Genomic DNA, 55751 nt, shown 5'->3' on the forward strand with positions numbered 1-55751 from the left:
GACCCTCCTGCCGGATGAGTTGCTCCCGCCACTGCTCCTCCGGGTCGCGGCCCTCCGCACCCCTTCACCCGGCACCCCCGCCTGAGTAGCATCCCCCGCATGAGCAGGCTCGTCGTCTCCGTCCTCACGTCGCTCGACGGCCGTTTCGAGGGGCCCGGGCACGACCTCTCGGCGCTGCCGTTCGAGGACGCGTTCAACGACCACAACCTCGAGCTGCTGCGCCGCGCGGGCACGCTCGTCTACGGCGGCCGCTGGTTCCGCGACAACTGGGACAGCTGGAGCGCCGTCGCCGCGGACGGGACGGCGGGCGAGCGGGAGCACGAGACGGCGCGGCTGGTCACGTCGCTCGACGCGCTGGTGATCAGCGACTCCCTCGCTCCCGATCCGGAGGCGCCGTGGGCAGCCACGACGCGGATCGTGCCGCGGGAGCAGGGTCCGGCCGAGATCGGACGGCTCAAGCAGGCCGACGGGGGCGACCTGCTGATGTTCGGCAGCGGCACCACCTGGAACCCGCTCCTCGAGCAGGGCCTGGTGGACGAGCTGATCGTCCTCGTCGGCGCCGGACTCGCGGGCGGCGGGACGCCGCTCTACTCCGGGGCGCCGCAGCACGGGCTGCGCCTCCTCGACGCGACGGTTCTGCCGGGCTCTGAGCTGGTGCGGCTCCGCTACGACGCGAGCAAGGCCGGCGAGCGGCCGCACAACCTCCGCTGAGACAGGGCGGCCTCCCTCAGGAGCCCACGCCCCTCCTCTCAGCTGACGTCGTGCGCGCCCGAGGCCGGGGCAGCTGCCGAGAGCGAGCCCCCAGCGGACTCCTCCGGCCGGCGGAGTGCCCGAGCGCACAGTCGGACCCCCAGAAGCGCAGTCGCCGCGCCTCCCGCCAGCATCCCGGCACCCAACGCCGTCCACGTCGTCAGGCTGGAGCTCGGCGCGCCGTGCAGACCGTAGAAGAGCCCGACCCCGCTGCCGACCAGAGCGGCCGCGACCAGCGGGATCGCCAGCGCCGATCCCTTCTCGGACCGCGTCCACGCCGAACTGCAGAGAACGGCGACGGCGCCGATCAGCCAGCCGACGCCGGGGATCACCAGCCAGCCGAAGGCGAAGACCAGGGAGGCCGCGACCGCGAACCACGGGCGGTCGAGGACCGTCCGCTCGTCACCGCGATGGACTCCGGCCTCGACTCCGCTCGTCATGCGTCGGAGCCTACGGACACGGCCCGGACCGCGGCACGAAGTGGCGCGGGATCGGCCGGACGGCGCCACACCCGCCTCCGCTCGGTCCTGAGGAGCCGGTCCTGCCGAGCCGGTCCTCGAGCGCTGGCACCCGGCCCACCTGAGGCACGCCCCGGCCTCCCTCACCCCGCGACGGTCAGCGACACCTCGACCGCCACGTCCTCCGGCCCCTCCCCCAGCACCGTCTGCCGCACCTCGACCCCGTCGAGCCGCAGGCCGCGGTCTCCGGCGGCGTCGAAGAGCGCGACGATCGCCGGATGCAGGGTCCCCTCGGGCAGTTCCTCCCCGCCGCGGGGGCGCCAGGTGGCGACCAGCTCGGTGCGCGCCGGGAGGATCGCGGCGAGATCGGCGAGGTCGCCCTCCGCCTCCGCCGACGTCGGCCAGCAGCAGACGAGCTCCGCCGAACCCGGCTCGCCCGCCCGGAGCGCCGTCCAGAAACGTCCCGTCGGCCCGAGCCCTGCCGCGTGCACTCGGGTGGCGAGCGCGCCGAAGATCTCGTTCGCCTCGTCGTCGCCCGGCCCGTCGGCCTCGTCCAGCGCGATCGTGAGGACCTGGCCGACGTACGGCTGCGCCGGCATCGTCCGCTCGGCGACCTCGACCGGCACGGCGAGCGCCCGCAGCGTCACCTCGGCGGCCTCGAACGCCCGGTCCTCCTGCTCCCGCTCCGCGAGCACGCGCTCCCTGTGCGCCAGCAGCGCCTCCGCCGCGGTGCCGGCTCGAGTCGCCGCCGCGACCTCGGGCAGCGGGACCCCCGCGCTCCGGAGCGCGCCGATCACGACTCCGGCCCGGACCTGCGCGTCGGCGTACCGGCGGTACGACGACCGCTCGTCGACATCCGCCGGAACCAGCACGCCCTTCTCGTCGTAGTGCCGGAGCGCCTTCACGCTCAGACCCGTGATGCCTGCGTACTCCCCGATGCCCATCATGCCTCCAGCATCCCGTCTCCCCCGGCGGGAGGGTCAACGGGCGGGGGTGGACGCGGGACGGACAGCAGCGGAGCGGGCAGCAGCGGAGCGACCGGAGCCGGGCGGGCGGCAACGTGTCCGGCGCCGGCGGAGCCGACACGGCCTCACGCCGACGCTTCAGCTCTCGCGCTTCAGCCCGCGCGCCTCACCGCGAGCTCACCAGCCCTCGGGCCCCGCGCTCCCCGCCTCGTACTCGTCCAGCGGAGCGTCGCCCGCGGCCCAGGCGGAGAGCACCGGAGTGATGATGCGCCAGCACTGCTCGGCCACGTCGCCCGGGACCGAGAGCAGGGTGTCGCCCTGCAGGATCCCGGCGAGGACCTGCGCGTAGGGGTCGAGCGTGGCCGCGCCGGGCTGCGCCGTCAGGGTGGTGCGCTCGAGATCGGTCAGCTCGTCGGCGCTGTTCACGACCAGGTCGAGGCTGACGTCGCCGCCCTTGAGACCGATCCGGAGGACCGTCCCGGCGTCGCCCTCGGCCGCCTGCAGGCCGCGCGGGGGCGTGGCGGCGCGGAAGTGGATCGCCACCTCGCGGCGCGGGTCGCCGATCGCCTTGCCGGAGCGGAGGACGAAGGGGACGCCCGCCCAGCGCGGGGTGTCGACCTGGAGCAGCAGCTGCGCGAGGGTCTCGGTGCCGGTCTCGGGGTCGACGTCGGGCTCGTCGACGTAGGAGGGGAAGAAGCGGCCGTCGACGCGGCCCTCGGTGTAGCGGGCGCGGCGGGCGGAGGAGGGGTCGTCGCGCCAGAGCCGCACGGCGCCGAGCACCTCGGCCATGCGCGCGTGGACCTCGTCGGGCGCGACCTCGTCGGGGCGCTCCATCATGGTCAGCGCGAGCACCATCAGGAGGTGGCTCTGCAGCATGTCGCGCAGCGCGCCGGTCTTCTCGTAGAAGGCCGCGCGGCCCTCGATGCCGAGCGTCTCGTCGTAGACGATCTCGACCTTCTCGATCCACTCGGCGCTCCAGCTCGCCTCGAGCATGCTGTTGCCGAAGCGCAGGCCCAGCATCCCCAGCACGGTCGCGTTGCCGAGGAAGTGGTCGATGCGCCAGAGGCGGCTCTCGGGGAGGACCTTCGCGAACGCCGCGTTGAGGGCGATCGCGTCGTCGAGGTCCTCGCCGAACGGCTTCTCGATGGCGACGACCAGCTCCTCGGGGAGGTCGAGCTCGGCGAGCGAGGCGGCGACCTTGTGCCCCATCGCAGGCGGCAGGGCGACGTAGAGCACCGGGGTCGACGGGCAGGCGTCGAGGAGGGCCTTCAGCTGCTCCGGGTCGGAGGCGTCGGTGGCGACGAAGCGCGCCCGTGACGCGAGGGCCTCGACCGTGTGCGCGGCGACTCCGGCCGCCTCGAGGCTGCGGCGGACGAGGCTCTGCCACTCCTCGTCGGTCTGGGGCGTGCGCGCCGCGCCGATCAGCGTGAGCTCGAGGTCGCGCGCGAGCTCGGCCACCCGGCCCAGGCCCGGCAGCAGCAGCCGCTCGGTGAGGTCGCCGCCCGCTCCGAGGATCGCGATGCTCCGCTGCTCGCTCCCCAGCGCCGCGGCCTCGGGGATTCCGATCTGCTCCGTCATGGTGTCTCCCTCGTAGCCGTCGTGAGTCAGCGGCCACAGTACGCGCCGGGCCCTGGCGCGAAGCCGGGAGCCGGGAGGGGTTGAGGAAGCGGGCGCGGAGTGGCAGGGCTGCGCGGTCAGGAGCGAGAGAGCTGGACAACCTCCGCTGAGACGCGGCCCGCCGTGTCGGGGCAGGGACCCCCCTTCTCAGCCGACGTCGGGCCGCGACCCACGACGCCCGGCCCGCCGCAGCCGTCCCGCACAGCACGTCATCCCTCTCCGGTGCCGTCCGGCGGTACCCTGCCCGCATGCGCCTGCGCCAGGTCGTCCTCGACACGGAGGACGCTCGCGCCCTCTCCGCCTTCTACCTCGCCCTGCTCGGCGGCGAGTACCGCCCCGGCGACGAGCCGCCCGCGGACGGCTCGGACGACGAGGCGGAGTGGGTCGCGATCGTCACCGCCGACGGCGCGCAGCTCACGTTCCAGCGGGTGGCCGCCCTGCCGCGCGCGACCTGGCCGGAGGGGCCCGTCCCGCAGCAGCTGCACCTCGACTTCATGGTCGCGGACGCGGACGAGCTCGACCGGCAGAAGACCCGGGCGCTCGCCCTCGGCGCCGAGCTGATCGAGGACAGGAGCGAGGACCCGGAGGAGGCGCTCCACGTCCTCGCCGATCCGGCCGGCCACCCGTTCTGCGTCTTCGTCGCGCCCGACTACCCGGCGGAGTAGGGGCGCGCGGCTTCAGCGAGCCGCACGCGTCGGATCACATGCCGGTGATCGTGACCGTCGTCGCCGCCGCGATCACCGCGGCTCCCGTGACGCTCGCGGCGGTTCCCGCGAGGACGGCGGCGGCCGCCGGCCCTGCCCAGTGCTGCGCCGCGAGCGACCGGATCGCCTGCCGGTCCGGGATGCCGGGCCTCGGCGAGAGCGCTCCGGCCGCGTCGAGCAGGCCGATGAGCGCCGAGTCCGACGGAAGAAGCGCCGTCCGAGCCGCGAGGACCTCGGCGACCCGGATCCGCAGCCGCTCGTCCTCCGCCGGCTCCACGGCGGCGACCCGCTCGAGGAGGGCGGCATGCAGCCCCCTCCGAGTGAGGCGGGCGATCCACCAGGAGACGCTGCGCGGTGCTCGCTCCGCTGCGATCCACCCGAGTGCCCCGTCGAGCACGGCGTCCCCGAGCGCCGACCGCTCCGGCCCGAGGGCGACGGCTCCCGCGTCCACCTCGACGCGCCGCTGGAGGGAGAGCTCCGCGAGGACGGAGGCGGCCAGGACGGTGTCGAGAGCGCCCGACGAAGCCGCGGGCCGCCCGTCGCTCCGCCGCAGCAGGAGGAGGAGAGCGACGGGGAGGGGCGGCTGCCCGGCTCCGGGGGGCGCAGCGGCCGGCGGGGTGGTGGGAGCGGGCTGTTCCGAGGAGTTCCGTGTCGAGTCGTCCATCCCTCGAGCCTGACACCGACCCCTCGAGACCGCATCCGCCGGGCGACGGGTCCTCCGTCGTCCCACCGATCGACCGGCCGGACACGCCCGAGAGCCCACGTCGCGCCCCGAAGCGGACCGCTCCTCCGCCACATCGGGCGTCAGACCACCCCCGCCGCCGTTCCCGACACGATCAGGTCGGCGCGGTCGCGGGTGGCCTCGATCAGCAGCGCGTTCCGCCCGTCGACCTCGGAGGCCCAGGCGGAGGCCGCCTCGGGGGCGCGGCCGAAGGAGACGTGGCGGTCGACCAGGCGCTCGAAGCGCTCGGTCTCGGGAGTCGCGCAGAACCAGGCCTCGTCGAACTCGGCGCGCAGCAGCGCCCACGGGCCCTCGTCGACGAGGAGGTAGTTGCCCTCCAGCACGACGAGCGACGCGGAGGGGTGCACGGCCAGCGCGCCGGCCACTCCCTCGTCGACGGTCCGCTCGAAGGTGGGCGCGTAGACGACGTGGTCGGTCTCGGCGCGCAGCCTCCGCACCAGGGCGAGGAAGCCCCAGCCGTCGAACGTGTCGAGGGCGCCCTTGCGATCGTGGCGGCCGAGCTCGTCGAGCGTGGCGTTGGCGAGGTGGAAGCCGTCCATCGGCACGAAGGCGGCGGTCCCCTCCCCCGCGAGCTCGTTCGCGCGGGCGACCACGGCCCGGGCGAGCGTGGTCTTGCCGGCCCCGGGGCTGCCGGCGATCGCGACGATCGCGCGGCGGCCCGGCGAGGTCAGCGCGAGCGCGCGCCCGGCCAGCTCGTCGAGGCCGGGCCGCACCGCGTCGGGCGCGACCTCGGTCTCAGGCCTCGCCACGGCTGCTCTCCAGCGCGTTCACCAGGAAGCCGTGGGCGTGGCGGGCGAGCGCGGGGCCGTCGTTCCAGAGGTTCCGCCACACGGCCAGGTCGTTCGAGAGGGTCGGCGAGACGACGGCCGACGAGAAGGACTCGAAGGTGATGGGTCCGCGGTAGTCGATCGCGGCGAGGGCGTGGAAGAACGTCGTGAAGTCGAGGTGGCCGCTGCCGAGGTAGCCGCGGTGGTTCTCGCCGATGTGGACATACCCGAGACGATCCCCGACCAGCAGCACCGGGCGGAAGAAGTCGTCCTCCTCGATGTTCATGTGGTACGTGTCCAGGTGGATCAGGACGTTGTCGGCGCCGATGTCGTCGGCGAGGCGCAGGGCGTCCGCGGCGGTGTTGATGACATTGGTCTCGTAGCGGTTGCAGATCTCGAGGCCGAGGGTCATGCCCTTCGTCGCAGCCTCGGCGGCGAGGTCGGTCAGCACCGAGACGACGTTCGCGCGGCCGGCGGCCGAGAGGGGCGCGCTGTACTTGCCGAGCGCGCTGTAGAGGGCGCCGGTGAAGTGGGTGCCGCCGAGCGCGTGGGTGGTCTCGAGGGAGTCGGCGAGCAGCTTCGCGCCGCGGGCCACCACCTCCGGGTCGTCGCTGGAGACGTCGGCCGAGAAGGCGAGGCCGCGCGAGCAGACGATGCCGAGGTCGTTCGCCTCGAGGGCGGCGCGGGCGGAGGCGGTGTCGAGGTTCTGCACGTCGTGCAGCGAGAGCTCCAGCAGGTCGAATCCGGCCGCCTTGGTCTGCTCGATCGTCGCGGTCACTTCGTCGGGGGTGGTGCCGCCGGCGAAGACGAGGGCGTGCACTCCGAGAGGGTTCGTGGTCATGGTGGTGCTCCTTGGTTCGAGAGGTTCAGGGGCGGCGTCGGGCCGCGGGGTCGGTGTCGAGCAGGTCCGCGAGGAACGCGTGGCCGGAGGTCGCGAGGGCGACGGGGTCGTGCCAGAGCTCGCGCCAGAGGCCCATGCCCTCGGCCGAGGCCGGGGGCTGGACGGCGGGCGAGAAGCTCTCGAGGGTCAGCGGGCCGCGGTAGCCGGAGTCGGCGAGCGCCGCCGCGAGCCCGGTCCAGTCGGTGCTCCCGGTGCCCAGCTCTCCGCGGTGGTTCTCGGAGGCGTGGAGGTAGCCGAGCAGGTCGCCGGCGTCGCGGACGGCGCTCGCGAGGTCGACCTCCTCGAGGTGGGCGTGGAACGTGTCGAGATGCAGGAGCACGTTCGGCGCGTCGAGCTCGCGGAGGAACGCGGCGGTCTGGGCGGCCGTGTTCAGCAGGCTGCTCTCGTAGCGGTTCACGTACTCCGCTCCGACGACGACGCCGGCGGGAGCGGCGGCCGCGGCGACCCTCCGCAGCACGTCGAGCGAGCGCGAGCGGGCAGCCGCGTCGGCCGCGTGCTCGTACTTGCGCATGGCCGAGTAGGTGACTCCGCCGACGTACCGCGCGCCGATCGCCTCGGCGAACCGCACGGCCGCCAGGAGCCGCTCCTCGCCGCGGCCGGCCGTGGCCTGGTCGGTGATGTCGGAGTCGGCGTCCAGCGCGAGCGAGACGACCGCGTCGATCCCGTGCTCGTCGAGCAGGTCGGCGGTCCACGCGGAGGCGTCGGGGTCGGCGGGAGCCGGGATCTCGATCAGGTCGAAGCCGATCGAGGCGGCGGCGCCGATCGCGCGGCGCCCCGACTCCGGCGTCCAGTCGCCGACGAGCAGGCCCGCGTGGACCCCGATCGGCGACGAGCGCTCCGTGCTCCCGCGGTGCAGGAACTCGGGGTGCATCAGGCGGCCTTCGCGCCCGTGATCAGCGAGACGAGCTCGTCGCCGCTGGTCTCGGCGGTGCGGCGGCCGGCGACGGCGAGGCCCGCGCGCATCACCCACACCTGGTCGCTCAGGCGCATCACCTGGTCGAAGTTGTGGCTGATCAGCAGCACGGCCACTCCGGCGTCGCGCAGCTTGAGGATGATCTTCTCGACGCGCGCCGTCTCCTGGACGCCGAGCGCCGCGGTCGGCTCGTCCATGATCACGATCTTGCTGCCCCAGCCCGCGGCCCGGGCGATCGCGACCGCCTGGCGCTGGCCGCCCGAGAGGCGGCGGACCTTGCTGGTGACCGGCGGGACGTTCACGGCGAGGTCGCCGAGCAGCTCCTGGGCCGTCTTCTTCATCTGCGTGCGGTCGAGGAACCGCACCCCGGGCACGCCCTTGGTGAGCTCGCGGCCGAGGAAGAAGTTCTGCCACACGGTCAGGTCCTCGACCAGGGCGAGGGTCTGGTGCACCGTCTCGATGCCGCCGTCCCGCGCGCCGAGCGGAGTGGTGAAGTGCACCACGTCGCCGTCGAGGGTGATGGTGCCGGAGTCGGCGGGGTGCACCCCGGAGAGGCAGCGGACGAGGGTGGACTTGCCCGCGCCGTTGTCGCCGATCAGGGCGGTGATCTCGCCCCGCCGCATCGACATCGACGCTCCCTTGAGAGCGTGGACGCCGCCGAAGGACTTCTTGATGTCCCGCGCTTCGAGCAGGATGTCGCTGGTCATGGCTGGGCTCACTTCTTCTGGTAACGGGTGATGAGGGCGGCGAGCACGACCACCAGGCCGACGGCGAGGGGCTGGTAGAACTGCGAGACGCCGAGCAGGGTCAGGCCGTTGGTCAGCGCGGTCAGGAGGAACGCTCCGATGATCGGGCCGACGATCTTGGCCTTGCCGCCGGTGAGGCTCACTCCGCCGAGCACGACGGCCGCGATGGAGTTGAGCAGGTACTGCGTGTTGATGGCCGGCTCCGCGGCGCCGACGCGGGCGACGAGGAGGAGCGAGCCGACTCCGGCGAGGACGGCGGCGATGATGTACACCGCGATGCGCACGCGTCCGGCCTTGATGCCGTTGGCGACCGCGCTCTCCTCGTTGCCGCCGACCGCCTGCACGTGCAGGCCGAAGCGGGTTCGGAACATGACGACCCAGGCGACGACTCCGATGACCGCGGCCAGGATGATCGGGTAGCCGATGATCCCGATCGAGCCGGTGGTGAGGCGGAGCAGCTCGGGGCTGCCGACCGTGATCGGCTTGCCGTCGGAGACGATCAGCGCGAGGCCGGTCGCCACCGAGAGCGTGCCCAGTGTCGCGATGAAGTCGGTGACCTTGCCCTTCGCGATCAGGAAGCCGTTGATCACTCCGATCAGCCCCGCGAAGAGCAGGGCCGCGAGCGCCGAGAGCCAGAAGCCCCAGCCGGCGCTCCAGCCGATGCCGAAGCCGACCGCTCCGACGGTCATCGTCGCCGAGATCGAGAGGTCGATGCCGCCGGTGGTGATGACGAAGGACTGGCCGATCGAGAGGATGACCAGGATCGCGGCGGCGACGAGCATCGCCTTGATGTTGCCGAGGCTGAGGAACGTCGGCGTCGCGATCGAGAACACGATCACCAGGGCGACGAGCCCGATCGGTGCGGCGTTCTCGGCCCAGAAGCTGAGCTGACGGAGGTTCGCCAGCAGCGGGGAGGCGCTGGCCGGGGGTCGGGCGGTGACTGAGGTCATGGTCGCTTCCTGGGTTGCCATGGGCGGGAGGTCCTACTTGCTGGGGACGAGCGCGGCGAGCGGGTTGTCGAACTCCTCGAACGGCTGGGGGAAGGCGCCGAGGGCCTGCTCCGCGGTCTCGGAGGTCACGAGTGCGGTGGGCGACTCGATCTCGGCGGGGATCTCCTCGCCGGCGCCGACGGCCTCGCACGCCTGCACGCCGAGCTGGCCGATCGCGTAGGGGTACTGGGCGACGGTGGCGGTGAGGCCGCCGTCCTTCACCGACTGCAGCGCGTCCTCGTTGCCGTCGACGCTGACCACCTGGACGGAGCCGGTGAGGCCCGCGTTCTCGACGGCCTTGACGATGCCGAGGCCCATGTCGTCGTTCGCGGCGAAGAACGCCTTCACGTCGGGGTTCGCGGCGAGGATGTCGGTCGCCTTGGTCAGCGCGACCTCGCGCTTCCAGTCGGCCGCGGCCTCCTGGACGACGGTGAGGTCGGAGCCGATCGCGGCGGTGAAGCCGTCGACGCGGGCGGCGCTGGTGACGTCTCCCGAGACTCCGCCGATGACGGCGACCTCGGAGCCGGCGGGCAGCTGCTGCAGGAGGAAGTCGCCGGCCTTGCCGCCCGCGGCCTCGTTGTCGGTGCCGATGTAGGTGGTGACGTCGAGGTTCGCGGCCTCGACCGCGTCGGGGTCGAGCGGGCTGTCGATGTTGACGATCGTCTTGCCGGTGGCGGAGGCGAGGGCCTGCACCAGGTTCGTGCCGCTGATCGGGTTGACGATCAGGCAGCCGAAGTCCTGGCCGGCGACCGTGGTGAGCTTGTCGGCCTGGCCGGTGGTGTCGCCGATGTCGGCGGCGGCCTGCACCGAGACGTCCACGGAGTCGTCCTTCGCGGTGTCCTCGATGCCGTTCTCCATCGCCTGGAAGAAGGGGTTGTCGAGGCCCTTGATGACCGCGGCGACCTTGGTCGATCCGGAGCCGCCGGCGGCCGTGTCGCCACCCGAGGCGCAGCCGGTGAGGAGGAGTGCGAGGGCGCCGACCGGTGCGAGAACCGGGAGGAGGCGGCGTGCTGTGCGGTTCATCGTCATCCTTGAGGATCAGTGGCACCACTGCGTGCCGGTGTGTGAAAACTACCCGGGCTTTCGCGTTACCGCAATACGAAAGTCGGGGAACTTCAGGTTTCCCGTCGGCAGGCATGTACGCTGACCGTGACAAGAGGGGGAGCGATGACGGGGTACTCCACCGGCGAGGCCGGTTCGCACGTGGCCGACGTCCTCGCGCTGTTCCGCGAGCAGGGCGAGGTCTCGCGCAACGCGGTGATGGAGCAGACGGGGCTCTCCCGCTCCACCGTCAACCAGCGCCTCGCGACCCTCGTGGAGCTCGGCCTGATCGCCCCCACCACCGGCGGCGAGTCGACCGGCGGGCGCCCCTCGAGCATGTTCGCGATGAACCTGGTCGGCACGGTGTTCCTCACCGCCGACATCGGGGCGAGCGGATTCGTCGCCGCCGCCTGCGACCTGCGCGGCACCCCCCTCCGGCACGAGAGCGGCGTCGTCGACGTCTGGGAGGGACCGGACGCCGTGCTCTCGCTGGTGATCGCCGCGTTCGAGCGGCTGCAGCAGGGCGACGCGGTCGCCGGCATCGGCGTCGGAGTCCCGGGGCCGGTCGAGTTCGCCGCCGGGCGCGTGCGCAACCCGCCGATCATGACCGGCTGGGACGACTTCGACATCGCCGGCTACTTCGCCGAGCCGTACGAGGGCGTGCAGGTCGTCATCGAGAACGACGCGAACGCCCGCGCCCTCGCCGAGTCGCGCCACCACGGCTCCGACAACCTGATCAGCCTGAAGCTCGGCACCGGCATCGGCTCGGGCCTCGTCTTCAACGGAGCGACGATCCGCGGAGCCGTCGGCGCGGCCGGCGACATCGGCCACACCCGCGCGGTCACGGGCACGGTCGACGCGGATCCGCTGCCCTGCCGCTGCGGCAACGCCGGCTGCGTGGAGGCGTATGCGAGCGGCTGGGCCCTCGTCCGCGACCTCTCGGCCGACGACCCCTCGATCAAGCACGTCGCCGACGTCACGGCCCGCGTGCTCCGCGGCGACATGCGCGCCACCCAGGCGGTGCGCCAGGCCGGCCGCGTCCTCGGCGAGGCGGTCGCCGACCTCGTCAACATCCTCAACCCGCGGACCATCGTGATCTCGGGCCAGCTCGGCGACTGCGGCGAGGTGCTGATGTCGGGCCTGCGCGAGCGCGTCTACCTGCGCACCCACCCGCTCGCCACGCGGCACCTGACCATCCACACGTCGGACCTGGGCGAGCTGGCCGGCGTGATCGGCCTCGCCCTGACGACCGCCGACCAGGTCTTCAGCCGCGAGCGCTTCGACCGCGAGGCGAGCGCCGAGAGCCCCCGCGCGGCGGCCGCCGCGAGCTGAGCGGGAGCGGGTTCAGTGACGCAGGGTCGCGGTGATCCGGCAGAGCACCTGGACGTGGGACGGGGCCTCGGGGTTCACCTTCTCGGCGACCGCCTCGACCTCCCATCCGGACGCCACGAGCGCGGCGACCTCACCGCACAGCCAGTCCGGCACCCATCCGATCCGCTCGCCGGACACCGAGGCCACCTCGTAGGCCTCCGGGTTGCGGAGGTTCGAGGCGTCGGGCACGAGGACCAGCCCGTCGCCCTGCTCGAGAGGCAGCACCGGAAGCGGGAGCTCGGCCCGATGGCGGACTCCCGACACGAAGAAACGACTGATGAGGGTCTGCGCGGTGCGGAGAGGCTTCTCCACGACATGGAAGGTGTCGGTCGCTCGCGCCGCGCCGGTCCGGACCATGATCTCGACGGGCAGGTCGGGGGACGCCGCCTCGAGACCGAGCCACCCCAGGTACTCCTCGTACGAGCCGCGCTCGGACGACATCACCCTGTTGGCGAAGAACGGCGGAAGGGCCGAGCTCCGGTACTCCGCGTCCACACGGGGGAACTCCGCGAGCGGGAAGAAGTCCTCGTCGGCGACAGCCGCCGGCTCGTACCGGAAGAGGAAGCCGTCGACCCCGACGGACAGCACCGCCGCGCGGAGGAACCGGCGAGTACGAGGGTTCTGCCAGACGAGCAGCAGCTCGCGGACACCAGGGGTCGGACGCGGCGCCGGTCGATCAACGAGGAGAGTCATCGAGGATCCTCCTCCGTGTCGCTGCCAGCAGTCCTTCCGTGAAACTAGCGCACGTCTCCGACATCAGGGTCGGAGGAACCGCCGCGAGGACCTCGCGGACCGCAGAGGGATCGACCGCTCGGAGCCGAGCAGGCCAGAACGCCTGCGCCTCCGGAGAGGCCGCCGCGAGGGCCTCCGCTGCGAGGTCGACCAGCAGCGGTCTCCCGGCGAAATGGTGACTCCTTCCTCTCCGCACCCACCGGTCGAAGAGAGCCTCATCGGCGAGGCAGGCGGCGCGCTTCTCCTCGGTCTCCTGGAACCCGAGGGCGTTGCCGTGATCGAACGAGGGCGAGAGGGTCCGATGACCGCGTCCGGCGATGACGGCCCAGTTCTCGTCGTGTCGATCCCGTCCAGCTACCCAGGCATCGAACAGCAGGTAGCCCGCCCACACGTCGAAACCGCTCAGTCCGGCGACGGCGTCGAAGCCTGCAGGAGCGTCGACGCCGTCGAGAGCACGTCTCACCGCATCGACGGTGTAGCGGTCGTTGGGCCGCCTCCGAGCGTGGTCGTAGTGGCGATCGGAGTGGCGCAGCAGGCTGTTCCCGATCTCGAGGCTCTGGATCTGCTCGCGCTCGATGACGTTCCTCGACATGATTCCGCGCCGACCGCCCACCGTCGCAGGTCGGACCTCCGCGCACGTGACGTCGAGCATCCGCGCGAGATGGAACGACACCCACTCCGCCCAGTCCTCACCGCGGGTCTCGTCTCCTCGCTGGCGGGCGAACTTGAAGAGCCACAGATCGCCGTCGGCGACGAGCCAGAACTTCTCCTTCGTCCCCATCGGCTCGTCCGACCACCCCTCGTCGAAGGCGCGCTCGATGGTCGTCGACTCCCACTTCGGCTGCATCCGGTCACGGTAGCCCGCGTGCTGCCGGCCGCGGCGGTCCTGTCGCGTCTCGCGGCCGCGACCCCCTCCGCCCCGCGCACTGTTACGCCCTGCGACGAAGGGTTACGCCGGGCGACGCGGGCCGGGACGGGCGGGCCCGCGGTGCTCCATCATCGTGTCCGGGACGACGCGGAGAGGCCGCGGCCGCCCGACCCGTCCGAAGGAACGCGATGATCCGGCTCGAGCAGCTCAGCAAGTCGTACGGTCCGGCGACCGTGCTCGACCGCCTCGACTTCTCGGTCGCGACCGGCGAGATCTTCGCCGTCGTCGGCCCGAGCGGCGCGGGCAAGAGCACGCTCGCCGCCTGCGTGAACCTCCTGGAGCGGCCCACCTCGGGCACGGTCGTCGTCAACGGGGAGGCGCTCTCGCAGCTCTCGGAGGAGCGGCTGCGCGTCGCCCGCCGTCGCATCGGCACGGTCTTCCAGTCCGACGGACTCTTCAGCCGCCGCACGGCCGAGCAGAACGTGGCCCTGCCGTTGGAGTACCTCGGCGTCACCGCCGCCGAGACGAAGCACCGCGTCGCGGAGCTGCTCGAGCGCGTCGGCCTCTCGGACCGCGCCCGCTACTACCCGCACCAGCTCTCCGGTGGTCAGCGCCAGCGCGTCGGCATCGCCCGCGCGCTCGCCCTCCGCCCCTCGGTGCTGCTCTCCGACGAGGCGACCTCGGGCCTCGACCCCGCCTCGACCACCGCGATCACCACGCTCCTGAAGGAGCTGCGCGACGACCTGGGCCTCTCGATCCTCTTCATCACCCACGAGATGGAGACGGTGCGCCAGGTGGCCGACTCCGTCGCCCGCCTCGACCACGGCCGCATCGTGGAGTCCGGGCGCCTCGTCGACCTGCTGCGCGACCCCGCGTCCCCGCTCGGCCTCGCCCTCAACCCGGTGCGCCCCTCCGTCGCGCCCGGCCCGGGTCTGGGCGAATGGGTGGTGGGCTACTCCCGCTCCGGAGTGCCGACCGACTGGGTCACCCGGCTCGCGGAGGCGGTCGGCCCGGTCGCGCTGCTCGGCGCGGCGATCGAGACGGTGGACGGGCAGGCGGTCGGCCACGCGACGATCGGGCTCGGCCCGGTCGACGAGGCGCGGCTCACCCGTGCGGCGGCCGAGCTCGGCCTGTCGGTCCGGCCCGCCGGCGTGCGCGTCCTCGCCGAGGAGGTGGCGGCGTGATCCTCCACCTCGACAACAAGGTCCCGCTCGAGCAGATCCCCGCGCTGGTGCTGCCGGCGCTCGGCGAGACGCTGATCATGGTCGGCATCGTCATGGCGATCGTGGTGCTGGTCGGCGTGCCGCTGGGCGCTCTCGTGCACAACCTCGCTCCGGGCGGGCTGGCCGAGAACCGGGCCGCCCACCAGGTGCTCAGCGCCGTCATCAGCGTCGGCCGCTCGCTGCCGTTCCTCATCCTGATGGCGTCGATCATGCCGTTCACGCGCCTGATCACCGGCACCAACATCGGGATCGCGGCGGCCGTCGTGCCGATGTCGATCGCGGGGATCGCCTTCTTCACCCGCATCGTCGAGAACGCGCTGCGCAGCGTGCCGCTCTCGCTCACCCGCGTCGCCCGCGCCTCCGGAGCGTCGCGGCTGCAGGTGGTGCGGACCGCCCAGCTGAGCGAGGCGGTGCCGCAGATCATCGGCGGCCTGACGATCAACACGATCGCGATGATCGAGTACTCGGCGATCGCCGGCACGATCGGCGCCGGCGGCATCGGCTACGTCGCGGTGACCTACGGCTACCAGCGCTTCGACACCACCGTCATGCTCGCCACCATCGTGATCCTGGTCGCCACCGTCGCGACCGTGCAGCTCACCGGCGACGCCCTCGTCCGCGCGACCACGCCCGGCGCCTCCCGCTCGCGGCGAGCGCCGCGGGTCGCGGCCGCCGTCTAGAACCTCCACTCCTCCTCCTCCTGCGCCCTCGGGCGTCCCTCCCGCGCGCCCGCGCACCCCCTCTTCGAAAGGCACCGCCATGTCCACTCCCGACGACCTCGGATTCGATCTCAAGAAGAAGCGCCGCTGGCCCTGGATCGCCGGAGCGGCCGTCGTCGTGGTCGGCGTCGCCTGCGCGATCGCCGTCCCGCTCCTCTCCCCCGCCGTCTCGGCCAACGAGCAGGAGGGAGCGACGCTCTACGTCGCGACCGCCGAGGGCAATGCCTCCGAGCAGGCCCTGGTCGACTTCGTCGCGAAGGAGGTGGCGCCGCGCTACGGCATCACCGTCGCCTTCAAGGGGCTCTCGGACAGCAACACCATCAACCGCGCGGTGAGCGAGGGCGAGGTCGCGGCCACGGTCTACCAGCACAAGCTCTGGCTGGGACAGGTGCTCGAGGCCAACCCCGACTTCGAGGAGGAGGCGGCCACCCCCGTCTTCCGCTGGGGCTTCGGGCTCTGGAGCGACAAGTACTCCGACGTCTCCCAGATCCCCGACGGCGGCACGGTCTCGCTCTACTCCGACCCCGCCAACGAGGCGCAGGGCCTCTGGCTGCTGCAGAACGCCGGCCTGATCACGCTGAAGCCGGGCACGGAGCCGGGCACCGCGACCCAGGACGACATCGCCGAGAACCCGAAGAACCTGCAGTTCACCCTGCTCGACTTCGCCGCCCAGTCGCGCGCGCTGCCGGACCTCGACGCGGCCGTCGGCTACACCGAGTACTACCTCGCCGCCGGCATCCCGATCGAGCAGCAGATCTTCGCCCCGCAGGCCCCCGACGACTTCGCCGGGCAGCTCACCATCGGCTCGAAGTACCGCGACACCGAGAACGTGAGGAAGCTCGTCCAGGCCTTCCAGGACCCGGCCGTGCAGGAGTTCCTCGCCACGGACGAGACGGTGAAGGGGATCCTGCTGCCGATCGACGGCTGAGCAGGGCCGGAGCGACGGGGTCGCCTGAGGAGTCGCGCGCGGCTTCTCGGGCGACTCGGCGTCTGCGGACGTAGCGTGGGCTCATGAACACGTTCACTCTCCACAACGGTGTCGAGATCCCCGCCCTCGGACTCGGCGTCTTCCAGACTCCGCCCGACGAGACCCGCGCCGCCGTCGCCGCCGCGCTCGACGCGGGGTACCGGCACATCGACACGGCGGCGGCCTACGGCAACGAGCGCGAGGTGGGCGAGGCGATCGCCGGCCGCGACGACGTCTTCCTCGAGACGAAGGTGTGGATCAGCGACTACGGCTACGACGAGACGCTGCACGCCTTCGACAAGAGCGCGGGCAAGCTCGGCGTCGAGCGGATCGACCTGCTGATCCTGCACCAGGCCCTACCCGAGGCCTTCGACCGCACCCTCGACGCCTACCGGGCGCTCGAACGGCTGCTCGCCGACGGGAGGGTGCGGGCGATCGGCGTGAGCAACTTCATGGTCGAGCACCTCACCCGCCTGCTCGCCGAGACCGACGTCGTCCCCGCGGTGAACCAGCTCGAGGTGCACCCGTACTTCCAGCAGCGGCGGGTCGAGCGCTTCGGCTGCGAGAACGACATCCTCACCCAGGCCTGGTCGCCGATCGGCGGCATCACCGCCTACCGCGACTCCCCGCGCCGCAGCTTCGACGACCCGGTGCTCCTCGAGCTCGGCGCCAAGTACGGGAAGACGGCCGCGCAGGTGATGCTCCGCTGGCACCTGCAGGAGGGCCGCCAGGTCATCCCGAAGTCGACCCGCCCCGAGCGCATCGCCGAGAACATCGACGTGTTCGACTTCGCGCTCTCCGGCTCGGAGCTCGCCCGGATCGACGCCCTCGAGGCCGGCGTGCGCGGCGGACCGGAGCCCGAGGCCGTGACGCTGGAGGCGTACGGCCGCGACATCCCCGAGGCGTGAGGACGACGCCCGCGACGGGAACACCGGAGCCGTCGCGGGCGTTGCCCTCACCATGAGCGTTCCCCTCTCCATCCTCGACCTCGCCCCCATCGCCCCCGGTGAGACCGCTCGCGACAGCTTCGCCGCCTCCGTCGCCCTGGCCCAGGAGGCCGAGCGGAACGGCTACCGCCGCGTCTGGTACGCCGAGCACCACAACATGGCGAGCATCGCCTCCAGCGCGACCTCGGTGCTCATCGCGCACGTCGCCTCGCAGACCTCCACGATCCGCCTCGGCTCCGGCGGCGTCATGCTGCCGAACCACTCCCCGCTCACCATCGCCGAGCAGTTCGGCACCCTCGAGACGCTGCACCCGGGCCGGATCGACCTCGGACTCGGCCGCGCCCCCGGCAGCGACCAGGCGACCTTCCGCGCGCTCCGCCGCGACCCCGACTCCTCCGAGCGCTTCCCGCAGGACGTGCTGGAGCTGCAGGCCTTCCTCGCCGGCGAGTCCCGCATCCCCGGAGTGAGCGCGACGCCCGGTGCCGGCACCCGCGTCCCCCTCTACATCCTCGGCTCCTCGCTCTTCGGCGCGCAGCTGGCCGCCGCGCTGGGCCTGCCGTACGCGTTCGCCTCGCACTTCGCTCCGGACGCGCTGCACCAGGCCGTCGCGGAGTACCGCCGCGGCTTCCGCCCCTCCGAGCAGCTCGACGCGCCCTACGTGATCGCCGGGATGAACGCCATCGCCTCCGACACCGAGGAGGACGCGCAGGAACAGTTCGCGCAGATGAAGCGCGCCCGTTTGATGATGCTGCTGCGCCAGAGCGGGCAGATCCCCGTCGGCCAGACCTTCGACGACGAGGAGCTCGACGCCCTGCTCAGCGCCCCGATCGGCGCCCACGTCGCGAGCATGACCACCTACACCGGTGTCGGCACCGGCGACCAGGTGGCCGACTACACCGCCGACTTCGCCCGCTCCGCCGACGCCGACGAGGTCATCGTCGCCCACGCGTCGCTGCAGACGGAGGCGCGCCTGCGCTCGGTCGCGCTCCTCGCGCAGTCGAACGCGCGCGTCGCCGTCTGACGGGCGGCCCAGTCCGTCGACGCCGCCGCACGGGCCCGTGCGCGACCGGGGCCGCGCATCGGCGGGCGTGCGGCGCGCATCGGCGGACTCCTGCGAAAGTGAGCCTCTAACGGGGGCCACCTCTCGGGGCACGACCCCGGGAGGAGCGCGTCCGCGGTGCCAGGCTGAGCCCTGTGTCGACGATGACGGGCAAGCGGCGTGAGCCCGGGGACAGCCCTGCGCGGTCAGCGGCCCTGCTGCTGCGGGTCTGCGCGGGCGACCGGACCGCCTTCCGACAGCTCTACTCGCTCACCGCGGGCAGGGTCGTCTCCGTCGCGGACGCCGTGCTCGACGACCGCGCCGCCGCCGAGGAGGTCGCGCAGGAGGTCTACCTCGAGCTCTGGCGCACTGCGCGCTCGCTCGACCCGGGACGTCCCGTCCTCGCCTTCCTGGCCCAGGTCGCGCACCGCCGGGCCGTGGACCGCGCCCGTGCGGACCGGTCGGCGCGGCGCCGGGAGCTGCAGTACACGGTCCTCGACCGGCCGCGCGATCACGAGTGGGAGCGCTCGGACGTCCGGCTCGCCCTGGCGCCCGCGGCCGGCGCGATCCGGCAGCTCGCCGCCATCCACCACGACGTCCTCTACCTCGCCTACGTCCGCGGGTACAGCCACTCCGAGATAGCGGAGGAGCTGTCGATCCCGCTCGGCACCGTCAAGACCCGGCTGCGCGACACCCTCATCCGCCTGCACACCCACCTGCAGTCCGCCGGCCCGGCGGACCCGGACGGCGGACCGGGACGGCGCATCCGGCACTGACCGGTGGCGCGGACGCCTCTGCGCCACCGGGGTCGCACGCCTCAGGACCGAGTCCGGCCCGCTCAGCCCGCCTGCGTCGCGCCCGAGACCGCGAGCCCGACGATCACCGTGAGCACCGTCGTCCACAGTGCGATCGCGACGCCCTGCCAGAGCAGGATCCGCCCGCGGCCGACTCCGGCGCCCGCCAGCATCACCGCGGTGAAGTGCGTCGGGAGCAGCAGGGGCCCCAGCAGGCTCACGCCCGGGACGCCGTAGCGGGTGAAGGCCCGCTGGAACTTCTCGCGCCGCGGAGTCGTCCGCTTCGCCTCCGAGCGGCCCGTGATCGCCGAGCGGACGCCGGTGCCCAGCAGCACGAGCAGCGCCACGCAGACGAAGTTGCCGATCGCCCCCGCGAGCCCGGCGACGACCGGGTGGATGCCGCCGATGATCCCGATGCTCGCCGCTCCCTCGCCCTCGATGAAGGGGACGGCCCCGGCCGCGGCGACGACGAGGGGCTGCACGAGCTCGGGAACGCGGCCGATCAGGTCCTGGAATCCGAGGATCGCGTCGCTGATGATCGTCATGGTCGTGCCTTCCGCTACGTGGCCCCGGCTCTCGGGACTCCTCCATCCGACCGTGTCCGCGCCCGCTGCGGCAGTGCCGCCGGATCACCGCGTCCCGGGAGGATCGACGGCCCGAGGGGTGACAAGTGTCATGGTCGTAGCCTGGGCCGCATGGTGAACACGACCGAGGCGGATCCGCCCGTGCGCGCGGGCCGCGGCGTCGCCGTGACCTGGTGGTACACCCTCGCGTCGGCCGCCTCCTTCGTGGTGGTCGTCCTGGCCGTCTGGTCCGTGGCGGTGCTGAGCGCCGAGGCCGAGGAGTGGCGGAAGGCCGCCTACTTCCTGGGCGCGGCCGCCTGGGTCGCGGTGTTCTCGCCGACCGCGCTCGCGTACCGGCGCGCCGACCGCGAGGGCCCGGTGCGCCTCCGGGCCGCGCCGACCCTGGTCTTCTGCCTCGGAGTGGCGGCCGCCGCGCTCACCGGCACGGCCGCCGGGAGCCTCGCGCTCGGGCTCTCGCTCGCCGCGACCCTGGTCGCCGTGCTGCCCTGGCAGAGCGGCGTGCGGCTCCGGGTGATGGTGCTCTGCACGATCGTCCTCGCGGTCGCGGCGGTGCTCGAGCAGACGCGCGCGGCGCCGGACACGTCGGCCGCGCTCTCGACCCTCCTGCTGTTCGCGACGCTGCTGCCCCTGACGGTCGTCAGCGCGCTGTGGTGGTGGGACATCGTCCGCGAGCTCGACCGGGCGCGCGCCGCCGAGGGCCGGCTCGCCGCGGCCCAGGAGCGCCTGCTGCTCGCCGGCGACGTGCACGACCTCCAGGGCCACCACCTCCAGGTGATCGCGCTGCAGCTCGAGCTCGCCGAGCGCCTCCTCGGCAGCGACCCGGACGCCGCGCTCGAGCAGCTGCGCGCCGCCCAGCGCTCGGTCGACGGCGCCCGCACCGGCACCCGCGAGCTGGCGACGCGCTTCCGCAGCGTCCCGCTCGTCGACGAGCTGGCCAACGCGGCCGACCTCCTCCGCTCGGCCGGGCTCCGCGTCGAGCTCGAGGTCGACCCGGCGGCGGCTCACGCGCCGGCCGAGACGTTCGGGCCGGTGGTCCGCGAGACGACGACGAACATCCTCAAGCACGGCGGCGGCTCCAGCGCGCGGCTGCGGCTCGCGCGGGAGCAGGACGAGTGGCGGTTCGAGGCGGTGAACGACCTGGCACCGGACGCGGAGGAGGCGGACGGGACCGGCTCGGGCGTCCTCGGCATGGCGGAGCGGGTCGAGCGGGCAGGGGGGACGCTGCGCGCCGGGGCGGTCCGCCGCTCCTTCGAGCTGGACGCGCGCCTGCCGGTGGGGAGCGACTCGTGATCCGGGTGCTGATCGCCGACGACGAGGACATGATCCGCACGGCGCTGGCCGCGCTCCTCCGCCTCGAGGAGGACCTCGAGATCGTGGGCGAGTGCCGCGACGGCGAGCAGGCGGTCGCGGAGGCGCTGCGCCTGCAGCCCGACGTGTGCCTGTTCGACGTCGAGATGCCCGGGCTCGACGGGATCGAGGCGGCGGAGCGGCTGCGCCGGGTCTCGGCGACGCGCGTCGTGGTCGTCACCCGGCACGCGCGGCCGGGGGTCCTGCGGCGAGCGCTCGGAGCGGGCGTCAGCGGCTTCCTGCCGAAGTCGCGCCGGGTCGAGGACGTCGCCGAGGTGATCCGCCAGGTCGCGAGCGGACGCCGCTACGTCGATCCGGAGATCGCCGCCGACGCCCTGGCGAGCACGCGCAGCCCGCTGACCGACCGCGAGCTCGACGTGCTCAGCGCCGGCTCCCGCGGCGAGACGATCGGCGAGATCGGCGCGGCGCTGCACCTCTCCTCCGGCACCGTCCGCAACCACGTCTCGTCGATCCTGCGCAAGCTCGACGTCGACACCCGCCAGCGCGCGGTCATCGAGGCCCGCGAGCGCGGCTGGATCTGAGCGCAGGCGCCGCAACGGCAGCCACTCCGCAGGAGTCGTCGCACTCGCGCTCGAGTGCGACGACTTCTGCGTTCTCGCGAGCGGTGCCCGTCAGGCCGTCGGCGTCCAGATCCGCATCGTCGACGGTCCGCGGTTCGCCCAGCGGTGGTACGGCCGGAACTCCGCCTCGAAGCGGCGCCCCTCCTCCACAGGCACGGAGCCGTAGGGCCAGCCGGGAGCCGCCTCCCGCGCCACGAGGGACACGCGCGCTCCCTCCGCCGTCACGACGGGCGGCACCGAGGCGTCGACCGCGATGTGCTCGGTGTCCAGGCCCTCGGGCAGGTCGAGCGACTCGATCGCCAGCACGAACGGCCCGCGCTCGAGGGCGACCTGGCCGCGCACCGCGTCGATCCGGGGATGCGGGGCGACGAAGCGGGCCGTCGTCGGCAGCGAGAGCCGCACGGTGTCGCCGGCGGAGAACGCCCGGCGGACGGTGACGGTCGGCGTCGAGACCGGCTCGCCGTCGAGCAGCGCCGAGCCCCGCGCGAACGGCGGCACCCGCAGCGTCAACGCGAACTCCGCGTCCTCGAGGATCCGCACGACGATCTCGCCGTCGGCCGGGTACTCCGTCTCGACGCGCAGCGCGACGCCTCCGGTGCGCACCTCGTACGCGCCGTACTGGTGGAGCTGCACCCCGTCGTCGGTGGCGGTCGCGAAGCCGAGTTCGACGCTCGCGAGGGTGCGGGCGGTGTTGGTCGGGCAGCACGAGACCCAGAACCAGGGCGCGCGGAGGCTGGACTGCGCGCGGTCGGTCTCGCGCGACTCGTCCGGCGCCACTCCGTCGACGCGCTGCTGCAGCGTGTTCGTGTAGAAGAAGGCGCGGCCGTCGTCGCGGGTGGCGGGGAGCACCGCGTTCAGCAGCGTCCGCTCCATCAGGTCCGCGTAGCGGTGCTCGTTCGAGCCGAGCAGGAGCCGCCAGCTGAGCATCGTGGAGCCGATCGCCGCGCAGGTCTCGGCGTAGGCGCGGTCCGGCGGCAGCTCGTAGTCGGCGCCGAACGCCTCGTCCTGGTGGTGCGAGCCCATCCCGCCCGTGACGTAGGTGCGCCGCTCGACGGTCGCCTCCCACTGGCGGCGGACCGCCTCCTCCAGCTCGGCGTCGCCGGTCTCGACCGCGACATCGAGAGCCCCGGAGGCGAGGTAGAGGGCCCGCACCGCGTGGCCGCGCAGCACCTCCGCGTCGCGCACGGGCACGTCGTCCTGGAAGTACTCGGCGCCGAACGCGATCGGCTTCAGCGTCCCCGTCCCGCGCCGCTCCACGAAGAGGCGGGCCAGCTCGAGGTAGCGCTCCTCCCCCGTCGCCCGCGCCAGCTCGGCGAGCGCCGGCTCGATCTCGGGGTGGCCGCACACGGCGACCCTCCCCTCGGGCCCGAACTCGCGGTGCACGTGGTCGGCGAGGCGCCGGGCGACCTGCGGCAGGAGGTCGTCGTGCCCGGTGCGGAGCCGCGCCACGGCGGCCTGGATCAGGTGCCCGAAGCTGTACAGCTCGTGGCCCCACTCCAGGTCGGAGTAGCGCGCACGCTGGCCGGGCCGGCCGAAGCTCGTGTGCAGGTACCCGTCCGGGTCCTGGGCGGAGGCGACCCGCGCGACGAGGTCGTCGTACCGCTCCTGCAGCCCGGCGTCGTCGCTCCGGCCGAGCTCCCAGGCCATGGCCTCGAGGAGCTTGTAGACCTCGGAGTCCACGAACTCGATGCCCGCGTGCGCGTCGCCGCCCTCGGCGGACGAGATCGAGCCGTCGGCCGCGCGGTCGAAGTTGCCGGCCCAGCCGACGCGCTCGATCCACGAGCGGCAGTGCTCGATGACGGCGGAGGAGTTGAGGTCCTGGTAGTGCTTCCAGAAGCCGCCGGTGAGGCTGATCTCGTCCTGGCGGAGCGGCCGGAGCACGCTCCGCGAGGGGGCGACCGGGCCGCCGAGGGCGGTGGCGGTGGGGGCGGTGAGGGTCACGGTGTCTCCTTGGAGGGACGGGTCAGTCCTTGACGGCGCCGGCGGTGACTCCCGCCGAGACGTACCGCTGGGCGACGACGAGGAGGACGGCGGCCGGGAGCGAGGCGACCACGGCGGTCGCCATGATCGAGTTCCACTCCTGGTTGTTGTTGCCGATGTACTTGTAGATGCCGAGGGTGATCGGCTGGAGCTTCCCGCCGCTGTCGAGCGTCGAGGCGAAGATGAAGTCCGACCAGGCCCAGAGGAACGCGAACAGCGAGACGGTGACGACGGAGTTGCGGCTGATCGGCATGATCACCGAGGTGAAGGTGCGCCAGGCGCTCGCTCCGTCCATCCGGGCCGCCTGGGTGAGCTCGTCGGGGATCCCCGACATGAAGGCCGTGAAGATCAGCACGCCGAACGGCACCGCGATGGTGGAGTCGGCCACGATCAGGCCCGGGATCGAGTTGAGCAGCCCCAGGTTGAGGTAGATGGCGTAGAAGCCCATCGCCATGATGATCGCCGGGATCATCTGCGCGATCAGCAGCACGAACGAGAGGGCCTGCCCGCCGCGGGGCCGCAGCTTCGCCAGCGAGTAGGCGGCGGGAGCGGCGATCGCCACGGTCAGCAGCACCGTGCCGAGGCCGACGACGAGGCTGGTGCCCAGGTAGGGCAGCTGCTCGCTCAGCACCGCCTGGTAGCCGGTGAACGTGGGCGAGAACGGGAACCAGTCCGGCGGATCCTTCCGCATCGAGCCGGTCGGAGTGAGGGAGACGTTGATCATCCAGTAGACGGGGAACAGCATGACCGCCGTGAGGGCGATCCCGACCACCGTCAGGTACCAGGGGCGGCGGGCGGTCACGAGTCGGCCTGCTTCCGCTGGACCCGGATGTACACGAGGCCGAAGACGAGGGCCAGGATGATCAGCAGGTTGCCGACGGCCGCGGCCGGTCCGAAGTCGGGCAGCATCGAGCCGAAGCCGAGCTGGTACGTCCAGGTGGCGAGCGTGGTCGAGGAGTCGGCGGGGCCGCCCTTCGTCATGATCCAGATGATGTCGAACACCTTCAGCGTGTAGACGAGGCCGAGCAGGATCGTGATCGCCGACACCGGCCGCAGCAGCGGCAGCGTGATCCGCCAGAACTGCTGGGCGCCGGTCGCGCCGTCGAGCGAGGCCGCCTCGTAGAGGTCCTGCGAGATGTTCTGCAGGCCGGAGTAGAGGATCACCAGGTTGAACGGGATGCCGATCCAGATGTTCGCGATCAGGACCGCGATCAGCGAGGTGGTCGGCGAGGTGAGCCAGTTGATCTGGCCGATCCCGAACGACTCCAGGAACGCGTTCACGATGCCGGAGTCGCTGTTGAGCATCCACGACCAGGTCGAGGCCGAGACGATCAGCGGCAGGAGCCACGGCACCAGGAACAGCGCCCGGAGCGTGCTCGCCAGGGGGAAGCGGCGGTAGAAGAACACGGCGAGCGCCAGCCCCAGCGTGAACTGGAAGAGGAGCGAGACGCCGGTGAAGACCGCCGTGTGCAGCAGCGCCGGGCCGAAGGTCGCGTCCTGGAACACCTGGACGTAGTTGTCGAACCAGACGAAGGGCGCGTTCCCCTGCACGAACGAGCGGACCGTGTAGTCCTTCAGGCTCAGCTCGAGGTTGCGGTACAGCGGGAACGCGTAGAAGACGAGCAGGTAGGCGACGAGCGGGGCGAGGAACGCCCACGCGACCAGACGGCCGCCCTCGGGGCGCCGACGGCGCCGACGGCTCTCGGCGGCCGGGGCGGGCGGGGCCGGCGGCTCGGTGCCGCGCCGCAGGAGGCGGGCGGTCTCGGTGGCAGTGGTCATGGTCTCTCCCGTCCCCCCGGCCGGTGCGCGGAGCACCGGCCGGAGGGACCTCGTTCGGGGAGCGGGAGCCCCCGGTCGTCCTACTTCGTGGCGGATTCGGCGGCCGACTGGGCGGCCTTCAGGGCGTCCTCGGGAGACTGCGAGCCGCTGAGCACGGTCTGCACCGCGCCCCACAGCTGCTCCGAGATCTTCGGGTACTTCGTGCCGAGGTCGTCCGAGGTGCGGCCCTTCGCGGCCTGCACGGCGGTGACCCACGGCTCGAGGTCGGCGTTGCCGGCGACCTGCTCCTGCTGCGCCTCGGCCGTCGGCGCGATGTACGAGAGCGTGTTGTCGGTCGTGACCAGGCTCTCCGTCGAGGTCAGGCACTCGGCGATCTGCTTCGAGGTCTCGTAGCGCGCCGTGTCCGACTGCACCGGGAGGGTGAGGAACTCGCCTCCGGTCGGTGCGGGGGCCGCTCCGCCGTCCTTCGACGGGATGGTCAGGACGCCGTAGTCGATCCCCGAGGCCTTCGCGTTGGCCAGCTGCCAGGTGCCGTTCTCGCCGAACGCGTACTCGCCGGTCTCGAACTCCTGCCAGCTCGTGGTCTGCGTGTTGCCGATCACGGAGTTGGGCGCGTAGCCCTTCTCGAGCCAGTCGCTCCAGAGCGAGACGGCGTCGACCGCGGCGGGCGAGTCGAGGTCGGTCAGCTCGGCGCCGGAGCCCCAGAACCACGGCAGGAACTGGAAGGTCCCCTCCTCCGTGCCGATGCCGGAGAACGTGATGCCCTTGCCGCCGGAGGCGGTGACCTTCTCGAGCGCGTCGGTCAGCCCGGCCCAGTCGGTGATGGAGGCGGCGTCCACGCCGGCCTTCTCGAGCACGGCCTTGTTGTAGTACAGCGCGAGCGTGTTGGCGCCGATCGGCACGCCGAAGGTGTCGCTGCCGGTCTGGCCGGCCGCGAGGATGTTCGCGTCGATCCCCTCGGTGGAGAGCCCGGACTCGGCGGTCGTGGTCAGGATGCCCGACTCCGCGAGCGTCGAGACCACGGGGTTGTCGACGAGCAGGAGGTCGGGCGAGTTGCCCTGCTGCCCGGCGAGCAGCGCCTTGTTGGTCAGGTCGGTGGTGTCGTAGCCGGTGCGCTCGACGGTGACGCCGGCCTCGGTCCCGCAGGAGTCGATGAGCTTCGCCCAGTCGGACGACTCGTCGAACTGGGGGTACGGGTCCCAGAACGTGTAGCTGCCTCCCGCGGCGGAGCCGGAGTCGCCCCCGGAGCCGCTCGCGCAGCCGGTCAGTGCGGCCGCGGCCGTTCCCAGCAGGACGGCGGCGGCGAGGCCCCGAGCGTGCTTCCTCGTCTTCACGGATGATCCCTTCGTCGTTGACGGATTCCTCGGCAGTCGTCCCGATCGTCTGCGCCGGGCCGAAACTACTTTCTGTCGGGTAAACCTAGGCAGGGGTGGTCTGTACGTCAAGAGATGCGACCTTTTCGGTCTTTTCGGTTTTTCGCCGGAGACGTGCGAGGATCGACGCGGCGGCCCGCCGGGCCCGGAACGGAGGCGCGGTGCCACCACGCAAGCCCACCGGCACCATCACGCTCACCGACGTGGCGGCCGCCGCCGGCGTCTCGATCGCCACCGCCTCCAAGGCGCTCAACGGCCGCGACCAGGTGCGCGCCGAGACCCGCCAGCGCGTGCTGGACGCCGCCGAGGCCCTCTCCTTCACCCCGAACCCGTTCGCGCAGGCCCTCAACTCCCGGCGCACGGGCACCATCGGGATGCTCACGAACGACCTCGACAACCGCTTCGTTCTCCCCGTGCTGCTCGGCGCCGAGGACGCGTTCGGCGCCGGATCGACGTCGGTGCTCCTCTGCGACGCCCGCGGCGACTCGATCCGCGAGCAGCACCACATCAAGAACCTGCTCGCCAAGCGCGTCGACGGGATCGTGGTGCTCGGCCGGACGACGAACCCGCGCCCCTCGATCACCCGCACCATCCCGGTGCCGGTCGTCTACGCCTACGCGCCCTCGGAGGATCCGCGCGACTCCTCCTTCACGCCCGACAACGTGCAGGCCGGCGTCCTCGCCGCCCGCCACCTGATCGAGCGCGGACGGACGAGGATCGCCCTCGTCAACGGCGAGCCGAGCTACACCGCCGCACACGACCGTGCCCGGGGCGTCGAACAGGCGCTGACGGAGGCGGGGCTGCCGCTGGTCGGCGGCGGCATCCTCTTCGGGCAGTGGTCCGAGAGCTGGGGTCGCCAGTGCGCCGAGACGCTGCTGCGCGCGCATCCGGACCTCGACGCGATCATCTGCGCGAGCGACCAGATCGCCCGCGGCACGCTCGACCACCTCCGCGAGACCGGCCGGCGGGTGCCGCAGGACGTGGCCGTCGTCGGCTTCGACAACTGGGACCTCCTCGTCGAGGCCGCCCGCCCGCCGCTCTCGAGCATCGACATGATGCTCGACACGCTCGGCCGCGCCGCCGCGGAGGAGCTCTCGAACGCGATCCACGGACGTCCGACCGCGGGCGTGCAGGCCATGCCCGTCCGTCTCGTGCCACGGGAGTCCTCCGGCTGACGCCCCCGCCCTCCGCGAGAACGCGGAGGACACCGCCTCCTCAGCGGTGTCCCGACGCTCGGAGCGGCGTCTCGACGCACGAGCGGGCCAGCGCGCATCGGCGAGGACACCCGAGAGACGGGCGGAGCGCGATCGTGGGCGCAGACGTGCGCCGGACCCCTCGGGAGTCCGGCGCACGGCCTGGCGGTGATCAGCTGCCGGTCATCAGCCGGGATCAGCTGCCGGTGCGCTCACCGCGGCGTCGGAGGGTGAGGAGCATCAGACCGCCGCCGACCAGGGCGAGCAGGCCCAGCACTCCGGCGGTCGCCGTCGCTGCGGCGTCCACTCCGGTCGAGGCGAGAGCCGGACCGCGGGGACCGTTCGACCCGGACACGGGAACGACCGCGGCGTGGGAGGGCGCCGGTCGCGGCGCTGTGGTCGCGGTCGGAGTCGGCGAGGCCGTGGGCGTCGCGGTCGGCGTGGTGGTGGGAGTCGCAGTCGGAGCCACGGTCGGGGTCACCGTCGGCGTGGTCGTCGGCGTGACCGTCGGGGCCACGGTGGGCGCGATCGTCGGCGTCACCGTCGGAGTCACCGTCGGAGTCACCGTCGGCACGACGGTGGGAGTCACCGTCGGAGTCACCGTCGGCACGACGGTGGGAGTCACCGTCGGGGTGACGGTGGGAGTCACGGTCGGCGTGACAGTGGGTGTGACCGTCGGCGTCACGGTCGGCGTGACGGTGGGGGTCACGGTCGGCGTGACGGTGGGGGTCACGGTCGGCGTGACGGTGGGGGTCACCGTCGGGGTCACGGTCGGAGTGATGGTCGGGGTCACCGTCGGCGTGACCGTGGGCGTCACGGTCGGCGTGACCGTGGGGGTCACGGTCGGCGTGACTGTCGGCGTGACCGTCGGCGTCACGGTGGGCGTGACCGTCGGGGTCACGGTCGGTGTCACGGTGGGCGTGACCGTCGGGGTCACGGTCGGCGTCACGGTCGGCGTGACCGTCGGCGTCACGGTCGGCGTCACGGTCGGCGTCACGGTCGGCGTGATGGTCGGCGTAGCCGTCGGCGACGGTCCGCCGTCGGAGGGCTCGCAGCCCGGCTCGGTGAAGTCGTTGGAGTCGAGCGTGACCGCTCCCGTGCGGGCCAGTGCGCGGCCCTCGACGGAGACGCCCGTCGTCACCGTGATCGAGGCCGAGGCGAGCACGGAGCCCACGAAGTCCGAGTCGGTGCCGAGCGTCGCGGAGCTGCCGATCTGCCAGTAGACGTTGCAGGCCTGCGCTCCGTTGATCAGGGCCACCGTGCTCGACGACGCCGTCGTCAGCGTCGACGCGGCGCGGATCGCGAAGACCGCCTCGTTGACGCCCTCCGCGTCGAGCGTGAGCGTCCCCGTCACTCCGACCGGTCCGGCCGCGGTGTAGACCCCGGGCTTCAGCGTGCTGCCGCCGATCTCGGCGCCGATCTGCGCGGTCGTCGCCTGCGAGGCGAGCTGTCCGTAGGCGGTGCCCACGTCGGCCTGAGCCTGAGCCGCCTCCGCGTCTCCGCGGTGGATCACTCCGTCCGTCCGTCCGGGCGGGAACCCGGTGACGGCGGTCAGCGGGCTGACCCCGACGCTCTGGTCCAGGACGCTCGACCCCGTGTTCGTCACGGTCGACGCGGCCAGGACCGAGTAGTCCTCCGCCGTGCCGAGGTCGGGAGCAGTGGCCGCCTGCGCCGAGACGCCGGCGAAGAGAGCGCGGCGCCGACGACGGCGAGGACGACACCCGTCCCGATCGCCCCTCTTCTGCGGTTCTGCCGATGACGGCGGAGCGAGGTACGAGAGGACACGTGCGGCATGAGGCCAGCGATCTGCCCACGTCAGCGTGAGCTCAACAACCCGAGGTGGGAGGCTCGAACCGTAGGTCGCGCTCCTCGCCCGCGTCTCCGCCGCGACCCTGACGGGGGGCAGTATCCGCCGACGGCGTCCCCCGACCCGGGACATGGCCGCCACTGGAGTCCTCGCGCCGGTGACGGCGGACCCGGCCGGCGGAGCGGATCAGCGGTGACGCCCGCGGCACCCGAACCGGTCGGAGTGCCGTGCGTCCCGAAGCCCTCAGCCGAGAGCCGCCACCCGCTCGATCACGCCCTCGCCCAGCCGGGCGACGTACCCCTCCGGATCCGGCCCGGCCGGGGCCAGCTGCACGTGGTCGATCCCCAGCGCCGCGTACTCCTCCATCGCGCGGACGAAGCCGTCGGGGTCGCCGATCGGATCGCCGCCCCCGGTGATGGTCTTCGTGATCGTCGCGTAGTCGCGCCCGAGGTCGTCGCAGTGCCGCTTCAGCACGTCGAGCTTGTGCGCCACGTCGTCCGCGCCGGTGCCGAACAGGTTGCAGGCGTCGCCGTACTGCGCGACCAGCCGCAGCGTCTTCCTCTCGCCGCCGCCGCCGATGAGGATGGGCGGGCCGGGCTGCTGGATCGGCGCCGGGTGGTTCAGCGTCTCGGCGAGCCGGTAGTGCGTCCCCTCGAACGGCCCGTCGTCGTCGCTCCACATCTGACGGCAGATCCGCAGCGTCTCCTCCAACCGCTCGAACCGCTCCTTCAGCGGCGGGTACGGCACGCCGAGCCCGAGGTGCTCGCGCTCGTACCAGGCGGCCCCGATGCCGAGCATCGCGCGCCCGCCGGAGAGCACGTCGAGGGTGGTGACGATCTTCGCGAGCAGTCCCGGATGGCGGTACGTCACGCCGGTGACGAGGAGACCCAGCCGCATCCGCTCCGTCCGGCCGGCGACGAAACCGAGCGAGGTGTAGCCCTCGAGCATCGGATCCTCGCTCGTCGCGAAGTGCTCCATCTGGAAGTAGTGGTCCATCAGCGTGAACCAGGCGCAGCCGACGTCCTCGGCCGTCCGCGCGGTCGCTCCGAGGATCGGCGCGATCTGCGCGCTCCCCCCGGGCAGAGTGAAGTTCATGAAGTGAATGCCGAGCTGCACGCGCGTCTCCTGTCGTCCCGGGATGTCCAGGAGCCAGTGTGCGCCGAGCCACCGCTCAACACGCCGACGCGCCCGCCTCTGAGCGGCGTCTCATCCGTTCCGCGGCGTCTCGGCCGATCGCACCCGCCGAGGGGCGGTCGCCCTCACTCGCAGACGCGGAAGCGGTTCCGGTCGAACCCGACGACGTCGCCGACGGCGAGCTGGCGGCCGCGGCGCAGATCGACCTCGCCGTTCACGGTCACCATCCCCTCGGCGACCGCCTCCTTGGCCTCGCCGCCCGAGAGGATCCCCGCGAACTTGAGGAACTGGCCCAGGCGGATCGACCCGCCGCCCAGCGGGACGTCGACGGGCTCGGGAACGGCAGCGGCGCCTGTCACGTCAGACCGCCGGGATGTCGGCGAAGCGCGAGAAGTGGCCGTGGAAGCCCACAGTGACCGTGCGGGTCGGGCCGTTGCGGTGCTTGGCGACGATGAGGTCGGCCTCGCCCGCGCGCGGGTTGTCCTTCTCGTAGGCGCTCTCGCGATGCAGGAGGATCACCATGTCGGCGTCCTGCTCGATCGAGCCGGACTCGCGGAGGTCCGAGATGGCGGGGAGCTTGTCGGCGCGCTGCTCGGGGCCTCGGTTCAGCTGCGAGAGCGCGATGACCGGCACCTGCAGCTCCTTCGCGAGGAGCTTGAGGGCACGGGAGAACTCCGAGACCTCCTGCTGGCGGCTCTCGACCTTCTTGCCGGAGGTCATCAGCTGCAGGTAGTCGATGACGACCATCTTGAGCCCGACCCGCTGCTTGAGCCGGCGGCACTTCGCCCGGATCTCGACGAGGGTCATGTTGGGCGAGTCGTCGATGTAGAGCGGCGCGTCGTTGATCCGGCCGCGGGTGGAGGCGATGGTCGTCCAGTCGCGCTGGTCGACCGTGCCCTTGCGCATGTGCTGCAGCGGCACGGACGCCTCGGCCGAGAGGAGGCGCATCGCGATCTCGCTGCGCCCCATCTCGAGGGAGAAGAAGATCGTGGCCATGTTGTGCTTGATCGCGGCGGCGCGGGCGAAGTCGAGCGCCAGCGTCGACTTTCCGAGCGCGGGGCGCGCGGCGACGATGATCATCTGCCCGGCGTGGAAGCCGTTGGTCAGGTCGTCGAGGTCGGCGAAGCCGGTGGGGACGCCGGTGAAGCTGCCGTCCTTGTGAGCGGCCGCCTCGATCTCGTCGATCGCGACGGTCACCGCGTCGGTCAGCGGGACGTAGTCCTCCGCCGTCTCGGAGCCGGTGACGTTGTAGATCTCGGCCTGCGCCGTGTTGACCAGGTCGAGCACCTCGCCCTCGCCCTGGTAGCCCATCTGCGCGATGCGGGTGCCCGCCTCGACGAGGCGGCGCAGCAGAGCGCGCTCGGCGACGATGGAGGCGTAGTACCCGGCGTTGGCCGCGGTGGGGACCATCGAGGTGAGCGTGTGCAGGTAGTCGGCGCCGCCGGCCCGCTGCAGCTCGCCCTGCTTCGTGAGCTCGTCGGTGACCGCGATGACGTCGGTCGGCTCGCCGTGCGAGTAGAGGGCGAGGATCGCGTCGAAGACGATCTCGTGCTTGGGGATGTAGAAGTCGGTGCCCTTGACGCTCTCGACGACATCGGCGACCGCGTCCTTCGAGAGCAGCATGCCGCCCAGCGCCGACTGCTCGGCGAGGAGGTCGTGCGGAGGGGTCCGCTCGTTCCCGCGCGACTCGCCGCGGTCACCGCGACCGTCCCGTCCGTCCGAGCCGGGTACCGCCAGGTGCGCGATCGTCATGCCTTCGCCTCCTCCTGTCGGGTGCTGCGCGTCCGGTCGAGCCGGTGCCGGGATCCGGTCTACCAGCGACCTCCGACAGCGGCGCGCGGGCGCCTGCCCGCACCCCTCGCGGGGCGCTGCGCCACCCTACGGACCGCCGCCCGCGGCACGCAAACCGCCCTGTGGAGAGAGCTGTGCAGAACCGAGGGGAAACGCCGGGCCCATTGTGGGCAACGTGTGGACAACCCTGTGGGATCAGCGGCCCTCAGCAAGTTTTTTCCGGCTCTTGACCAGGCATTTCCTGCTTTCCACAGGTGTGTGGGGAAAAGAGTCTCAAGACCACAGTGAAGGTTGGTCCCGCCGGAGGGTGTATGTGGATGGAGCTGTGGAGAACGGGAACGACGAAGGGCGGTGCGAGGGGACTCGGAAGTCCCGTCGCACCGCCCTCCGCGGCGTTCTCGCGGCCTTACTTGGCCGCGACCACCTGCAGCTTCACAGTGGCCTGGATGTCGTCGCGCAGACGCACCACGGCCTCGTGCTCGCCGACGTGCTTGATCGCGTTCGAGATGACGATCTTGCGCTTGTCGAGCTCGCCGAATCCTGCCGCCGCCACCGCGTTCGCGATGTCGGAGGTCTTCACCGAGCCGAACAGGCGGCCGTCCTTGCCGGCCTTGACCGTCAGCTTCACGCGGTTGGCCTCGAGGACCTGCTTGGTGTGCTGGGCCTCTTCGATGGTCTTGTGCTCACGAGCGGCTCGCGCCGACTTGATCTGCTCGACCTGCTTCTCGCCACCGCGGGTCCACGCGACGCCGAAGCCCTGCGGGATGAGGTAGTTGCGGGCGAACCCGTTCTTCACGTCGACGACGTCGCCGGCCGAGCCGAGTCCGTCGACCTCGTGGGTCAGGATGACCTTGGACATACCGTTACCTACCTTCCGCTGCCGGCGTAGGGCAGGAGCGCCATCTCGCGGGCGTTCTTGACGGCACGGGCGATGAGGCGCTGCTCCTGAACGGAGACGCCGGTGATACGACGGGCGCGGATCTTCCCGCGCTCCGAGATGAACTTGCGGAGGGTCGCGACGTCCTTGTAGTCGATGACACCCACGCGGACCGACTTCGCGGGGGCCGCGTTCTTCGCGCCCTTGCCGCGGATCGGCTTGCGGCGGTCGCCGCTGCTCTTTCCAGCCATAGTGGTTTCCTTAGATTCTGGTTCGCCCCTGCCCCGCCGCGAGCGATCGCGGTGCGGGGGAGGCGTGATTCAGGTGAGGAGAGCGTCCGAGCCGAGGCTCAGAACGGCGTCTCGTCGTTGTAGCTGCCCGGCGTGCTCCACACGTCGCCACCGGCGGGAGCGCTCGGCGCCCACGGCTCCTCGGCCTGACCGCCACGGTTGCCGCCGGCGTTGCCGGAGCCCCCCTGACCGCCGCCGCCGAAGCCGCCCTGGCCGCCGCCGATCTGACCGCCGTTGCCCTGGCCGCCACCGGCCTGGCCGCGTCCGCCTCCACCGGAGGCGCGCGTGACCTGCGCGGTCGCGTAGCGCAGCGAGGGCCCGATCTCGTCGATCTCGAGCTCGATGCTGGTGCGCTTCTCGCCTTCCTTCGTCTCGTAGGAGCGCTGCTTCAGGCGGCCGGTCGCGATGACGCGGCTGCCCTTGGTCAGCGTTCCTGCGACGTTCTCGGCGAACTCGCGCCAGACGGAGGCGCGGAGGAACAGCGCTTCGCCGTCCTTCCAGTCGTTCGCCTGACGGTCGAAGGTGCGCGGCGTGGAGGCGATGGTGAAGTTCGCGACCGCGAGCCCGCCCTGCGTGTAGCGCAGCTCGGGGTCGGCGGTGAGGTTCCCCACCACGGTGATGATCGTCTCGCCGGCCATGAGCGCTACGCCTTGGGAGCGGCCGAGGCCTTGGCAGCCTTGCGGGCGGCCTTCTCGTCGGCGAGCTTCGCGGCGGCCGCGACCTGGGCGATGCCCTCTTCGGCCCGCAGCACCTTGGTGCGCATGACGGCCTCGGACAGCTTCAGCTGACGGTCGAGCTCGTTCGCTGCGGCGGAGGTCGACGTGAAGTCGACGACGGCGTAGATGCCCTCGGACTTCTTGTTGATCTCGTACGCCAGACGACGGCGGCCCCAGACGTCGACCTTGTCGATGGATCCACCATCGGTGCGGATGACGTTGAGGAACTTGTCGAGACTCGGAGCGACGGTGCGCTCATCGATCTCGGGGTCCAGGATGACCATGATCTCGTACTGATGCGTCACTAACCCACCTCCTTCGGACTGAACGGCCACGGTATTTCCGTGACAGGAGGGTATGTAGCATCTGCCCACTCCCGCGGACGCGAGTGCGTCTGGTCGTGGACAACCTGTACAGACTACAACAGGACCGCCGCGACGCGCCGGACGGATCCGCTCGAGGCGCACCACCCCGGGTGCAGGGCGGGGCGGGCACGCGGCCCGGCTCAGCGCCTCAGCGAGACGCCCACCACTCGCGGAGCCGCTGCGTCGCGACCTCCTCGCCGAGCGGCCCCTCCTCGAGCCGCAGCTCCAGCAGGAACCGGTACGCCTGTCCGACCTCGGGGCCCGGGGCGAGGCCGAGGATCTCCATGATCCGCGTGCCGTCGAGGTCGGGGCGCTTGGAGGCGAGCTCCTCCTTCTCGGCGAGCTCGGCTATGCGCGCCTCGAGGTCGTCGTAGGCGTGCGCGAGCCGGTCGGCCTTGCGGCGGTTGCGCGTGGTCACGTCGGCGCGGGTGAGGATGTGCAGCCGCTCGAGCAGGGGCCCGGCGTCGGTCACGTAGCGGCGCACCGCGGAGTCGGTCCACGCGCCGTCCGTGTACCCGAAGAAGCGCAGGTGCAGCTCGATGAGGCGGGCCACGTCCTTCGTCGTCTGGTTGTCGAACTTGAGTGCGCGCATCCGCTTGATCGCGAGCTTGGAGCCGACCAGGTCGTGGTGGTGGAAGCTCACCGCTCCGCCCGGCTCGAGCCGCCGCGTGGCCGGCTTCCCGATGTCGTGCAGGAGGGCGGCGAGCCGCAGCACGACGTCGGGCGCGGCTCCGGGGTGCCGCGACTCCTCCAGCGCGATCGCCTGCTCCAGCACGGTGAGGCTGTGGGTGTAGACGTCCTTGTGGTGGTGGTGCTCGTCCTGCTCCAGGCGCAGCGCGGGCAGCTCCGGGAGGAAGCGACCGGCCAGACCGGTGTCGACGAGCAGCTCCAGGCCGGCTCGGGGCGAGGCGGTCGCGAGGAGCTTCCGCAGCTCCTCCTGCACGCGCTCCGCCGAGACGTCGTCGATCCGGCCGGCGAGCTCGGCCATCGCCCACTCGACCTCGTCGGTGGTGCGGAAGCCGAGCTGCGAGGTGAAGCGCGCGCCGCGGAGCATCCGGAGCGGATCGTCGCCGAAGGAGAGGTCGGCGGGGGAGGGGGTGCGCAGCCGGCCGGCGAGCAGGTCCTCCACTCCTCCCGAGGGGTCGACGAGGACGACCTCCGGGAGCCGCAGCGCCATCGCGTTGACCGTGAAGTCGCGCCGCACCAGGTCGCCCTCGAGCGTGTCGCCGAACTCGACCTCGGGCTTGCGGCTCACCCCGTCGTAGCTGTCGCTGCGGTAGGTCGTTATCTCGACCGTCTCGCCGGCCACGCGAGCGCCGATCGTGCCGAAGGCCCGGCCGATGTCCCAGTGCGCCTCGGCGATCGGAGCGACGATCCGCACGATGTCGTCGGGGCGTGCGGAGGTGGTGAAGTCGAGGTCGTGCACGCCGTGGCCGAGGAAGGCGTCGCGGACCGGGCCGCCGACCAGCGCGAGCTCGTGGCCCTGGGCCGCGAACGCCTCCGCCAGCCGCGTCACCGTGGGCGTCCCCGCGAGCGCGCGGAGGGTCTCGAGAGCGGTCTGGACGCTGTGCATTCGCACGATCCTAGTGGCGGGGGGTGTCCCGGCAGCGGGTCACCGTGCCAGGGGGTTACAGGGGGAACCGCGTGCACAGCGGACGCACCGCCTGCCCCGAGGAGGGCTGCCCGTAGAATCACCCGCATGGAGGCCGAGTGAGTCCGATGCATCGGCGCGACCCCTCCCTCCGCTCCCGCCGCTCGCGGGCGGCCCTCCTCCTGCTCCGCTCGGCAGGTGCTGCCGCCCTCGCGCTCGGCCTGACCGGCGTGGCCTCCCCCGCCCTGGCGGCCCCGATCTCCGCCGTGACGGCGACCTCGACGCCCGCTCGAGGCACCGTCACCACGACCGCCGGGGCCGGCAGTGACGGCGTCCTGCGGCCCGGCCAGGACCTCGAGCTCTCGATCGCCGTGCGCAACAGCACCACCGAGGCGATCGACAGCGCCGACGTGACGGTCGCCTTCTCCTACGCCACCCTCGACACCCGCGCGGAGCTGCACGACTGGCTCGACGCCGAGGCCGACAACGACACCGACCCGGTCCGTGCGACCGCCCAGCTGCGCCTGCTGCCCTCCAGCACCGCCGAGGCCGGCCTCACCGTGCCGGTCGACCAGATCCCCTTCTCCAACGACCGGACCGCACTCGGCACCCACGCCGTCCTCGTCACGGTCACCGGTCCGGGTGGTGTCGTCTCGACCGCCCGCACGGCCGTCGAGCTGACCGACGACGCGGCGGTCCCGGAGAGAGAGACCGGGGTCAGCGTCCTCGTCCCGCTCACCGTCCCGGACACGGCCGACGGCCTGCTCTCGGCCGAGGCCCTCGCCGACTACACCGACGGCACGGGGACCCTCACCCAACAGCTCGACGCGGTCGCGGGGAAGGGCGTCACGATCGGGGTCGACCCGCGCATCCTCGCCTCGATCCGGATCCTCGGCAGCGCCGCTCCGGAGTCGGCCCTCGACTGGCTCGACCGGCTGCAGTCCGTGCCGAACGAGCGCTTCGCACTGCCGTACGCCGACGCCGACGTCTCGGCCCAGGCTCAGGCCGGGCTCTCCGCGCTCCTCTCTCCCACCTCCTTCGAGTACGCGATCGACGACACCCGCTTCGCCGCGGTCCCCGGCACCGCCAGCCCGGCGCCCACGGTCGCCGTCGACTCCGACCAGCCGGCCGAGGACCTGCCGGCGCGTCCGAGCACCGAGTCGCTGCTCGCCTCCGACTGGAGCACCTCCCTCGGCAACGTCGCCTGGCCCGACGAGGGCACCCTCCGCGGGTCGGACCTCGACGTCTACGCGGCCAGCGGCATGAACCGCACGGTCGTCCCCTCCTCCGGTCTCCTGCTGCCGGAGGAGGTGACCACGACCTCGCGCGCCACCGTCGGCGACTCGGACCTGGTCGTGGCCGACTCGCGCCTCACCGAGGCGTTCGACGCGGCCGCAACTGCCACCGACGACACCGAGTGGCGCGCCCGCATGTCCGAGATCGCCACCGATCTCGCCGAGGTGCAGGAGGAGGGGACCGCGCCGGACGTCGTGCTCACCCTCGGCCGCGGCTCCGCGATCGGCGCCGCGCGCCTCTCCGAGACCCTCGACGCGATCGAGTCGCTGCCCTGGGCCCGCGGAGTCGCCCTCTCCACCGCCCTCGCCGTCCCCGCGACCGAGGGCGCCAGCGTCGTCGACTCGCCGGAGTCGGAGTCGCGCCTCGACCGGGTGCGCGACCTGCTCGACGCCGGCTCCGAGGTCGAGGCGTTCTCCTCCGTGCTGCAGGAGCCGGAGCTGCTGTCGGGCAAGAGCCGCAACGACGTGCTGGCGCTGCTCTCGGTGACCTGGCGCGGAGACAGCAGCGGCTGGGGCGACGCCGTCGGCGCGGCCATGACCGAGGCCGACCGGACGCTCTCGCTGGTGTCGATCGACGCGACCGGCAGCATCCTGCAGGTCTCCCGCGACTCGAGCATCCCCGTGTACGTCCGCAACGAGCTCCCCTGGCCGATCGCCGTCCGCATCCAGGCCTCGACCTCGAACGCCGTCCTCGACATCGACGAGGAGGCGATCGAGACCACCGAGATCGACGCCCGCTCGCAGGGCCGCGTCCTCATCCCCGTGAAGGCCCGGGTCGGCAACGGAGAGACGAGCCTCGGCCTGCAGTTGACCTCGGCGCAGGGCGTCCCCATCGGCACCCCCACGGGCATGACGACCAGCGTCCGCGCCGACTGGGAGACCGTCGGCACCCTGGTCATCGGGATCGCGCTCGTCGTCGTCTTCGGAGCCGGCATCCTCCGCAACATCCGCCGTCGCCGTCGAGGCGACACCCCTGAGGACGAGGAGGACCCGAACGCCGTGCTCGAGGTCCAGCCCGATCTCGACGACCAGCGATCGGACCCGCGTGGCTAGCTTCTCCCTCGGACGCGCGAGCGCCGTCCTCGCCTCCGGCACGATGGTCTCGCGGATCCTCGGCTTCATCATGTCGATCGTCATGGCGAACACGATCGGAGCCGCGGTCGCGCCGGGCGCGGACGCCTTCACGACGGCGAACCTGCTCCCCAACACGATCTACTCGATCATCGCGGGCGGCGCTCTGAACGCCGTCCTCGTCCCGCAGATCGTGCGGGCGGGCCTCGACGCCGACGGCGGCCGCGGCTACATCAACCGCCTGCTGACCCTGGCGCTCGGCCTGCTCCTGGTGACCACGATCGCCGCCACGGTCCTCGCTCCCCTGCTCGTGCGCCTCTACGCGCCCGGCTACGGACCGGAGCAGTACCAGCTGGCCGTCGCCTTCGCGTTCTGGTGCCTGCCGCAGGTCTTCTTCTACGGCCTGTTCACGATCCTCGGCGAGGTGCTCAACGCCCGCGGCTCGTTCGGCCCCTTCACCTGGGCGCCCGTGCTGAACAACGTCGTGGTGATCGCCGGGCTCGTCGCCTTCATGGTGCTGTTCGGCGCCGATCCGGAGGGGAACCGTCCGGTCGACTCGTGGTCCCCGGCGATGGTCACCCTCCTCGGCGGGAGCGCGACGCTGGGCATCGTCGTCCAGTCGCTGTTCCTGATGCTCTTCTGGCGGAGGGTCGGCCTCAGCTACCGCCCCGACTTCCGCTTCCGGGGCGTCGGCCTCGGCACGGCCGGGCGGATGTCGCTGTGGTCGTTCGCCACGGTGCTGCTGACCATCGTCGCCGGCATCGTCGAGAGCCAGGTCTCCTCCACCGCGTCCGGCGAGGGGCCCTCGGCCGCGGCGCTGCAGAAGGCGTGGCTGATCTTCATGCTGCCCCACTCGGTCATCGCGATCTCGATCGCCATGGCGTACTTCACCAAGATGAGCGGCCACACCGCGCGGGGGGAGATGAAGGAGTTCCGCTCGGACGTCTCCACCTCGCTCCGCCTGGTGCTGATGATGCTCGTCTTCGCCGCCGCCGCGATCGTCTTGGTCGCAGTGCCGTTCGGCTCCGTCTTCACCGACTCGTACGCGGACGCGCAGGCCATCGGAGCGATCGCCATGGCCTACGTGATCGCCCTGCCGCTGTTCTCCTCGATCGCCATCATGCAGCGCGCGTTCTACGCCCTGAGCGACGGGGCGCGGCCGTTCCTGTTCACCCTGGTGCAGGTCGTCGTGGCGGTCGCCGGGTACCTGATCGTGCTCCGGCTCCCCGCCGACCGCACCGCTGTCGGCATCGCCGCTGCGACCTCGCTCGGCATCTGCGTGCAGGCCCTCGTGGCGGCCCTCCTCCTGCGCCGCCGGCTCGGCGGCCGCGGAGGCAGGCGGATCCTCGTCAGGCTCGCGCAGTTCGTCCTCGCCGCGGTGCCCTCCGCCGCCGCCGGCTACGGCGTCCTGGTCGCCCTCGGCGGCACGCGCGCGGGCGGTTTCGCCGTCTCGAACTACGTGGAGCCGCTGCTCTCGATGGCCGCGATCGGCACCGTGATGGCGCTCGTCTACTTCGCGGTCCTCTGGTTCCTCCGGGTGCCGGAGCTGCGCGCCGTCCTCGCTCCGGTGCTCCGCCGACTGGGCCGCTGATGCTGCTCCGGTAAAAGCCTGGTCAGAGTGCATTTCCTGGGCTGCTGCATCGAGCGGCGCGTGGCACGACCGGCACTCCCGGGCCCGCGGAATAGTGCCCGCCTAGGATGTGTTGTAGCCCACGGAGCCGCGGAACGATTCGAGCGACCGGCTCCGGGTGCTCGGCTCCCGCCCCACCCGTCACCGCTCGTACAGACCCCGAGGAGTTGCCGTGCGCGACATCGTCATCATCGGATCCGGCCCCGCCGGCTGGACCGCCGCCATCTACGCGGCGCGCGCCGAGCTGCACCCGGTGGTCGTGGCCTCGTCGGTCGAGATCGGCGGCGACCTGATGAACACGACGGACGTCGAGAACTTCCCCGGCTTCCCCGACGGCGTCCTCGGCCCCGAGCTGATGACCTCGATGCAGGCGCAGGCCGAGAAGTTCGGCGCCGAGACCTTCTACGACGACGTCACCTCCCTCGATCTCGAGGGTGAGATCAAGACCGTTCACCTCGGCTCCGGCGAGAGCATCGAGGCGAAGACCGTCGTCGTCGCGACCGGATCCGCCTACCGCAAGCTGGGCCTCCACGATGAGGACCGCCTGTCGGGACACGGTGTCTCGTGGTGTGCCACCTGCGACGGCTTCTTCTTCAAGGGGAAGACCATCGCCGTCGTCGGCGGAGGCGACTCCGCCATGGAGGAGGCGACCTTCCTCACCAAGCACGCCGCGAAGGTCTACGTGATCCACCGCAAGGACTCTCTCCGCGCCTCGAAGGTCATGCAGAAGCGCGCCTTCGACAACGAGAGGATCGAGTTCATCTGGAACGCCGAGGTCACCGGCATCACCGGTGAGAACCACGTCGACGGCGTGAAGCTGCGCGACACGGTCGACGGCACCGAGTCCCACCTCGACCTCGACGGCCTGTTCATCGCGATCGGCAACGACCCGCGCACGCACGTCGTGCACGGCAAGCTCGACCTCACCACCGAGGGCACCATCTCGGTGGTCGGCCGCTCCTCCCAGACCTCCGTTCCCGGCGTCTTCGCCGCCGGCGACGTGATCGACCCGACCTACCGTCAGGCCGTCACCGCCGCGGCATCCGGAACGGTCGCCGCCCTCGACGCGGAGCACTACCTCGCTTCGCTCGCCGATGGCACCGCCCACACCGAAGGCTCACCCCGGGCCGAGCTCATCACCCGCTGACCGTCCGGTCATCGCACATCGGAGCCGGCAGCCCGCCGACTCGTGAAGGAGAGAACACCATGTCCACCGCGAAGAGCGTCACCGACGCATCGTTCCAGTCCGACGTCCTCGACTCCGAGAAGACCGTCCTGGTCGACTTCTGGGCCGAGTGGTGCGGCCCCTGCCGCATGGTCGCGCCGATCCTCGACCAGATCTCGGCCGAGCACGGCGACAAGATCGAGATCGTCAAGCTGAACGTCGACGAGAACCCGCAGACCGCTGCGAAGTACCAGATCACGTCGATCCCGGCGATGAAGGTCTACCAGAACGGCGAGGTCGTGAAGACTGTCATCGGCGCCAAGCCGAAGCCGGCCCTCGAGGCCGACCTGGCCGCGTTCCTCTGAGTTCGCACCCCTGACCGCCCTCTGCGGTCTCCGAGAGCCCCTGTCACGTCGTGACGGGGGCTCTCCTCGTTCCCGGGGCTGTTTCACGTGAAACAGACCCGCTGGGGCGCAGGCCACGATCCCTGCGGTGGCGCCCGACCGCCCCGCCGCAGCACAGGACCGGCCGGTACTGTGGATCCACCCGGCTCCGGCCGGAGAAACACTGTCCACCGAGCGAAGCGGAACCATCGTGACCAACCGCGGCACCAACCTCGACCCCTGGTACAACTCCTATGCGGAGCGCACGGCCGGTCTGGCCGCCAGCGAGGTTCGAGCCCTGTTCGCCGTCGCGTCACGCCCCGAAGTGGTCTCGCTCGCCGGCGGCATGCCGTTCGTGTCCGCGCTCCCCCAGGACCTGGTGACCGGCGCCATCGACACCGTGATGCGGGAGCAGGGGCCCGTCGCGCTGCAGTACGGGTCGGGCCAGGGCGTCCCCGTCCTGCGCGAGCAGATCCTCGACGTCATGGCCCTCGAGGGCATCTCCGCCAGCGCGGACGACATCGTGGTCACCACGGGCTCTCAGCACGCCCTGGAGCTCGTTTCGAAGCTGTTCCTGGACCCGGGGGACGTCGTCCTCTCCGAGGGCCCCAGCTACGTCACGGCGATGGTCATCTTCCGGTCGTACCAGGCCGAAGTCGAGCACGTCCCCATGGACGAGCACGGGCTCATCCCCGCGGCCCTCCGCGAGCACATCGCCCGCGTGCGCGCCGCCGGGAAGACGATCAAGTTCCTGTACACGATCCCCACCTTCCACAACCCCGCGGGCGTGACCCTCAGCTGGGAGCGCCGCGTCGAGATCCTCGAGATCTGCAAGTCCGAGGGAATCCTCGTGCTCGAGGACAACCCGTACGGCCTCCTCTACTTCGAGGACGTCCCGCCGAAGGCGATGCGCTCGCTGGAGGAGGACGGAGTGATCTACCTCGGCACGTTCTCGAAGACGCTCGCTCCCGGCTTCCGGGTGGGCTGGGCTCTCGCCCCGCACGCGATCCGCGAGCGGCTGATCCTCGCCAACGAGGCGGCCGTCCTCAGTCCGTCGTCCTTCAGCCAGCTGGTCATCTCGAAGTACCTCGAGACGGCCGACTGGCGCGGACAGATCGACACCTTCCGCGGCGTCTACCGCGAGCGGAAGGAAGCGATGCTGAAGGGCCTGCAGACCCATCTGCCCGGCCTCAGCTGGACGAACCCGAACGGCGGCTTCTACGTCTGGGTCACGCTGCCCGAGGAGCTCGACTCCAAGGCGATGCTGCCGCGCGCAGTGAAGGAGCTCGTCGCGTACACGCCGGGTACCGCGTTCTACGGCAACGGAGACGGACGTCAGAACATCCGCCTCTCGTTCTGCTACCCGACGCCGGAGCGCATCGGTGACGGCATCCGCCGCCTCGCCACGGTCATCAACGGAGAGCTCGATCTGCTGTCGACCTTCGCGGGCACGGGCCGGCTGAGCAACGCCGACGCGAGCAAGCGTGGCGCCGTCCTGCCGCCGAACGTCTCCTGACACCGCTCCTTCGATAAGAAAGCCCTGGTCATGACCGATTTCTCTGTGCTCGACCGTACACTCGACATCGTCGTCATCAGCGGTGGCATCAGCCACGAGCGCGACGTCTCCTTGCGGTCGGGCCGTCGCGTGGCGGATCGTCTCTCCGCGATGGGCCACCGCGTCTCCCTGCACGAACCGGACGCCGGCCTCCTCTCGACGCTCCTGCAGAAGCGTCCGGACGTCGTCTGGCCCGCGGTGCACGGGGCGAGCGGTGAGGACGGTGCGCTCCTCGGGCTCCTCGAGGCGGCTGGCTTCGCCTACGTCGGCTCGCAGACGGACGCGGCGCGCCTGGCCTGGTTCAAGCCGACCGCGAAGACGCTCGTCGCTCGCGCCGGCTTCTCGACCCCGCGCTCCGTCACCCTCCCCCGCGAGACCTTCCGCGAGCTCGGAGCCGCCGGGATCCTGGAGCAGGTCGAGGCACACCTGCCGGGCTCCCTCGTGGTGAAGCCCGCTCAGGGCGGTTCAGCCCAGGGCGTCAGCATCGTGACGGAGTCATCGCAGCTCCCGCGAGCGATGGTCGAGGCGTACACCTACGGCGACGTCGTGCTCATCGAACAGCAGATCCAGGGGACCGAGGTCTCCGTCGGTGTTCTCGACCTCGGTGACGGTCCTTTCGCCCTGCCGCCTGTCGAGATCGCACCCGTCGCGGGCCAGTACACATTCGAGGCGCGCTACAACGCGGGGGAGACGCACTTTTACACGCCGGCACGGATCTCGCCGGAGATCACGGAGGAGGTGTCCCGCGTGGCCGTTGCGATCCACGAACTGCTGGGACTCCGCCACCTGTCGCGGCTCGACTTCATCATCGACGACGCCGGACTCCCCTGGTTCTTCGACGCGAACGTCCTTCCCGGAATGACCGAGACCTCACTCGTTCCCCAGGCCATTGAGGCATCCGGCCGCTACCTCGGCGACGTCTACTCCACCCTCGCGAAGCTCGCCGCCTCCTGACCTCCACCGTTTCACGTGAAACGGTCCGCTGCGCGTCCGCTCCTGGTCGCGAGGCTGCAGCGCTGTGAACAAGTGCGCGAAACCATGCCAGACGAGTAGCCGGATCGCGGCATATCGAGACCTGCGATCGCCCCCTTCTCCTATGACATGGGTCGAGTAGCCGCCCAACAACGTGTCTTGGTCTTCATCAGCAGACCAGTAGTGTCGACTCGAGAGAAGAACCCGAGGCCGCGCCTCGACTCCCACAACGCCAGACATCCATCGCCGCGCCGGTCGAGTATCCGTAGATCCGCGTGGTCAGACCCCCTCGTCGCGCTGAACCCACCAGGAATCGACCTGGCCCATGGCTTCCATCGGCACCTGGTCCTCGTCGTCATGCTGGTCGAGGAACCGCATTGCTGAGTATCGAGACCCGGACACCCTCGGTGGGTACCAGGTGAGGCCTTGCCTGGGGCAAGATATCCACGTCAATCGCTTCCTCATATGAGCAGACATACCGGCGAAGAGCAGTAGTGCGTCGAATCGAGGCTCACCACAATCGCCACCCGCGCTATTTCTGGGAAACAACTCGTTCTATCGACGCTGATCGACGCCAGCACCCGTCGCCATGCTCGTCGAGTAGCCTCACCGCGACGTATCGAGACCCACGGCCGGAAGGGATCCCTCTCGCTTGGTTCTCCGACCTCAACTCCGCCTCGGGGGGTGGTGCCTGGATCTCGTTGGTCAGGCGAGCGATCTCTTTCGAACACTGGGGTCGAAGTCCGTCCCACGATGATCTGCACGTGCGTCCAAGGTTCTCGGCAGGGGCGTTTCACGTGAAACGCTTCCGCGGCCGTTGAGCAACTTCAATCGGAAAAGTTGCGCCCTGTGGAGGGAGTCCAGCCGACGAGGGCCTCCTGATTGACCCGACGAGTTCGTAGCTCTTCAATGGCCAGGCCGCCGTAGAGCGTACCGTTTCACGTGAAACGGCCCTTCCATTGAATCTTTCAGTGCTCTCTGGGGGCGACCACCGACTGGGTCCTCCGTAAGACATCGGCGAACCCACTCATCACATCGGCGTCGATCCGCGAAAATGGAGGGTACTGCATTTCGTCTTACTTGCCCGCCCGCCAGCCAATGCCTGGAGGCCCAGGAGGCGCTCCTCCCGAGGGACATGGGATGCACGGTCGGCCAAGGGAGTCCTCATCTCAGCGGCGGATGGACGGCTGTTTCACGTGAAACATTGCTCCCGCCAACTATCGGCGATGAGGGCGTCGCCCCTGGCAGAGGAGAGCCGCACCGAGTGCGACCAGTCCAAGTGCCAGTCCAGCGCCGCCAGCGAGCCACTGAACGCGACAAGAACTACGGAGACCGACGATGTCTGAACTCAGCCAACCCTAGATCCGGCGCTCCACGCCTACTCAACCGCCATGTAGGCGCATCGTGCGCTGCTCTATCCAGAGATCAATGCCCCAGATACCCGGCGATCGTCACCGTTCGGCAATACCAGCCGTATTCTCGACCAGGACCGGAGCAAGCAGGGCCCCGCAGAACCTGGAACCACTTCATCGGACTGTACCGGTCAGAAGGGCCTATCAATCAGAGAGAGGACGACAACCGAGAATCCTCAGCTCACAAAGCATCGCGAAGATCGCCCCAAGCGTGCTGATCTGCGATCGCGGTGCCGACGAGGGGAGCGGATACCGCCACATCGGCGATTGCGGACAAGAACACAGCGCGAGCACGCGCACGCCAGCCGCACGGCGAATCAGTGGCGGCCGCTAGGCCGGCCCTCTACGGAGCGAGCGACACCTCGGTCGGCTCCCCGATCTCGGCGAGGATGCGGTTCAAGTCCTGGATGGTGGCGAAGTCGATGACCATCTGGCCCTTACGTGCGCCCAGGGTGACCTTGACGCGCGTGTTCAACCGGTCGCCGAGGTGATCCGCGATCGACGAGAGGTGTCCGGAGTGCCCGCCCTGCTCCTCCACCACGGGACGCACGGTCGTCCGCGGCGCCTTCATCTGCGCGGCGGCAGCCTCGGCGGCACGGACGGACAGGTCCTCGTTGACGATCTTGTCGGCCAGGCGGCGCATCATCTCGACGTCGTCGAGGGACAGAACCGCACGCGCGTGTCCTGCGGTCAGGACGCCGGCAGCGACGCGGGCCTGCACATCGGCCGGGAGCCGCAGGAGACGGAGCGTGTTCGAGATCTGCGGCCGCGAACGTCCGAGCCGCGTCGCCAGGGCCTCCTGGGTGATCCCGAAGTCGCTGAGGAGCTGCTGGTAGGCGGACGCCTCCTCGAGCGGGTTGAGGTCGGCGCGGTGCAGATTCTCGAGCAGCGCGTCGCGGAGCATGTTCTCGTCGGCCGTGTCCTTGACGACAGCGGGGATGGTGGTCAGTCCCGCGGCCTTCGAGGCGCGGAACCGGCGCTCACCCATGACGAGCTCGTACTTCGCTCCGCCGCGAGCCGTCACGGGCCGGACGACGATCGGCTGCAGCACTCCGAACTCGCGGATGCTGTGGACGAGTTCCGCGAGGTCGTCCTCGTCGAACACCGACCGCGGCTGCGCCGTGTTGGGGGTGATGTCGGCGAGGGGGAGTCGCGCCAAGCGCGCTCCGGGGACCTCGAGGAGCTCCTCGGCACGGGCCGAATCGCCGACCTGATCAGGGAAGAAGACGTCGACGGGCCGGGAGCGCGACTCGTCGCTGGTCGGGATGAGCGAGCCGATCCCCCGGCCGAGTCCCGTGCGCTTGGTCGCCATCAGCGTGCCTCTCCTTCGTGTGCCGTCTCGGGTGTCTTCCGGGCTCCGCGTCGTGCGATCTCCGCGGCCGCCTCCAGATATGCCAGCGAACCGGACGACTGCGGGTCGTAGCTGATCACGCTCTGTCCATAGCTCGGCGCCTCCGAGATCCTCACGTTGCGCGGGATCACCGCGCGCAGCACCTCCTTCGGGAAGTGCTCTCGGACATCCGCTGCCACCTGCTGGGAGAGGTTCGTGCGGCCGTCGTACATCGTCAGGAGGATCGTCGAGACACCGAGGTTCGGGTTGAGGTGCCGCTCGATCAGGTCGATGTTCTTGAGCAACTGGCTGAGCCCCTCGAGCGCGTAGTACTCGCACTGGATCGGGATGAGCACCTCGCGAGCGGCGACGAACGCGTTGATGGTCAGCAGACCGAGCGACGGCGGGCAGTCGATGAAGACGTAGTCGAACGGCTCGTCCATGGTGTCGAGCATGCGGTCGAGCGCGCGGCGGAGACGCTGCTCGCGTGCGACGAGCGAGACCAGCTCGATCTCGGCGCCGGCAAGGTGGATGGTCGCCGGCACACCGTAGAGCGAGGCGAACTCCGGGCTCTTCTGCACGACGTCCGCGAGGGGAGTGTCGTTGACGATTACGTCGTACACGCTGGCCGTCTCGGCACGGTGCTCGATGCCCAGGGCCGTCGACGCGTTGCCCTGCGGATCGAGGTCGATGACGAGCACCTTCGCCTCACCGCGGGCGAGCCCGGCGGCGAGGTTGACGGTCGTCGTCGTCTTGCCGACGCCGCCCTTCTGGTTCGAGATCGTGATGACGCGCGTGGACTCGGGCTTGGGCAGCGGCTGGGCGTTCAGCAGTGCGCGCCGGCGGGTCATGTCCGCGATCTCCCGGGCCAGGGGAGTCGAGGAGTCGAAGCCTCCGGTCAGACCGGCGGAATCGGGTTGTTTCACGTGAAACCTTCGCTCAGCGAGTGGGACGGACAGCAGCACCGAGGAGTCGACGGACGAGGAGTCGGGGGCTCACTGCGGCGTCGTGGCGATCAACCCACTGTAGCCCGGACGACCCTCGTCACCTCGGAGAGCACGCCGTCGCCGAGCACGACGACCCTGGGCGGGGAGAGTCGGAAGCGACGGATCTGCTTGGTCGCAGCCTCGATCTCCTTCTCGGCGTTGATGCCCTTCAGCAGGACCAGCTCGCCTCCAGGCCGCAGCAACGGCGCAGTCAGCGGGATCAGCTTCGAGAGAGCGCTGACCGCCCGAGCGGTCACCTGGTCGAGAGGCTCCGCGAGCTGTACCTCTTCGGCACGGGCGCGGAGAACTGAGACATTCTCGAGTCCGAGTCCGTCCACCTGCTCCTGAAGCCAGACGACGCGACGCTCCATCGGCTCGATGAGCACGAAGCGGACGTCGGGCCGCACGATGGCCAGGACGAGCCCGGGAAGGCCCGCGCCACTGCCGACATCACCCACCAGTCCCGGACGCAGGAGAGGGGCCACCAGGGCGCTGTTGAGGACGTGCCGCGTCCAGAGCCGGGGGAGCTCCAGGGGCCCGATCAGGCCGCGCTCCTCACCCTGGTCGGCGAGAGCCTCTGTGAAGCGCCGCAGGAGGGGCAGGCGGTCGCCGGCGATCGCCGCAGCGGCTGAGGGCTCGGCCTCGAGGGTCGACTCCACGCCGCTCAGCCGCGGGTGATGACGGTGTGGCGCTCGCGCGCCTCGCCGCGCGACTCCGACACGAAGCCGCGCTCGCCCACCATGTCGTGGACCAGCTTGCGCTCGTACGACGACATGGGCGGGAGCGAGGCCGACGTGGCGCCGTCCTCGATCCGCTCGATCGCGCGGTCGACCAGCTGGGCGAGCTCCGCCTCGCGGGCGTCGCGGGAGCCGCCGATGTCGAGGATGAGGCGGGAGAACGCGCCGGTCTTCGTCTGGACCGCCAGGCGCGTCAGCTCCTGCAGTGCCTGGACGGCGTCGGGGCGGGAGAGCACCCGGAGGTTCGTGTCGCCGGAGGCGGTGACCGAGAGGTAGGCGCGGCCGTTGCGGACCTCGATGTCGATGTCGCCGTCGAGGTCGCAGATGTCGAGGAACTCCTCGATGTAGTCGGCGGCGACGTCGCCCTCGTCCTCGAGCTGCGAGAGCGTGGACTCGGGCGCCTCGTCGACGGCGGAAGCGTCCACGTCCGCGGGTGCGGACGCGTCGTCGGTGATGGTCTGCATCGGATCGGTCATGGCGGCTCTACTTCTTTCCGGCTTGCTTCTTGGAGCGGTTCTTGCTCACGGGCTGCGTGCGCTGCACGGCCTTCTTCTCGACGAGGGTGACGTCGCCGGCGGCCGTGGTCTCCTCGACCAGCTTGCCCTTGCGGCGCAGGCGCTCCTCGCGGGCCTTGGCGGCCTCGCTGCCCGGGGTCGGCATGTTCCGGATGACGATGAACTGCTGGATCATCGTCCAGATGTTCGAGGTCAGCCAGTAGAACATGACGCCGAGGGGGAACGCGAAGCCCGAGAAGGCGAAGACGAGGGGGAGGATGTAGAGCAGGATCCGCTGCTGCTTGAACGTCGGCGAGGCCTTCGCCTCGGGCGACATGTTCTTCGACACGATCTGCAGCTGCGTGATGAACTGCGACGCGGTCATCAGGACGACCATGATCACCGCGATGATGATGACCGGCTCCTGGCCGCCCTCGGCGAGTGCGCCCTGGATCGACTGGTGCAGCGGTGCGACGCCGAAGAGGTTCGCCTCGCCGAACTGGCGGGCGAGCGTCTCGTCGAGCGGGCCCACGCCCTTCTGGCTGTGCTGCGCCGCGTTCAGCACCGAGAACAGGCTGAAGAAGATCGGCATCTGGATCAGCAGAGGCAGGCAGGAGGCGAGCGGGTTGGTGCCCGTCTTCTTGTAGAGCTCCATGGTCTCGCGGGACATCGCCTCGCGGGACAGCTGGTCGCGCTTGCCCTTGTACTTGTCCTGGATCTTCTTGAGCTGGGGTGCGACCTCGAGCATCCGGCGCTGGCTCTTGATCTGCTTGACGAAGATCGGGATGAGCGCGGCGCGGATGACGATGACCAGGCCGACGATCGAGAGGACCCAGGTGATTCCCGCGGCCGCCTCCATGCCGGTGAAGGTCAGCAGCTGGTGGAAGGCGACGAGGAGCAGCTCGACCACCCACTTGAGGGGCCAGAGGATCGTGCCGAGGAGGTCCATGGAGTGGGGTCAGTCCTTTCGAGGGCCCACGACGAACCCGGCTCGCGTCACGGCGAAGCGGGTCCGGCCGGAAGCCGGTCGGTGCAGGGGGATCGAGGTCGGGACGTCGTCGATGCCGCCGGCCGCCCACGGGTGGCAGCGGAGCAGACGGCGGGCCGCGAGGACGGAGCCGAGGACGAGCCCGTGGAGCTGGACCGCCTGGAGCGCGTACGCGGAGCACGAGGGGTAGTAACGGCAGACGTCCCCGTAGAGAGGGGACACGACCGCCCGGTAGACGATCAGGAGCAGGACGCCGATGTTCCGCGGCAGCAGGAGGATCGCCCACCCGAGCCGGGCGAGCGGCGCCTCACGGCGGGGGAGCACGGCGGTCACGAGGACGCCCCGCTCTTCCGCGCGGCTCGCGCCATCGCGGACCACACCTCGGAGCGCAGCTCCGACCAGGGGGCATCGGCGCTGCCGGGCAGCGCGCGGACGACGACCTGGGTGCCGGGGTCGATCTCGGGGACGAGCTCGAACGCCACGGCCTTGAGCCGGCGGCGGACGGTGTTGCGCGTCACCGCGGTGCCGACCGTCTTGGCGACGATGAACCCGAACCGCGCCGGATCGCCCGCGGAGGACCGGCGGACATACGTGACGGTGTGCGGTCCTGTGGACCGCACACCGCGACGGACGACTGTCCGGTACTCGCCTCCGTGGACGATGCGATTGGCTCTGGCCAGCACCGCTGGTCGGTACCGCTCGCTGCTAGGCGGAGAGCTCGGTGCGCCCCTTGGCGCGGCGCGCGCTGAGGATGCCGCGGCCGGCACGGGTGCGCATGCGCAGACGGAAGCCGTGCACCTTGGCGCGACGACGGTTGTTCGGCTGGAAGGTTCGCTTGCTCATAATCAGATCTCCACGTACGTGTTCCGCGGCGCGAACCGGCACCACCCGCTCGGGCGGAGACTCGGATCCTCCGGGAAGAAGGGGTGCCCGGCTGCGGAATCCGCTCGGCCTGCGAGGGCCGCACGGACGACACCGGGCAGGCGTCAACTGATTTAAACTACGGCCTGTTCCGTCACCGGTCAAATGTGGACGGCGCGAAACCTCGATCATGCACACGGGACACGGGGTTCCGCGCATTGACACGCGGGTGTCGCTGTGGTGGATTTGTCTCCCGTCGGCTCCGTTCGTTACGGTGTTGAGCCGCAGTTATCCACAGGTGGGATCCGCGTCCTCCCGCGCCCGCACAGGCATCGCTCGAGGCCGGTGGACAACCCTGTGGAGAGAGCGGCACTCGAGACCCGGCTCCGCGCCCGGTCCGCGACGCCCCTGCAGCGGGCGGCGACGGGTCCGGCGGAGACGGCGATCCCGCAGCGACTTCACAGCGACAGCACCCAGGACCGGAGACAGATGGCAGACGACACGTCGATGGTCGACGCGTGGAACGTGATCCTCGGCGCACTGTCCCGGGACGAGCGGATCACCGCTCCCCTCTACGGGTTCGTCTCGCTCGTGGAGCCCAAGGGCATCATGGCGGGCACCTTCTACCTGGAGGTCCCGAACGAGTTCACCCGCGGGATGCTCGAGCAGCGCGTGCGCGTGCCCCTGCTCAGCGCGATCGGGACGCTCGACGACTCCTTCGGCGTCACGACGTTCGCCTTCGTGGTGAACCCCGACATCGAGCACGAGCCCCTCAGCTCCCCGTCGTCGCAGGAGTCGATGAACCCGTTCGAGCCGATCACCGCCTCCTCGGCGACGGTCGCGCCGACCCGCGGGGTCGAGGAGCTGCGGACCGTGCCGGCGACCGACACCCGGCTGAACCCGAAGTACAGCTTCGACAACTTCGTCATCGGAGGCTCCAACCGGTTCGCGCACGCCGCGGCCGTCGCGGTCGCCGAGGCTCCCGCCAAGGCCTACAACCCGCTCTTCGTCTACGGCGACTCCGGGCTCGGCAAGACGCACCTCCTCCACGCCATCGGCCACTACGCGATGAGCCTCTACCCGGGGATCCGCGTGCGGTACGTCTCGAGCGAGGAGTTCACGAACGACTTCATCAACTCGATCGCGAACAACCGGGGCAACGCCTTCCACGGCCGCTACCGCAACGTCGACATCCTCCTGATCGACGACATCCAGTTCCTGCAGGGGAAGGCGGAGACGCAGGAGGCGTTCTTCCACACCTTCAACCAGCTGCACGACCACAACAAGCAGGTCGTGATCACGTCCGATCTGCCGCCGAAGGCACTGACGGGCTTCGAGGACCGGATGCGCTCGCGCTTCGAGTGGGGCCTCATCACCGATGTGCAGGCTCCCGACCTCGAGACCCGCATCGCGATCCTCCGCAAGAAGGCGGTCAGCGAGAAGCTGCTCGTGCCCGACGACATCCTCGAGTTCATGGCGTCGAAGGTGTCGAGCAACATCCGCGAGCTCGAGGGGACGCTCATCCGCGTCACCGCGTTCGCGAGCCTGAACCGGACGCCGGTCGACATGTCGCTCGTGCAGACCGTGCTGAAGGACCTGATCACGCTCGACGAGGACAACGTCATCTCGCCGGTCGACATCATCAACCACACCGCGGACTACTTCAAGCTCACGGTCGACGACCTCTACGGCTCGTCGCGCTCGCAGGCCGTCGCCACCGCGCGCCAGATCGCCATGTACCTGTGCCGCGAGCTGACGAACCTCTCGCTGCCCAAGATCGGCCAGCTGTTCGGCAACCGCGACCACACCACGGTCATGTACGCGAACAAGAAGATCTCGGAGCTCATGAAGGAGCGCCGCAGCATCTACAACCAGGTCACCGAGCTGACCACCCGCATCAAGACGAACCGCTAGCCGGCAGTCGTACGGTCCCCGGGACCACCTGTCCCAGGTGGCGTGCCCCGGGGTCCATCGGCGTCCGTGCGCCGTGGTCGGGTAGTCGCTCCCCTCTCCTCGTGTGAGGGGAGGGAGCGACGGGGATCGCGGCGCGAGCAGCAGGGCGTCGGTGTCGGCGCGCGTCGAGATCAGGCGAAGGCGCTGGCGGGGGTCTCGATACGGCTCGCTGGGGCTACTCGACCAGCATGAACCGCACGTGCTCAAGGGGTCCGGGTGAGCGGCTGAGCGGCCGGCGTGCGATCGGACGGTGTCGATCCGCCGTGCGTTGGCCCGGAGGGCAACGGGGGGAGAGGGAGCGCGCACTGTCTTCCGGGCCGCTCGGACGGCGGCAGCTGCCCTCGACGGTCTCCGTCGTGACCGGAGAAGTCGTCGACGGACTCCTCGGACCTTCCGCGCGCGCCTCGGACACGCCGCCTCGCGCGCCCCGGAGGGCCGATTTCCACAGTGTGAGGAACCTGTGGATAACTGTGGACAACCGCCTCGGGACTGTGCGCCGGGAGAGCCCGCCTGTGGAGGGCGACAGGTCGGCCCGGATCGCTCCACAGGGCGTCCACGGGCCCGCTCACACTCCCTCCACAGGGGCGGGTCCCTCCGATCCCACCCAGGAGTAGGGGTCCGAAGCGTTTTCCACAGTTTCCACACGTGTTAACACTGTTAACGCAGTTCTCTCTTTAATGAAGCCTCGACCGGCAACCTCTCCACAGCGGCTCGGGAGTGCTCGGCGGTCCACCCCCTTCCGAGCTCGTCGAGCCCGGCGGGTACGATGGGCGACGGTCTTCGTCCGCGACTCGTCAGGGGTGTACTCGTGAGGTTCCAAGCCAACCGCGATGTCTTCAGCGAGGCGGTGTCCTTCGCGGTCAAGCTGCTTCCGCAGCGCACGACCCTGCCGATCCTCTCCGGAGTCCTCATCGAGGCGACCTCCGAGGGTCTGACGCTGTCCTCCTTCGACTACGAGGTGTCCGCGCAGACGCAGATCGCGGCCGACGTGGAGGAGACGGGGACCGTGCTCGTCTCGGGCCGTCTGCTCGCCGACATCGCGAACCGCCTCCCCAACGCTCCCGTGCGCATCGCCACGGAGGAGTCGCGCGTCTCGGTCTCGGCCGGCTCGGCGCACTTCACGCTCCTGCAGATGCCCGTGGAGGAGTACCCGAGCATCCCCGAGATCGACGCCTCCACCGGCCTCGTCCCGGCCGACGCCTTCGCGGCCGCCGTCTCGCAGGTGGCGGTAGCCGCCTCCCGCGACGACGTGACCCCCGTCATCACCGGCGTGCAGCTCGAGATCACCGAGAACACGATCGGCCTCGTCGCGACGGACCGCTACCGCGTCGCCGTCCGCGAGATCGACTGGGACAACGGGGACAACCCCGCGCCCACCCAGCCGCTCACCGCCCTCGTGCCCGCGCGCACGCTGCAGGAGGTCGGCAAGACCTTCGGCCACTCCGGCACCGTCTCCGTCGCGATCACCAACCGCGACGAGCGCGAGCTGATCGCCTTCACCGCGGACCGCAAGACCGTCACGTCGCTGCTGATCAAGGGCAACTTCCCGCCCGTGAAGCGCCTCTTCCCCGCCTCCGTCGAGAACTACGCGGTCATGTCGACCAGCGACCTCATCGAGGCCACCCGCCGCGTCTCGCTCGTGCTCGAGCGCGAGGCGGCCCTCCGCTTCAGCTTCAGCAGCGACGGCCTCACCCTCGAGGCCATCGGCTCCGAGCAGGCGCAGGCGTCCGAGAGCATCGACGCGATCGTGACCGGCGACGACGTGGTCGTCTCGCTCAAGCCGCAGTTCCTGCTCGACGGCCTCGCCGCCGTCCACTCGGAGTTCGTGCGCATCGCGTTCACGAAGACCGAGAACCCCAACAAGCCCGGCCCCGTCCTGATCACCGCGCAGACCTCGCGGGAGCAGCCCGGCAGCGACAGCTACCGCTACCTGCTCCAGCCCAACCTGCTGCTGCGCTGACCACTCCCCGGATCGCAGAGCCGCGACCGCCCCGCTCCCGACGAGCGCCCGCCCGCCGGACAACGAATCCAGGAAGGTTCACCATGCACATCGGACTCGTCGGCCTCGGCAAGATGGGCGACAACATGCGCTCCCGCCTCCGCTCCAAGGGGCTCGAGGTCACCGGCTACGACCGCAATCCCGACGTCTCGGACGCGGCCTCTCTCGACGAGATGATCGCCGCACTCCCCTCGCCCCGCATCGTCTGGGTGATGGTGCCGGCCGGCGAGATCACCGACGCGGTCGTCAAGGACCTGTC

55 protein-coding genes (1 of these 55 running past the window's edge) are annotated in these 55751 nt (G+C 71.0%); 21 read left to right on the forward strand and 34 right to left on the reverse strand.

Annotation, left to right across the window (positions count from 1 at the left end; all coding sequences use genetic code 11):
* Positions 1–99: 99 nt before the first annotated feature.
* Entirely contained in the window at positions 100–711 is a 612-nt protein-coding gene (locus C5C57_RS03615; RefSeq protein ID WP_104247047.1) for a dihydrofolate reductase family protein, read from the forward strand.
* A gap of 38 nt (positions 712–749) precedes the next feature.
* Here the strand turns inward: C5C57_RS03615 and C5C57_RS03620 are convergent, their stop codons facing one another.
* The 3 genes from C5C57_RS03620 to C5C57_RS03630 all read right to left on the reverse strand — a co-directional run bounded on the left by C5C57_RS03620 (position 750) and on the right by C5C57_RS03630 (position 3751).
* Positions 750–1190: a hypothetical protein gene (locus C5C57_RS03620; protein ID WP_104247046.1), complete on the reverse strand. Its 441-nt coding sequence runs from the start codon at positions 1188–1190 to the stop codon at positions 750–752.
* 161 nt (positions 1191–1351) lie between these two features.
* Positions 1352–2155, reverse strand: coding sequence for a MerR family transcriptional regulator (locus tag C5C57_RS03625; RefSeq protein WP_104247045.1), 804 nt, complete (start codon positions 2153–2155; stop codon positions 1352–1354).
* A 195-nt stretch (positions 2156–2350) separates the two neighbouring features.
* The gene (locus C5C57_RS03630) at positions 2351–3751 is read right to left on the reverse strand and encodes a glucose-6-phosphate dehydrogenase (protein WP_104297320.1); all 1401 of its coding nucleotides are present in this window, start codon (positions 3749–3751) and stop codon (positions 2351–2353) included.
* A 287-nt stretch (positions 3752–4038) separates the two neighbouring features.
* On the opposite strand from C5C57_RS03630, the gene C5C57_RS03635 reads away from it, so the two are divergent.
* The gene (locus C5C57_RS03635; RefSeq protein ID WP_104297321.1) at positions 4039–4455 is read left to right on the forward strand and encodes a VOC family protein; all 417 of its coding nucleotides are present in this window, start codon (positions 4039–4041) and stop codon (positions 4453–4455) included.
* A gap of 34 nt (positions 4456–4489) precedes the next feature.
* Here C5C57_RS03635 and C5C57_RS03640 read toward each other — a convergent pair whose 3' ends face one another.
* The 7 genes from C5C57_RS03640 to C5C57_RS03670 all read right to left on the reverse strand — a co-directional run bounded on the left by C5C57_RS03640 (position 4490) and on the right by C5C57_RS03670 (position 10575).
* Positions 4490–5158 (reverse strand): GPP34 family phosphoprotein, encoded by a 669-nt coding sequence (locus C5C57_RS03640; protein WP_104297322.1) that lies wholly within the window; start codon positions 5156–5158, stop codon positions 4490–4492.
* A 140-nt stretch (positions 5159–5298) separates the two neighbouring features.
* Positions 5299–5985 (reverse strand): nucleoside/nucleotide kinase family protein, encoded by a 687-nt coding sequence (locus C5C57_RS03645; RefSeq protein WP_208543338.1) that lies wholly within the window; start codon positions 5983–5985, stop codon positions 5299–5301.
* Positions 5972–6844: a sugar phosphate isomerase/epimerase gene (locus C5C57_RS03650; protein WP_104222717.1), complete on the reverse strand. Its 873-nt coding sequence runs from the start codon at positions 6842–6844 to the stop codon at positions 5972–5974. Before C5C57_RS03650 ends, C5C57_RS03645 begins: the two co-directional genes overlap by 14 nt.
* A gap of 25 nt (positions 6845–6869) precedes the next feature.
* Positions 6870–7775: a sugar phosphate isomerase/epimerase gene (locus tag C5C57_RS03655; protein WP_104247041.1), complete on the reverse strand. Its 906-nt coding sequence runs from the start codon at positions 7773–7775 to the stop codon at positions 6870–6872.
* A complete protein-coding gene (locus C5C57_RS03660) occupies positions 7775–8524 on the reverse strand; it encodes an ATP-binding cassette domain-containing protein (protein ID WP_104222715.1) in 750 nt (249 codons plus the stop codon). Before C5C57_RS03660 ends, C5C57_RS03655 begins: the two co-directional genes overlap by 1 nt.
* Positions 8525–8532: 8 nt before the next feature.
* Complete coding sequence (locus tag C5C57_RS03665; RefSeq protein ID WP_104222714.1) at positions 8533–9513, reverse strand: ABC transporter permease; 981 nt, start codon at positions 9511–9513, stop codon at positions 8533–8535.
* Between the two features lie 33 nt (positions 9514–9546).
* Positions 9547–10575 carry a substrate-binding domain-containing protein gene (locus tag C5C57_RS03670; protein WP_104222713.1) on the reverse strand — a complete coding sequence of 343 codons (1029 nt, stop codon included), beginning with the start codon at positions 10573–10575 and terminating at the stop codon, positions 9547–9549.
* Between the two features lie 144 nt (positions 10576–10719).
* On the opposite strand from C5C57_RS03670, the gene C5C57_RS03675 reads away from it, so the two are divergent.
* On the forward strand, positions 10720–11925 hold the full coding sequence (locus C5C57_RS03675) for an ROK family transcriptional regulator (RefSeq protein ID WP_104225808.1): 1206 nt from the start codon (positions 10720–10722) through the stop codon (positions 11923–11925).
* A 12-nt stretch (positions 11926–11937) separates the two neighbouring features.
* Here C5C57_RS03675 and C5C57_RS03680 read toward each other — a convergent pair whose 3' ends face one another.
* Together C5C57_RS03680 and C5C57_RS03685 are read right to left on the reverse strand one after the other, a co-directional pair.
* Entirely contained in the window at positions 11938–12657 is a 720-nt protein-coding gene (locus C5C57_RS03680; RefSeq protein ID WP_146078800.1) for a hypothetical protein, read from the reverse strand.
* Positions 12641–13543, reverse strand: a complete 903-nt coding sequence (locus C5C57_RS03685) for a hypothetical protein (RefSeq protein ID WP_104297323.1) — start codon at positions 13541–13543, stop codon at positions 12641–12643. The genes C5C57_RS03680 and C5C57_RS03685 overlap by 17 nt, the downstream gene beginning before the upstream one ends.
* A gap of 209 nt (positions 13544–13752) precedes the next feature.
* Between C5C57_RS03685 and C5C57_RS03690 the strand changes: the two genes are divergently transcribed.
* The 6 genes from C5C57_RS03690 (at position 13753) to C5C57_RS03715 (ending at position 19235) form a co-directional block, all read left to right on the forward strand.
* Positions 13753–14748 (forward strand): methionine ABC transporter ATP-binding protein, encoded by a 996-nt coding sequence (locus C5C57_RS03690; protein WP_104297324.1) that lies wholly within the window; start codon positions 13753–13755, stop codon positions 14746–14748.
* Positions 14745–15467, forward strand: a complete 723-nt coding sequence (locus C5C57_RS03695) for a methionine ABC transporter permease (protein ID WP_104222708.1) — start codon at positions 14745–14747, stop codon at positions 15465–15467. The genes C5C57_RS03690 and C5C57_RS03695 overlap by 4 nt, the downstream gene beginning before the upstream one ends.
* Before the next feature lie 79 nt (positions 15468–15546).
* Positions 15547–16434 (forward strand): MetQ/NlpA family ABC transporter substrate-binding protein, encoded by an 888-nt coding sequence (locus C5C57_RS03700; protein ID WP_104297325.1) that lies wholly within the window; start codon positions 15547–15549, stop codon positions 16432–16434.
* A gap of 83 nt (positions 16435–16517) precedes the next feature.
* Positions 16518–17381, forward strand: a complete 864-nt coding sequence (locus tag C5C57_RS03705) for an aldo/keto reductase (RefSeq protein WP_104222706.1) — start codon at positions 16518–16520, stop codon at positions 17379–17381.
* A 52-nt stretch (positions 17382–17433) separates the two neighbouring features.
* On the forward strand, positions 17434–18441 hold the full coding sequence (locus tag C5C57_RS03710) for an LLM class flavin-dependent oxidoreductase (protein ID WP_104297326.1): 1008 nt from the start codon (positions 17434–17436) through the stop codon (positions 18439–18441).
* Positions 18442–18623: 182 nt separating this feature from the next.
* Positions 18624–19235: a sigma-70 family RNA polymerase sigma factor gene (locus C5C57_RS03715; RefSeq protein ID WP_244229683.1), complete on the forward strand. Its 612-nt coding sequence runs from the start codon at positions 18624–18626 to the stop codon at positions 19233–19235.
* Between the two features lie 62 nt (positions 19236–19297).
* On the opposite strand, the gene C5C57_RS03720 is transcribed toward C5C57_RS03715, so the two are convergent.
* Positions 19298–19798 (reverse strand): small multidrug efflux protein, encoded by a 501-nt coding sequence (locus C5C57_RS03720; protein ID WP_104225805.1) that lies wholly within the window; start codon positions 19796–19798, stop codon positions 19298–19300.
* Between the two features lie 150 nt (positions 19799–19948).
* Here C5C57_RS03720 and C5C57_RS03725 point away from each other — a divergent pair, with 150 nt between their 5' ends.
* Both C5C57_RS03725 and C5C57_RS03730 read left to right on the forward strand, forming a co-directional pair.
* A complete protein-coding gene (locus C5C57_RS03725; RefSeq protein ID WP_104247034.1) occupies positions 19949–21127 on the forward strand; it encodes a sensor histidine kinase in 1179 nt (392 codons plus the stop codon).
* Positions 21124–21726, forward strand: a complete 603-nt coding sequence (locus tag C5C57_RS03730) for a response regulator transcription factor (protein WP_104222701.1) — start codon at positions 21124–21126, stop codon at positions 21724–21726. Before C5C57_RS03725 ends, C5C57_RS03730 begins: the two co-directional genes overlap by 4 nt.
* 90 nt (positions 21727–21816) lie before the next feature.
* Here C5C57_RS03730 and C5C57_RS03735 read toward each other — a convergent pair whose 3' ends face one another.
* From C5C57_RS03735 to C5C57_RS03750, 4 genes are all read right to left on the reverse strand, one after another.
* The gene (locus C5C57_RS03735; protein ID WP_104247033.1) at positions 21817–23706 is read right to left on the reverse strand and encodes a glycoside hydrolase family 127 protein; all 1890 of its coding nucleotides are present in this window, start codon (positions 23704–23706) and stop codon (positions 21817–21819) included.
* Between the two features lie 22 nt (positions 23707–23728).
* Positions 23729–24547 carry a carbohydrate ABC transporter permease gene (locus tag C5C57_RS03740; protein WP_104222699.1) on the reverse strand — a complete coding sequence of 273 codons (819 nt, stop codon included), beginning with the start codon at positions 24545–24547 and terminating at the stop codon, positions 23729–23731.
* Positions 24544–25524: a carbohydrate ABC transporter permease gene (locus C5C57_RS03745; RefSeq protein ID WP_104247032.1), complete on the reverse strand. Its 981-nt coding sequence runs from the start codon at positions 25522–25524 to the stop codon at positions 24544–24546. Before C5C57_RS03745 ends, C5C57_RS03740 begins: the two co-directional genes overlap by 4 nt.
* A gap of 80 nt (positions 25525–25604) precedes the next feature.
* On the reverse strand, positions 25605–26858 hold the full coding sequence (locus C5C57_RS03750) for an extracellular solute-binding protein (RefSeq protein WP_104247031.1): 1254 nt from the start codon (positions 26856–26858) through the stop codon (positions 25605–25607).
* A 200-nt stretch (positions 26859–27058) separates the two neighbouring features.
* Here C5C57_RS03750 and C5C57_RS03755 point away from each other — a divergent pair, with 200 nt between their 5' ends.
* The gene (locus C5C57_RS03755; RefSeq protein WP_104247030.1) at positions 27059–28072 is read left to right on the forward strand and encodes a LacI family DNA-binding transcriptional regulator; all 1014 of its coding nucleotides are present in this window, start codon (positions 27059–27061) and stop codon (positions 28070–28072) included.
* A 214-nt stretch (positions 28073–28286) separates the two neighbouring features.
* Here C5C57_RS03755 and C5C57_RS03760 read toward each other — a convergent pair whose 3' ends face one another.
* The 9 genes from C5C57_RS03760 to C5C57_RS03800 all read right to left on the reverse strand — a co-directional run bounded on the left by C5C57_RS03760 (position 28287) and on the right by C5C57_RS03800 (position 36643).
* On the reverse strand, positions 28287–30029 hold the full coding sequence (locus C5C57_RS03760; protein WP_104247029.1) for an ice-binding family protein: 1743 nt from the start codon (positions 30027–30029) through the stop codon (positions 28287–28289).
* A gap of 111 nt (positions 30030–30140) precedes the next feature.
* Entirely contained in the window at positions 30141–31013 is an 873-nt protein-coding gene (locus C5C57_RS03765) for an LLM class F420-dependent oxidoreductase (RefSeq protein ID WP_244229529.1), read from the reverse strand.
* Between the two features lie 143 nt (positions 31014–31156).
* A complete protein-coding gene (locus C5C57_RS03770) occupies positions 31157–31390 on the reverse strand; it encodes an RNA-binding S4 domain-containing protein (RefSeq protein ID WP_104247028.1) in 234 nt (77 codons plus the stop codon).
* Position 31391: 1 nt separating this feature from the next.
* Entirely contained in the window at positions 31392–32783 is a 1392-nt protein-coding gene (dnaB, locus tag C5C57_RS03775; protein ID WP_104225797.1) for a replicative DNA helicase, read from the reverse strand.
* Between the two features lie 445 nt (positions 32784–33228).
* Complete coding sequence (rplI, locus tag C5C57_RS03780; RefSeq protein ID WP_104222692.1) at positions 33229–33681, reverse strand: 50S ribosomal protein L9; 453 nt, start codon at positions 33679–33681, stop codon at positions 33229–33231.
* 8 nt (positions 33682–33689) lie between these two features.
* Complete coding sequence (gene rpsR / locus C5C57_RS03785; RefSeq protein WP_055784551.1) at positions 33690–33950, reverse strand: 30S ribosomal protein S18; 261 nt, start codon at positions 33948–33950, stop codon at positions 33690–33692.
* 98 nt (positions 33951–34048) lie between these two features.
* Entirely contained in the window at positions 34049–34627 is a 579-nt protein-coding gene (locus C5C57_RS03790; RefSeq protein WP_104222691.1) for a single-stranded DNA-binding protein, read from the reverse strand.
* Between the two features lie 5 nt (positions 34628–34632).
* On the reverse strand, positions 34633–35010 hold the full coding sequence (rpsF, locus tag C5C57_RS03795; RefSeq protein WP_068207796.1) for a 30S ribosomal protein S6: 378 nt from the start codon (positions 35008–35010) through the stop codon (positions 34633–34635).
* 208 nt (positions 35011–35218) lie between these two features.
* Positions 35219–36643 (reverse strand): CCA tRNA nucleotidyltransferase, encoded by a 1425-nt coding sequence (locus tag C5C57_RS03800; RefSeq protein ID WP_104247027.1) that lies wholly within the window; start codon positions 36641–36643, stop codon positions 35219–35221.
* Positions 36644–36789: 146 nt separating this feature from the next.
* Here C5C57_RS03800 and C5C57_RS03805 point away from each other — a divergent pair, with 146 nt between their 5' ends.
* The 6 genes from C5C57_RS03805 to C5C57_RS03830 all read left to right on the forward strand — a co-directional run bounded on the left by C5C57_RS03805 (position 36790) and on the right by C5C57_RS03830 (position 44714).
* Positions 36790–39009, forward strand: coding sequence for a DUF6049 family protein (locus tag C5C57_RS03805; RefSeq protein WP_104247026.1), 2220 nt, complete (start codon positions 36790–36792; stop codon positions 39007–39009).
* On the forward strand, positions 39002–40618 hold the full coding sequence (murJ, locus tag C5C57_RS03810; RefSeq protein ID WP_258072728.1) for a murein biosynthesis integral membrane protein MurJ: 1617 nt from the start codon (positions 39002–39004) through the stop codon (positions 40616–40618). Before C5C57_RS03805 ends, murJ begins: the two co-directional genes overlap by 8 nt.
* A gap of 211 nt (positions 40619–40829) precedes the next feature.
* On the forward strand, positions 40830–41804 hold the full coding sequence (gene trxB / locus C5C57_RS03815; protein ID WP_104291944.1) for a thioredoxin-disulfide reductase: 975 nt from the start codon (positions 40830–40832) through the stop codon (positions 41802–41804).
* A gap of 59 nt (positions 41805–41863) precedes the next feature.
* Positions 41864–42187: a thioredoxin gene (trxA, locus tag C5C57_RS03820; protein WP_104247024.1), complete on the forward strand. Its 324-nt coding sequence runs from the start codon at positions 41864–41866 to the stop codon at positions 42185–42187.
* Between the two features lie 229 nt (positions 42188–42416).
* On the forward strand, positions 42417–43721 hold the full coding sequence (locus C5C57_RS03825) for a PLP-dependent aminotransferase family protein (protein ID WP_104297327.1): 1305 nt from the start codon (positions 42417–42419) through the stop codon (positions 43719–43721).
* Between the two features lie 30 nt (positions 43722–43751).
* On the forward strand, positions 43752–44714 hold the full coding sequence (locus tag C5C57_RS03830) for an ATP-grasp domain-containing protein (RefSeq protein WP_104262573.1): 963 nt from the start codon (positions 43752–43754) through the stop codon (positions 44712–44714).
* 1773 nt (positions 44715–46487) lie between these two features.
* Here the strand turns inward: C5C57_RS03830 and C5C57_RS03835 are convergent.
* The 8 genes from C5C57_RS03835 to rpmH form a co-directional block, all read right to left on the reverse strand.
* Positions 46488–47456 (reverse strand): ParB/RepB/Spo0J family partition protein, encoded by a 969-nt coding sequence (locus C5C57_RS03835; protein WP_104247022.1) that lies wholly within the window; start codon positions 47454–47456, stop codon positions 46488–46490.
* A complete protein-coding gene (locus C5C57_RS03840) occupies positions 47456–48400 on the reverse strand; it encodes a ParA family protein (protein WP_374952917.1) in 945 nt (314 codons plus the stop codon). Before C5C57_RS03840 ends, C5C57_RS03835 begins: the two co-directional genes overlap by 1 nt.
* Positions 48401–48489: 89 nt before the next feature.
* Entirely contained in the window at positions 48490–49119 is a 630-nt protein-coding gene (rsmG, locus tag C5C57_RS03845; RefSeq protein ID WP_104247020.1) for a 16S rRNA (guanine(527)-N(7))-methyltransferase RsmG, read from the reverse strand.
* Between the two features lie 5 nt (positions 49120–49124).
* Positions 49125–49673: a R3H domain-containing nucleic acid-binding protein gene (locus tag C5C57_RS03850; protein WP_244229531.1), complete on the reverse strand. Its 549-nt coding sequence runs from the start codon at positions 49671–49673 to the stop codon at positions 49125–49127.
* Between the two features lie 7 nt (positions 49674–49680).
* Positions 49681–50640, reverse strand: coding sequence for a membrane protein insertase YidC (gene yidC, locus C5C57_RS03855; RefSeq protein ID WP_104222681.1), 960 nt, complete (start codon positions 50638–50640; stop codon positions 49681–49683).
* Positions 50641–50649: 9 nt separating this feature from the next.
* Positions 50650–51003, reverse strand: coding sequence for a membrane protein insertion efficiency factor YidD (gene yidD / locus C5C57_RS03860; RefSeq protein WP_244229684.1), 354 nt, complete (start codon positions 51001–51003; stop codon positions 50650–50652).
* Positions 51004–51008: 5 nt separating this feature from the next.
* Positions 51009–51362, reverse strand: coding sequence for a ribonuclease P protein component (rnpA, locus tag C5C57_RS03865; protein ID WP_104222680.1), 354 nt, complete (start codon positions 51360–51362; stop codon positions 51009–51011).
* A gap of 22 nt (positions 51363–51384) precedes the next feature.
* Complete coding sequence (rpmH, locus tag C5C57_RS03870) at positions 51385–51522, reverse strand: 50S ribosomal protein L34 (RefSeq protein WP_055784512.1); 138 nt, start codon at positions 51520–51522, stop codon at positions 51385–51387.
* A 627-nt stretch (positions 51523–52149) separates the two neighbouring features.
* Here rpmH and dnaA point away from each other — a divergent pair.
* From dnaA to gnd, 3 genes are all read left to right on the forward strand, one after another.
* On the forward strand, positions 52150–53454 hold the full coding sequence (gene dnaA / locus C5C57_RS03875; protein ID WP_374952921.1) for a chromosomal replication initiator protein DnaA: 1305 nt from the start codon (positions 52150–52152) through the stop codon (positions 53452–53454).
* Between the two features lie 847 nt (positions 53455–54301).
* Entirely contained in the window at positions 54302–55453 is a 1152-nt protein-coding gene (gene dnaN / locus C5C57_RS03880; RefSeq protein WP_104222678.1) for a DNA polymerase III subunit beta, read from the forward strand.
* An 83-nt stretch (positions 55454–55536) separates the two neighbouring features.
* On the forward strand, positions 55537–55751 hold the 5' portion of the coding sequence (gnd, locus tag C5C57_RS03885; protein ID WP_104222677.1) for a phosphogluconate dehydrogenase (NAD(+)-dependent, decarboxylating). The gene runs 673 nt beyond the window's last position; 215 of the gene's 888 nt are visible here — the first part of the coding sequence; the start codon lies at positions 55537–55539; its stop codon lies off the right edge, out of view.

The sequence above is a fragment of the Rathayibacter sp. AY1C5 genome, from assembly GCF_002931705.1.
Classification (GTDB): domain Bacteria; phylum Actinomycetota; class Actinomycetes; order Actinomycetales; family Microbacteriaceae; genus Rathayibacter.

What these genes read in the sequence shown, in the direction of transcription:
- C5C57_RS03615 (WP_104247047.1), top strand. Translation starts at nt 100, where the DNA reads ATGAGCAGGCTCGTCGTCTCCGTCCTCACGTCGCTCGACGGCCGTTTC.
- C5C57_RS03620 (WP_104247046.1), bottom strand. Translation starts at nt 1,190, where the DNA reads ATGACGAGCGGAGTCGAGGCCGGAGTCCATCGCGGTGACGAGCGGACG.
- C5C57_RS03625 (WP_104247045.1), bottom strand. Translation starts at nt 2,155, where the DNA reads ATGATGGGCATCGGGGAGTACGCAGGCATCACGGGTCTGAGCGTGAAG.
- C5C57_RS03630 (WP_104297320.1), bottom strand. Translation starts at nt 3,751, where the DNA reads ATGACGGAGCAGATCGGAATCCCCGAGGCCGCGGCGCTGGGGAGCGAG.
- C5C57_RS03635 (WP_104297321.1), top strand. Translation starts at nt 4,039, where the DNA reads ATGCGCCTGCGCCAGGTCGTCCTCGACACGGAGGACGCTCGCGCCCTC.
- C5C57_RS03640 (WP_104297322.1), bottom strand. Translation starts at nt 5,158, where the DNA reads ATGGACGACTCGACACGGAACTCCTCGGAACAGCCCGCTCCCACCACC.
- C5C57_RS03650 (WP_104222717.1), bottom strand. Translation starts at nt 6,844, where the DNA reads ATGACCACGAACCCTCTCGGAGTGCACGCCCTCGTCTTCGCCGGCGGC.
- C5C57_RS03655 (WP_104247041.1), bottom strand. Translation starts at nt 7,775, where the DNA reads ATGCACCCCGAGTTCCTGCACCGCGGGAGCACGGAGCGCTCGTCGCCG.
- C5C57_RS03660 (WP_104222715.1), bottom strand. Translation starts at nt 8,524, where the DNA reads ATGACCAGCGACATCCTGCTCGAAGCGCGGGACATCAAGAAGTCCTTC.
- C5C57_RS03665 (WP_104222714.1), bottom strand. Translation starts at nt 9,513, where the DNA reads ATGACCTCAGTCACCGCCCGACCCCCGGCCAGCGCCTCCCCGCTGCTG.
- C5C57_RS03670 (WP_104222713.1), bottom strand. Translation starts at nt 10,575, where the DNA reads ATGAACCGCACAGCACGCCGCCTCCTCCCGGTTCTCGCACCGGTCGGC.
- C5C57_RS03675 (WP_104225808.1), top strand. Translation starts at nt 10,720, where the DNA reads ATGACGGGGTACTCCACCGGCGAGGCCGGTTCGCACGTGGCCGACGTC.
- C5C57_RS03680 (WP_146078800.1), bottom strand. Translation starts at nt 12,657, where the DNA reads ATGACTCTCCTCGTTGATCGACCGGCGCCGCGTCCGACCCCTGGTGTC.
- C5C57_RS03685 (WP_104297323.1), bottom strand. Translation starts at nt 13,543, where the DNA reads ATGCAGCCGAAGTGGGAGTCGACGACCATCGAGCGCGCCTTCGACGAG.
- C5C57_RS03690 (WP_104297324.1), top strand. Translation starts at nt 13,753, where the DNA reads ATGATCCGGCTCGAGCAGCTCAGCAAGTCGTACGGTCCGGCGACCGTG.
- C5C57_RS03700 (WP_104297325.1), top strand. Translation starts at nt 15,547, where the DNA reads ATGTCCACTCCCGACGACCTCGGATTCGATCTCAAGAAGAAGCGCCGC.
- C5C57_RS03705 (WP_104222706.1), top strand. Translation starts at nt 16,518, where the DNA reads ATGAACACGTTCACTCTCCACAACGGTGTCGAGATCCCCGCCCTCGGA.
- C5C57_RS03710 (WP_104297326.1), top strand. Translation starts at nt 17,434, where the DNA reads ATGAGCGTTCCCCTCTCCATCCTCGACCTCGCCCCCATCGCCCCCGGT.
- C5C57_RS03715 (WP_244229683.1), top strand. Translation starts at nt 18,624, where the DNA reads ATGACGGGCAAGCGGCGTGAGCCCGGGGACAGCCCTGCGCGGTCAGCG.
- C5C57_RS03720 (WP_104225805.1), bottom strand. Translation starts at nt 19,798, where the DNA reads ATGACGATCATCAGCGACGCGATCCTCGGATTCCAGGACCTGATCGGC.
- C5C57_RS03725 (WP_104247034.1), top strand. Translation starts at nt 19,949, where the DNA reads ATGGTGAACACGACCGAGGCGGATCCGCCCGTGCGCGCGGGCCGCGGC.
- C5C57_RS03745 (WP_104247032.1), bottom strand. Translation starts at nt 25,524, where the DNA reads ATGACCACTGCCACCGAGACCGCCCGCCTCCTGCGGCGCGGCACCGAG.
- C5C57_RS03760 (WP_104247029.1), bottom strand. Translation starts at nt 30,029, where the DNA reads ATGTCCCGGGTCGGGGGACGCCGTCGGCGGATACTGCCCCCCGTCAGG.
- dnaB (WP_104225797.1), bottom strand. Translation starts at nt 32,783, where the DNA reads ATGACGATCGCGCACCTGGCGGTACCCGGCTCGGACGGACGGGACGGT.
- rplI (WP_104222692.1), bottom strand. Translation starts at nt 33,681, where the DNA reads ATGTCCAAGGTCATCCTGACCCACGAGGTCGACGGACTCGGCTCGGCC.
- rpsR (WP_055784551.1), bottom strand. Translation starts at nt 33,950, where the DNA reads ATGGCTGGAAAGAGCAGCGGCGACCGCCGCAAGCCGATCCGCGGCAAG.
- C5C57_RS03790 (WP_104222691.1), bottom strand. Translation starts at nt 34,627, where the DNA reads ATGGCCGGCGAGACGATCATCACCGTGGTGGGGAACCTCACCGCCGAC.
- C5C57_RS03800 (WP_104247027.1), bottom strand. Translation starts at nt 36,643, where the DNA reads ATGCACAGCGTCCAGACCGCTCTCGAGACCCTCCGCGCGCTCGCGGGG.
- C5C57_RS03805 (WP_104247026.1), top strand. Translation starts at nt 36,790, where the DNA reads ATGCATCGGCGCGACCCCTCCCTCCGCTCCCGCCGCTCGCGGGCGGCC.
- trxA (WP_104247024.1), top strand. Translation starts at nt 41,864, where the DNA reads ATGTCCACCGCGAAGAGCGTCACCGACGCATCGTTCCAGTCCGACGTC.
- C5C57_RS03830 (WP_104262573.1), top strand. Translation starts at nt 43,752, where the DNA reads ATGACCGATTTCTCTGTGCTCGACCGTACACTCGACATCGTCGTCATC.
- C5C57_RS03835 (WP_104247022.1), bottom strand. Translation starts at nt 47,456, where the DNA reads ATGGCGACCAAGCGCACGGGACTCGGCCGGGGGATCGGCTCGCTCATC.
- C5C57_RS03850 (WP_244229531.1), bottom strand. Translation starts at nt 49,673, where the DNA reads ATGACCGATCCGATGCAGACCATCACCGACGACGCGTCCGCACCCGCG.
- yidC (WP_104222681.1), bottom strand. Translation starts at nt 50,640, where the DNA reads ATGGACCTCCTCGGCACGATCCTCTGGCCCCTCAAGTGGGTGGTCGAG.
- rpmH (WP_055784512.1), bottom strand. Translation starts at nt 51,522, where the DNA reads ATGAGCAAGCGAACCTTCCAGCCGAACAACCGTCGTCGCGCCAAGGTG.
- dnaA (WP_374952921.1), top strand. Translation starts at nt 52,150, where the DNA reads ATGGCGGGCACCTTCTACCTGGAGGTCCCGAACGAGTTCACCCGCGGG.